Here is a 54,865-nt window from a genome sequence, read left to right on the forward strand (position 1 = left end):
CCGACCGGCCGGACGCCGACGCCCTTCTGGCCGCTCTGGCGCCAGCGCTCGGCGAGCACCTTGCCGAGGTCGACGACGACCGTGCCGGGCCCGCCCGCGAACGGCTTGCCGGGCTGGGTGAAGACCAGGTCCGTGGTCAGCCGGTCGGCGACCGGGTTGCCGAGGGTGAACGGGTGGGTGGTGCCCACGCCGGGCTTGAGCTTGATCGTGTCCACGTTGTGCCACGCGATGTTGTTGTTGTTCCGCGTGTTGGTGAGCGTGTTCGACCCGGGCAGCTCGGGGGAGTTCATCGGGTCGGTCGCGGAGATCCACCGCGCCAGCAGGCAGAAGTGGCCGGGACCGGGGACGCCGGCCCACACGACCGGGACCTGCACGGACCCCGGGGCCACGGTCACCGTCGCCGAGGAGCCGACCGGGACCCAGTCCGTCGGCCACAAGGCCGCGCCGCCCTGCGCGGTGTAGGAGACCTCCACGTGGCCGGTCGACGCGCCGGAGCCGTACGGGCCCGGGTTGTTGAGCGTCACCACCACGTAGTTCGTCGCGCCGACGACCGGGTTGATCGAGGCGCACGGCGGCAGCGACGCGCACACCTTGATGTCCGGGCTCGTCCAGATCGGGTTCAGCGCGTGCGGCGCGACCCCCGTGTCCGCGGCGGCGTCCTTGATGAACACGTCCGTCTTGCGGCAGTTCTTCAGCGCGTCGAGGATCGCGGTCCCCGCGCCCGCGCCGCTGGCGGGCGTCGCCGCGTAGGTGCCGCCGGTCGTGGTGGCGTAGTCCTGCATGATCGTCGGGATGACCGGGTAGGCCGTGCTCGTCTGCACGTAGACCGACGAGATCTTGATGCCCTTGGTCGCCGCCTGGACCGCCCGGAGGTGGGCGTTCGCCTGGTCGGCCGCCGCGAAGGCGTCGTCGAAGCCGCCGGGCCGGGCGTCGGTCACCAGGATGACCATCTTCGTCGCGTTGCTGCGCCAGACGCCGGCGAAGTTGCCGACCTGCGGCCGCCCGGTGGCGGGCAGGTTGTTGACGGCCGTGTTGACCGCCTCGTCGGAGGCCTCGGGTTCGTTGTTCCCGCCGGTCGCGGTCAGGGCGTTGATCTGCGGGGTGACCGTGGCCAGGTTGAGCGCGGCGAGGTCGCTGTGCACGGTGATGTTGTCCTTGAACGTCACCAGGCCCAGCTTGTAGTCGTTGCCGGAGTTGGCCTGCACCGCGGTGGCGATGTTGCCCAGCTCGTTCTTGATGTTGGTCAGGGCCGGGCCCATGCTGCCGGTGTCGTCGATGACGAAGGTGACGTCGAGCGGCCCGCAGGGCGAAGTGGGGGCGGGGGCCACGGCCGGGGTGGCGGCGGCGGTGAACACGGGCAGGAACGTGGCCGCGACGGCGACCGCGAGCGCGGCGGCGAACGGTCTGCGGCGCCGGTGGCGCAGAGTGGTACTCATCGGAGTTTCCTCACGGGAGTGGGGGCTGGACTGCCACCGAGCGTCGCCCCGCGTGGTTGTGAACGGGTTGTCGTGCGCACGCAGATCAGCTGGTTGGCTGTTTTCGCACCGCATCGGCGTGGTTACGCTCGCTGAGCCGTTTCGGCGCGGGAAGGAGCTGGGGGGTGTCCCAACCCGGGGAACTGCGCGTGCTGGGCCCGGTCGAAGCCGTGGGCCCGGCCGGGCTCGCGACGCTGCACGGAACGCGGCAGCGGGTCGTGCTCGGGGTGCTGGCGCTGCACGCGGGCACGGTGCTGCCGATCCCGCGGCTCGTCGACGTCCTGTGGGGCGAGGATCCGCCGCGCACGGCCGTCAAGACGCTGCACAGCCACGTCGCGCGCCTGCGCCAGGCCCTGGACGTCTGCGGCTTCCCGGCGGTCCTGGTCACCCGCGGGCCGGGCTACCTGCTCACCGTCCCGCCCGCGACGGTCGACGCGCACCGGTTCGAGCAGCAGGTGCGCGCGGCCGCGGCGGACCTCGCGTCGGGCGCCGTCGAGCGGGCGGCCACGACCCTGCGGGCCGCTGTGACGCTCTGGCGCGGAGACGCCTTCGCCGACGCGGCGCTGTCCGGCTGGGGCCTGCGCGAGGTGGACCGCCTGCACGAGCTGCGGCTCTCGGCGGTGGAGGACCTCTGGGACGCCGAGCTGCGGCTGGGCCACCACCAGGACGCGGTCCGCGAGCTGCCGCGCCTGCTCGCCGCGGCCCCGACGCGGGAACGGCTGACCGGGCTGCACATGCTCGCGCTGTACCGCTGCGGCCGGCACACGGACGCGCTCGACGCCTTCCAGCGGCTGCGGCGGCGGCTGGCCGACGAGTTCGGCGTCGACCCCGGTCCCGAGCTGCTCACCCTGCACACGGCGATCCTGCGCCGCGATCACGAGCTGGAGCCGCGGCCCGCCGCGGCCGGGCCCTCGCAGCTGCCCGCGGGCGTCGGCCACTTCACCGGCCGTGATGACGAACTCGCGTCGCTGGACGCGTCCCTCGACCAGAGCGAACGGCCGGTCGTGGTGATCTCGGGTGCCGCGGGCATGGGGAAGACCGCCCTGGCGCTGCACTGGGCGCACCGCGTCGCGGCCCGCTTCCCGGACGGGCAGCTGTTCCTCGACCTGCGCGGCCAGGACGCGGCCGAGGCGATGCCGGGGGCCCGGGCGCTCGCGCACCTGCTGCGCGGCCTGGACGTGCCGGAGGAGAACATCCCCGGCGACCCGGCCGAGCGCGCCGCGCTGTACCGCTCGCTGCTGCACGGGCGCCGGTGCCTGGTCGTGGTGGACAACGCCCGCGGCCTCGACGACGTCCTCCCGCTGATCCCCGGCACCGGCCCGGCCCTGCTGGTCGTCACCAGCCGGCAGACCCTCGCCGCGCTGAGCACCCGCCACGCGGTGCACCCGGTCGCCTTGGACGCCTTCGCGCACGCCGAATCCCTCGCGCTGCTGAACCGCGTCCTCGGTGCCGACCGGGTGCGGCGCGAGCCGGGACCGGCCGCCCGGGTCGCGCGGCTGTGCGGCGGGATGCCGCTGGCGCTGCGCATCGCGGCCGCCCGGCTGGTGGGCACGCCGAAGCGGCCGCTGGCCGAGCTCGCCGCCGAGCTGGCCGGAGCCGGCCGGCTCGACACCCTTGCGGTGGAAGGGGATTCGCGCACGGTCCGGGCCGTGCTCGCCACCGCGTACCTCCCGCTGGGCGACGCGCAGGCCCGGCTGTTCCGGCGGGTCGCGCTGAGCCCGGGGGCCACGTTCACCACCGCGCTCGGGGCGGCGTTGTGCGGGATGACGTCCGACGCCGGGGAGCGGGCGACCGCCGGGCTGGCGACCGCGCACCTCGTCACGGCCGCGGGGGAGGACCGGTTCCGCTTCCACGACCTGATCCGCGAGTTCGCCCGGCAGTGCGCGCGGGCCGACGAACCCGCGGCCGCCCGGGCGGAAACCGGCGACCGGCTCGTCGACTGGTACCTGCTGGCGGCGGCCGCGGCGAACCGGGCCGTCGACCCGAACCGCGACCTCGTGACGCCGGTGCCGCGGTTTGCCGCGCCCGCCGTCCCGTTCGAGGCCGGCCGGCACGCCGCGCTGGCCTTCCTCACCGCCGAGCGCGACAACCTGCTGCCCGTGGTGCGGTTCGCCCGCGAGCACGGCCGCCCGGAAGCCGCCTGGCAGCTCACCTACCTGCTGACCAGCTTCTACGACACCGCCGGGCACTGGCACACGCGCGTCGAGCTGTGCCGTCAGGGCGCGGCCGCCGCGACCGAGATCGGCGACCCGCTGGCCGAAGCCGAGATGCTGCGGGCGCTGGGCGTCGCGTACTTCATGACGCGGCGGCTGCAGGAGGCGCTCGACACCAACGCGGCCGCGCTGCGGACGGCCCGGGCCGCCGGCGACGTCCAGGGCGAGGGGCACATCCACAACAACACCGCCAACGCCTACGCCGAGCTGCGCCGCTTCGAGGAGGCCATCGCCTCGCACCGGCTCGCGGTGGCGCGCAACGCGGAGGCGGGCAACGACCTCGGCCACGCGCTGTCCCAGCGCAACCTCGGCCACACCTACGTCCGGATGGGCCGCGCGCGGGAGAGCCTCGACCCGCTGACGGAAGCGCTGGCCACGTTCCGCGACCTCGGCAACGCCCGCCTGGAGGCCGCCACGCTCGACACGCTGGGCGAGGCGCACCTGCAGCGCGGCGACCACGCGGCGGCGCTCGCCCACCTCGGCGAGGCCATCGCGGTGAGCCGGGCGATCGGCGACCGCTGGCTCGAATGGGAGTCGCTGCTCGACGCCGGCCGCGCCCACCTCGGCCAGGGCGACTTCGCCGTCGCGCTGGCGCACTTCGGGCAGGCGCTGGACCTCAGCCGCGACGTCGGCGACCGGCACGGCGAGGCTTCGGCGCTCGAACACCTGGCCCGCGCGCGGCTGGGCGCGGGCGACCTGGCCGCCGCGCGGGAGCACCTGGAACGCGGGCTGGCGCTGCGGGCCACGGTGCCCGACGGGTACGAACAGGCGCACCTGCACCGCGACCTCGGCGAACTGGAGGCCCGGCTCGGCCGCCCGGCCGACGCGGCCCGGCAGTGGGCCACGGCCGCCGCGTTGTACACCCAGGCCAACGCGACGGCCGAAGCCCGTGAGGTGGCTAACCGCCGGGCTTGATCGTCACCTCCGTCCGCGCGTTGCCGAGCGTGCCCGCCGAGGGGGAGAACAGCTCCAGCACGAACTTGGACTCGCTCTGGGTGTCGAGGAGCTTGACGACGGCGTCGGCACCGCTGGCGCCGACCGGGATGGTGAGGGTCGCGTCCTTCACCGGCACGTACGCCGGGACGCCGTCGCCGACCGGCAGGGTGCGGTAGTGCACGGTCACCGGAGCCCGAGCGGGGGTGCTCAGGTGCACGCCGATCGCGCAGACCTTCCAGCAGATCTTCCCGCCGTCGGTCGAGACGACCACGAGCGGCCCGCCGGCCCCGTCGTCGTCGAGCACCCCACCCGCGGCCAGGTCGTCGGCCAGGGTCACCCCCACGGGGTCGTAGAGGCGCAGCAGGAAGGGTTCGTTCGGCTCCGGGACGGCGTCCTTGACCACCTGGACGGAAATGGTCCGCGAGCTCGCGTCGCCGGTCCAGGTCAGCCGCCCGTTCGCCGGGACGTAGTCGGCGGGGCTGGTCGCGCCGGGGGAGCCGTCCTCGGTCTTGTAGGAGACCGCGCCGGTGGGCGCGCAGCCCGCGGCCGGGGAGATCGACACGGTGAAGCCGAAGGTGGTGTAGCCGGGATTCAGGTCGGGAGTGCCCTCGTAGAGCGTCCGGTCGGCCACCGACACCGCCGCGGGACCGCACCCTTGGGCGTTCGCGGCCGGCACGGACACCAGGCCGAGCAGGAGCACGACCGCCGCGAGCACCGCTGATCTCATCCGAGCCACCCCTTGGGTCCGGGCACGCGGGAGCAGCGCGCCGCCGGGGTATGGCGTACCGCACCCCGGTTGTGGCCGGGTTGTGACGCCCGCTCCGTTCGCCGGGCGGTGTATTTCCCCGGCCGCTCCGGCATCCGATCGGTACCACTGCCGATGGGGAAGGAACGATCATGCCGGAACACGGGATCTACCACGCCAGGGCCGACGCCGAGCGGGCGTTGCTGCTGACCGGGACCACGTCGCCGTTCACCGTCACCGTCCGGTTCGCCGGTGGGCTGACGCAGTCACAGATGGATGCCTTCGCCGCGGCCGCGGACCGGTGGGCCAAGGTGATCGTCGGCGACCTGCCGTCGGTCGTGGTCGACGGCGAGGCGATCGACGACGTGCTGATCGTCGCGAAGGGCGCCGACATCGACGGCGCGGGCCACATCCTCGGTCAGGCGCACATCACCCACGTGCGGCCGGCCGGTCCCGAGCCCTCGGCGTTGCTGCCGGCCCGCGGCGAGATGACCTTCGACAAGGTCGACCTGGCCAAGATGGAGGCCGAGGGCATCCTCGGCGACGTGATCACCCACGAGATGGGCCACGTCATCGGCGTCGGCTCGCTCTGGGCGGCCAAGGGCCTGCTGGTCGGCAAGGGCACCACCGACCCCACGTTCTCCGGGCCCGGCGCGATGGCCGAGTACCACAAGCTGCGCGGCGGCTCGGGCGACCCGGTGCGGGTGCCCGTGGAGAACACCGGCGGGCCCGGCACCGCGGACGTCCACTGGCGGGACGAGACCTTCGGCAACGAGCTGATGACCGGCTTCGTCAACCCGGCGCCGAACCCGCTGAGCCGGGTCACCGTCGCCGCGCTCGGCGACCTCGGCTACCAGGTCGACGTCGACGCGGCCGACGGCTACGAGCTGCCCGGGGCCGTCGAACCCGCGGCCCGCTTCGCGGTGCACGCGTTCGCGGTGACGCCGGTGCCCGCCGAGCTGCCGCGGACCGCGCTGCAGGCTTGAAAAGACCAGCCTGAAAAGACCAGCCTGAAAGACCACAGTGGCCGGTTCCCGAACCTGGGAACCGGCCACTGTTTCAACAGCTTGAATACATCTTCAGGTAGGCGATGTCTTTCCACAGCCCGGTTTCGAAGCTGGCCCAGGCGCGAAACCGGTAGCGTTCCGCGCTGCTCGGCATGTTCTGCACGAACTTGCGCCAGTCGCCCCCGACCGGGTGCTCGGTGGCCAGCGAGCCCAGGACGGCCCAGTTGGCGTCCAGCAGGTCGACGTGCCAGATCACCCACGCGTCGTCGTCGTCCCCGCTCGTGACGGTGCCGTCGAAGGTGGCGGTGCCGTTGGGGAACAGGGTCCACTTGGCTCCTTCGAACATCGTGCAGTCCCCCTTCTTGATCAACCCCCAGGTGAACTCCCACGGTGTCCAGCCGGTAAGACGCTCCGCGGCGGCGTTCGCCGCCTCCATGATGGCCGAGGGATCCATGACACTGCCTTCCGCTCGATTCACTGCTGCCGCTGGACAGAGGCGCGGGACGCGACCTTGATACGCGTCACCGGCCCCGCGTGGCGGGCACCGCCAAGGCCAGGGCCAGGTTCTCGTCGAGGAACATCAGCCCGCGCGCCGCGAACTCGCGGAACACGGCCTCGACCTCGGCGACCGGCGCGGTGAGGCCGAGCTCGCGGTGCACGGCCGCGGCGGTGCGCGGGCGGTCGACGCAGGCGAGGTAGATGCCGGCGAGGGCGTCGTGGAAGGTGTGGGTGCCGGCGCGGTCCGGCCGGCTGTCGTAGATCCGCAGGAAGCCGGGGGAGGTGCGGTAGACGAGGACCGGCCGCCGGTCCGCCTGCCACGCCGCCGTCCACGCCGACACCGCGTCCCCCAGCGGGGCGTAGACGTCCGGGTCGAGCGCGGCTTCCGTTTCGTAGTCGAAGAAGTAGGCGACCCGGTCGAGGTCCACTGTGGCCGGGTAGACGTGCCGGTAACTGGGCTCGGGCTCGCGCCGCCGCAGCGGGAACCGGGCCGGCTGGGTGAACAGCGGGCTGAAGCGCTCCAGCCAGACCCGGTCCGCGCCGGCCGGCGGCTGGAGGTGGACCAGGTCCGGGACGACCGCCGCCTGCGCCGCGTACGCCTCGGCCGTCTCGCCCGGGAACCCCCAGAGGATGTTCCAGCCGACGGCGATCCCGTAGTACCCGGCCCAGCGCAGCAGGTTGACGTTCTGCGCGGCCCGGACGCCCTTGTCCATCAGCCGCAGCACCTCCGAGCTCAGCGACTCCAGGCCCGGCTGCAGCCGGGTGACGCCCGCCGCGGCGAGGACCTTCAGCTGGGCCCGGGTCAGGTTCGCCTTGACCTCGTAGAAGATCTCGTAGTCCCGGGCCCCCTCGGTCATCGCGGGGAACAGCTCCTTGAGGTAGCCGGGCTCGAGGATGTTGTCGACCGCGTCGAACCGGAAGGTGCGGTAGCGCCGGGACTGCCGGTCGAGCTCGGCGAGCACCCGGGACGGTGACTTGGCGCGGAACCGCATGGTGGTCCCGTTGAGCCCGCAGAACGTGCAGTGGTGCTTGGCGCCCCACCAGCAGCCCCGGGCGGACTCGAACGGGATCGTGACGTGCTCGGTGGGCAGCCCGAGCCGCCCCGCCCGGGCGAAGTACTCGCCGTAGTCCGGCACCGGCAGGTCGTCGAGCCGGCTGTGCGGTGCCTCGGGCGGGGTCGCGACGACGTCGTTCCCGGCGCGCCGGGCGACGCCGGGAACCGCGCCGGGGTCGGTGCCGTTCGCGAGCGCGGCCAGCAGCCGCGGGAACGCGACGTCACCCTCGCCGAGGACGGCGAAGTCGACGCAGTCCACCGACCGCACCAGCTCCCGGCCCATGTCGCCCTCGAAGTTGGCGCCGCCGAACACGGTGACGATGCCGGGGTGCCGCTCCTTCAGCCGCCGCGCGAGCGCGAACGACGCCGTGTTCTGCTGGAACGTCGAGCTGAAGCAGACCACCCGGACCCCGGCGAACTCCCCGGTGACGGCGTCGAGGTACGCGGGCACGTCGTGCTCGCGCGTGCTCAGCAGCCGGGCCGCCGCGGACTCCGCCGGACTGTCCAAGTAGGACAGTTCGGTGCCGAGTTCCGCGAGCAGCTTCCCGTCCGGGTCCGGTGCGGCGTCGCCGAACGCCTCGACCGAGAACAGCCAGTCGCCGAGCTGCCGGCCGCGATGTTCGGCCAGGGATCGGTAGTAGTCCAGGCCGATGCGCACGGCGAAGTCGAGGTTCAGGTGCAGGGTCCGCACCGGCAACGCGTGCTGGTCCGCGATCGCCTTGAGCAGCCCGAGCTGGATGGACGGCCGCTCGACCTGCAGGAACGGCATCGACACGAGAACGGCCGGCACTGCGGTCATGGCCCGGATCCCCCTCTGTTCGTGGCCGCGGTCGACGGCTCAGGATCTGATGAAGCTCCTGATCATCTGGGGGAGCATGTCGGCGAGCCCGACGGTGCCGGACGCGTAGCCGATGACCACCGCGGCCTGGTGCGGGGTGAACGACCCCACGAATCCGGCGGCGAGCGGCCCCTCGTCGCTGGTCGCCTTCGAGGCGAGCCACACGATGCTGTCCAGCAGGTCCTTCTGCCACTGTTCCGCCAGCCCCTGCTTGAAGGTTTCGAGGTCGGCGAAAAAGCTCTGCAGCTGTTCGGCGGTGAGGTCGGACATGAGGTGCCTCCTGCTCGGTGGATCATCCACTGTTTACTTCGGACAGTCGTTTCAGCACTTCGTCCGCATCGGGGTGGGCCAGGTGCACGAGGATGTCGTGGGCCTGTTTCCAGCCGGTCCGGGCGGACTCGATGTCGCCGAGTTCGCGGTGGAGGTTCGCGATGTCGATGTGCAACCGCGCCTCCACCATGAGATTCCCGTTGCGGTGCGCCAGATCGACCGCCGTCTCGTAGCAGGTGAGCGCGCGGGCGTGGTCGCCGAGCTGCTTGTGGGCGTAGCCGAGGCTGTGCCAGCTCTGCGCCGCGCCCATGTGGTCGGCGAGCAGCGTCTGCAGGTCGACCGCTTGGCGGCAGTAGCCGATGGCCACTGCGTGCTCGCCGAGCAGGGTGTGGAACCAGCCGACCGCGTTGAGCGCCGTCGCCTGCCCGGCCCGGTGCTCGGCCGCGCGGAACAGGTCCAGCGCCTGCTCGGCGTGCGCGAGCGCGTCGGCGACGGCGCCCTGCCGGTCGAGCAGCCAGGCGAACTGGCGGTGCGCGTACGCCTGCCCGACGACGTCGCCGGCGGCGCGGGACAAGGTCAGCGCGGCTTCGAGATCGTCGTGGGCCTCGGTGTGCCGGCCGAACCGCACGTGCGTGCCCGCCAGGTGCAGGTGGCCGAACGCCTGCTTGCGCTCGTCGCCGAGCCGGTGCGCGGCGGCCGCCGCCACCGTGAGCACGTCGCGTTCGTCGTGCCAATGTCCTTGCATCGAAAGGAAACGCTGCAGCGACCGGGTGAGGTCCCAGACGCGGGTGTCGAACGCGGCGCCCGCGTGGACGGCCGGCAGCAGCACGCGGTGCTCGGCCTCGAACCACGCGAGGGCCTGCCGGTGGTCGGTGATCCGGTCGGACTCGGCCCCGGCCGGGAGCGGGGTCAGCGCCGGCGGCACCTCCAGCCGCGGGTCGAGGAAACCGTCGGCGTGGAAGGCCGTGTGGGCGTAGTGGCCCAGCACGCGGTGGACGGCCGCCTCGCGCTCGGCGGGGGACTCCACCTCGTGCACGAGCTCGGTGGCGTAGGCGCGCAGCAGGTCGTGCACGGTGTAGCGGCCGGGGGCGTGCTCGGTGATCAGGTGCGCGTGCGTGAGCTCGGACAGGATCGGGCGCGCCTTGCCGGCCGGGACCCCGGCCAGGCTCGCCGCCGCGCGGAGGCCGACGTCCGGCCCGGAGTGCAGCCCGAAGAGCCGGAACAGCCGGGCCGCGGCCGGATCGAGCCGCAGGTACGACCAGGAGAACACGGCGCGGGCATCGGTCGCCGGGTCGGTGCCGGAGAACTCGTCGAGGAACCCGCGCGCGTCCCGCAGCTGCCCGGCCAGCGCGGCCAGGCTGAAGCCGGGGTGCGTCGCGGCGCGGGCCGCGGCCACCGCCAAGGCGAGGGGGAGCCGCGCGCACAGGCCGATGATCTCCTCGACCGCCGCGGGTTCGGCGGCGATCCGGCCGGCGCCGAGCCGGCCGCTCAGCAGCGCCCGGGCCTCGGCGTCGTCGAGCAGGTCGACGGTGACGGGGTGCGCGCCCGCGACGACCAGGCCGGCGAGGCGGTCCCGGCTGGTCACGACGACCACGCAGCCCGGCGCGCCGGGTAGCAGCAGCCGGACCTGCTCGGCGTCGCGGGCGTTGTCCAGCACGACCAGGACGCGCCGGTTCGCCAGCAGGCTCCGGTACCGGCCGACCTGGGCCTCGACGGTCGTGGGGATCCGGCCGCCCGGCACGTCGAGCGCCTCGAGGAACCCGCGCAGGGCGCCGGCCGGGTCCACCGGTGTGCCGGTCGGGTCGAAGCCGCGCAGGTTCACGTACAGCTGGCCGTCGGGGAACCCGGGCGCGACCGTGTGGGCCCAGTGGACGGCCAGCACCGTCTTGCCCACCCCGGCGGTGCCCGACAGGACGACGATCCGGGTGGCCGGCACCTGCTCGTCGCGCACGTCGTCGAGCCGGCGAAGGGCGCTCTCGCGGCCCGCGAAACCGGGGGTGTCCGGGGGCAGCTGGGCCGGGGTGGTCGTCGGCGCGGTCCTGGGCGCGGCCGGCAGCTCGTCCCGCAGGATCGCGCGGTGCAGCGCGCGCAGTTCGGGGCCGGGATCGGCGCCGAGCGCGTCGGCGAGCCGCTGCCGGACCGCGGCGTACCGGTCGAGGGCCTCGGCCTGGCGCCCCGCGTTGTGCAGGGCGCGCATGAGCAGCGCTTCCAGCGGTTCCGCGAGGGGATAGTCCCCGGCCAGGTCGGACAGCGCGCCGAACACGGCGTCCGGGTGGCCGAGGCGCAGCTCCAGCTCGCCCCAGCGCACGGCGGCGTCGAACCGGTGCCGGTGCCAGGCCGCGCGCACTCCGTCGGCCCAGCCGCCCGGGATGCCGGCCAGCGGGGTACCCCGCGGCCCGAGCACGGCTTCGGCGAGCGCCGCGGCCCGGTCGGCGTCGGTGCGGCTCCCGTCGTTTCCGCGCTTGACCAGGCGGTCGAAGCGGAGCAGATCGACGTCGTCCGGGTCGATTTCCAGCACGTACCCGGCCGTGCCGCGCGTGACGCTCGCGGTCTCCCCGGTGGAATCGCCGATCTCTTTGAAGAGTCGACGTATTCGACTCAGGTGGGAATACAACGAATTGCGCGCTTCGGCCGGTGGATCGTCACCCCAGACCCGGTCGATGATCGTTTCGAGCGAAACGGGGCGCCCGGCGTCGGCCGCCAGCGCCGCGAGCACCGCCTGCTGCCGGGGCGTTCCGATGTCCAGGGACCGCCCCGCCACCCGGAGCTGCACCTCCCCGAACAGCACGAACTCCATGCGGCGGCCTTCCCGTTTCCGACGCGTCGCGAATAGCCGAACCGATACTGCTCCGTCCGCAAGATTCCCGCAAGGTCGCCGACCAGGTCGTGGCGGAATCGTGAACCCGGGAACGGAAGAGTTCGAGGAGGGGTCATGTACCACGATTCGCCGGCACCATTGCTGGAAAACGCCGCCCGGGGTGCGGAATGGGCTTGGCGGGATATCGTCGAGCGTTATTCCACGCTGGTTTCCGCCGTGTGCCGCCACTACCGGATCAGCGGCGCGGACGCCGAGGACGTCCGTGGCGCGGTGTGGCTGAACCTGGTGACGCACCGGGCGCAGATCCGCGACGCCGAGGCGCTGCCGGGCTGGCTGCGCACCACGACCCGGCACGAATGCCTGCGGGTGCTGCGCCACCGCACCCGGCAGATCCCGACCGACGCCGTGCTGATCGACAACCCGGCCGAGCCGGACTTCGACGCCGCGCTGATCGGCGAGGAACGCCGGGCCGCGGCCCGCCACGCACTGGCCGCGCTGCCCTCGCGGGACCGGCGGCTGCTCTCGATGCTGATGTGCGATCCGCCGCGGTCCTACCGGGAGATCAGCGCGACGCTGGGCATCCCGGTCGGCTCGATCGGCCCGTCGCGGGCGCGCTGCCTCGCCAGGGCCCGGCGCGCGCCGGCGGTGGCGGCGCTGCTCGGCGGCGATCCGCTCGACGTCCCTGGACACACCTCTCAGAGCGCGCGGGTGACGGCGTGATGCACCGAACCCGTCGTATCACCGGCCGCGCTCACGGCTCCGCAAGCGGAGGAGGAACCACGATGAACCTGTTCCGTACCACCCTGGCCGCGGCGGCCGCGGTGCTCGTCTTGACGGCGGCCGGCTGCGCCGACTCCGCTGATTCCGGGTCCGGCTCCGGCTCCGGTGCGCAGGACTCCACCACGGAGGCACCCCTGTCCACCGGCGCCCCGAGCGCCGAGCCGTCGGGCCCGGAGAGCCCGAGGTCCACCGACGACACCGGGGGCGCGATCACGATCCCGCAGCTGCCGATCGGCGGGGTCCCCGACAACCCCGGTGCCGAGGAGCAGTGCGTGACCGCCAGCTGGCTGCAGCCGGATCTGTTGCCGGACAACGGTGTCGAGGTCACCGGGCTGCAACTGGAGCCGCCGGGTGCCTTCGGCTTGGGCGGCCGGTGCGGAGAATCGCCCGCGTGCGCCTCGTTCACGTTCAGTGCGGGGGCCGGCACCTGTTCGGTCGCGGTGACCGCGCGCGGGACCGGCGACGACGCGACGCTGACGATCAAGGGCCAGGTGGTGTGCGCCGCCGGGAAGGACGCCTCATGCCGGGATCTCCCGACCCGGGTGAGCCCCGGGCAGATCGGGCTGACCCAGCCGGAGTCGCCGTCGACCGAGACCACGTCGAGCCCGACCGGGTAAGCCCGGCGGCCGCCGGGACGCTCGAGCGCTTCCTCGACGCGGGCAAGACCGCGATCCCGCCGCTGACGCTGCTGACCGCGGTGCTGTTCTACTTCGGGTACGTCTCCGCGCGGGCGCGGTACGAGTACTTCGGCGTCGACGTCGACACGATCGGGCTGGGCACGCAGGAGTACATCATGCGCAGCCCGCAGCCCTTGTTGACGCCGCTGCTCGTGTTCGCCGCGGCCGGGCTCGGCTCGGTCGCGGTGCGCGCCGCCGTCCGGAAGCGGATCCGGACGGCGACGGCGGTGCGCCGGCTGGGCCGGGTCGCGCAGGGGATCGGGCTCGTCACGCTGATCGCCGGTCTCGCGCTGGTGTCCGGCTACACCTTCCTGCGGGACTGGTGGTTGTTCGGTCTGGTGACCCCGCTGCTGATCGCCGTCGGTGCCACGCTCGTGCGGTACGGCGCGACCGTCCGGCGGCCACCGGACGGCGCGCCGCTGTTCCGGCGGAGCTCGGTCGTCCTCGGGTACCTGGTGCTCGCCGTCAGCGTGTTCTGGATGACGGCCACGATCGCGCAGTGGTCCGGCCGCGGGCTCGCGATGGCCGAGGCGAACCGCCTCGACAAGCTGCCCAGCGTCATCCTCGACACCGAGGAGAGCCTGTACCTGCGCAGTCCCGGCGTCGAGGAGACCAAGCTGCCGCCGTCCGAGGGCCAAACGTTCCACTACCGGTACCGGCACCTCCGCCTGCTGATCCACGGCAAGGACCGGATGTTCCTGGTGCCGGACCGGTGGTCGGCGAGCGACTCGACGATCATCGTCCCGCTGGACGGCTCGGTGCGGGTCCAGTTCCAGTTCCAGAACCAGCGGCCTTGAGCCCGGTCAGGCCGGGCGGTAGGTGGTGATGGTGCCGCCGTGGCTGAACGTCCGGGTCTCCACCGGCGTGAACGGCCGCGGCCGGAACGGGCCGGTGAACGCCGGGAGGCCGTGGCCCGCGACGACCGGGTAGCGCTTGAACACCAGCTCGTCGATCTCCGGCAGCAGCTCGCCCGCGAGCCGCGCGCCGCCGCAGAGCCAGATGTCCGCGCCGGGCTCGCCCTTGAGCCGGCGGACGGTGACCACCGGGTCGCCGGTCAGCTCGACGGCGGGGTCGGCGATCGCGCCGAGCGTCGTCGACGCCACGTACTGCCGGAGGTGGGCGTACGGGCTGGTGACGCCGGCGTCGAGCCCCGGCTGGTAGGCGCCGCGGCCCATGACCACGGTGTCGAACCGCTTGTTCGGCACGCCGTCGAGCCCGATGTGCGGCCGGACGTGGCTCGGCATCGTCTCCGGGAACTCCGCCCGGAGGTACTCGACCATGTCCGGCGCCTCCGGGTAGAAGTCGAACTCGCCGCCCGGCCCGGCGATGAACCCGTCGATCGAGACGGCGACGTAGTAGACGAGCTTGCGCACGCGACCCCCGGAACAACTCGGTGTGTAGTACTTTGCTTGTAGTGGTCTGACGGTAGCACTACAAGCGGAGTGGTTACAAGCGATGGCGCGACGCAATCCGGAACGACGGGCGGCCCTGCTCGACGCGGCGATCGAGGTCCTGGCGGCGGACGGCGCGCGCGGGCTGACGTTCCGCGCGGTGGACCAGCGGGCCGCGGTGCCCACCGGCACCGCCTCCAACTACTTCGCCGGCCGCGAAGAGATCCTCACCGGCGCGGGCGAGCGCGTCTACGAACGGCTGGTCCCGGACGAGGCGACCCTGGCCGCCCCGTTCGACGGCCCGCGTGACCGCGCCCGTCTCGCCGAGCTGATGCACGACCTGGTCGAGCGGGTGGCGGCCTTCCCGGCGGGGTTCCTGGCCCTGCTGGAGCTGCGCCTGGAAGCGGCCCGCCGGCCGGAGCTGCGGGAGGTGCTGACGCAGCGGATCCGCGCGGACCTCGACTTCAACGTGGCGAACCACCTGAAGACGGGCCTGCCGGGCGACGCGACGACGGTCAAGCTGCTGTGGCTGGCCTTGAACTGGCTGATCATCGAGCGTCTGACCCTGCCGGACCTGCTGGCCCCGCAGGAACGCGCCGGCCTCGTCGACGCCCTGGTCGAGCGCCTCACCCCCTGACCTCGGACGTGTCCGGCATCCCGTGTTGGCCACTCCGGTCACCGTGTTGGCCACTCCGGTCGACGAGTTGGCCACTCCGGGCACTGTATTGGCCACTTCGGTCGACGGGTTGGCCGTTCGCGAACGACCGACCCCGCCCGCAACGGCCAACACGGTGACCGGAAGGGCCAACACGGTGACCGGAGTGGCCAACACGGGCGGCGGGGACACAACCCTGAGCGGCCGGACCTCGGTAAGGCGAGCGCCTCACCCCCTGAGCCGAATGACCTCCGCGCGGGCGTGGGCGACCCGGTCCGTTTCCCGGCCGCCGGCGCGGGCGATCTCCCGGGCCAGGTCGCTCGCCGCCGCCATCCGGTGCCTCGCCGTGCGGCGGCTGTGGACGTGCTTGCGGTACGCCTTGCGCTGCTTCCGGAGGCCGCTGACCGCGTCGAGCAGGGGCGGGTCGAGCACGCCCGCGTCGGCTTCCGGGCCGAGCAGGTCCCGGGTCCAGGCCCGCTCGCGGCGGGCGGCGTGGCGCAGGACGGAGAACAGGAACGTCAGCTCGATGGCCGCGATCACGAAGGGCAGCACGGTGACCAGGGGACCGCGGCCGCCGAGGCCGGTCATGTCGTCCCACGCGAAGTGGAACACCATCGCCACCAGCATGGTCAGCACGCCGCGCACGACGTTGCGCTCACCCGGCACCCGGCCCAGCACCCACATCAGGCCGGCGCAGAAGATGGCGCTGAACAGCGCGTGCGACACGATGCCGGACGCGCCCCGGGCCAGGAACACCTGCAGTGACGCGCCGATCTGGTTGCTGCCGAAGCTCTGCGCTGCGCCGTTGTAGACGTACAGGACGTCCTCGAAGACCTGGAAGCCCAGGCCGATGAAGGCGCCGATGATGAACCCGTCGTAGACGCTGCGGACGAGCCGGGGCGCGAGCCCGATCAGCAGGACGAGCCCGAGGGCCTTGCCGAACTCCTCGTTGATCGGGGCGGTGAGCCCGGCGGCCCAGTCGGCGGCGAAGGCCGTGCCACCGAGCTTCGTCCACAGCTCCAGCAGGGCGGTGTTGGCCGGGAGCGCGATCCAGAACGTCGCGGCGATCCCGCCCCAGGCGAACGCCGTCGTCAGCAGCCGGCCCGGCTGCGCGGTGTAGCGGTTCTGGTGGCGCAGCAGCACCAGCCAGGGCACGAGGTAGAGCCCGAACAGCAGGATCCCGCCGGTCAGGGCCGGGGTGTAGAAGCCGCCGTCGCCGCCGAAGTAGCGCAGCATCCCGAGCGCGCCACCGCCGACGCCGACGAGGTACACCCAGAACGCCAGGTTGTGCGGCTGGAAGAAGCGGAACGGCAGGCCCCAGCCCGACTGCTCGATGGCGGCGAGCTGGGCCGTCTTGGTCTCGGACGTCGTGGTCACCGGCTCGCTCCCGGGGTGATGCTGCGCAGGACGCCGGCGATCTCGTCGCGGAACCGCTCGAACTGGCCCGGCGCGGTGCGCACCCGGAACAGCAGCGCGGGCGCGGCGTCGGCCGGCTGGCCGCGGCCGGCCACCTTGAAGGCGACGTCGAGCCCGTCACCGCTCGGCGACGTCGTGCTTTGCGCGACGCCGGTGAGGCCGGCGGTGGTCGTCACCGTGCCCCGCGTGCCGTCGATCGCGGGAGCGTCGTTGCCCTCCGAACGCCGCACCTGGTCGAGGAAGGCTTCCGCGGTGCCGCGGTAGGGCGCGCCGCGCAGGTCGATCGTCGCGCCGCCGGTGGTCAGGACGACCTGCAGGGTTGTCGGGTTCGCGACGGCGGTGCCGGTCAGCGTGCCGCTCTGCAGCTGCCAGCCCACCGGCGGAACGGCCGTCGCGCCGTCACCGAGGTCGAGCAGCTCACCGGCGCGGATCTCGTTGTGCCAGGGGATCGCGGCGTTGAGCGCCGGCAGCCCGTACGCGAGCACCAGGGTGATGGCGAGCGCGATCAGGGCCGGGGTGAACGTCCGGCGGTCGAGCCCGAAGAGCCGGTGCTCCACCGGCACCCAGCCCGATGGTGGTTCCGGCGCGGTCGCGGTCAACGAACACTCCTTGCGGGGTCGGGTAACGGTCATCAGAACACGAACCGGCCCACCGCGGCGATCACCGCGGTGGGCCGGGTGCGTGGTGCACCCGTGCGGGTGAATCCGGGTCAGAGCCGCCCGGCGCGCTCGTACAGCTCCCGCACGGGACCGGTGAACGCGGCGCTCGTGAGGTCCTGGGTGACGCCGTCCTCGCTCATCGTGCCCCGGCTGGTGACGCCGAAGATCGTGCCCGTGCCGGTGGCGGGGTCGAAGTCCCGCAGCCACGGGCCGCCGCTGGAGCCGCCGGACAGGTCGCAGTCGGTCTTCCAGTCCGACAGGACCGAGTTGATCTCGAGGGTGGCCGGCCGCGCGCAGGACAGCAGCGCTTCGCCGGCGGCCAGCTGCGACACCGGGTAGCCGAGGATCGTGGTGTCCACCGGGGACGGCGGCCGGTCGAAGGAGACGTCCTGGGTGCCCGCGACGTCGGCGGCGTGCCGGCCGCCGACCGGGTCCAGCGCGAGCACCGCGTCGTCGTCCGTGCCGCTCGTCGGACCCGAGTAGGTGGCCGACCAGGCGAAGGCCCGGACCGGGAACACGCCGTACGGCGCCTTCCCGCGGTCGTAGCCGGGGACGAACACGACGTTAACGATCTTGATCGGGTTGTCGAAGCGGTCCAGGCCGCCGTTGACGCAGTGCCCGGCGGTGAGGGCGACGTCCTTGCTCGCGCTGGGAACCACGGTCGCGGTGCAGGACTCGTCGACCCCGGGCTCGGCGGTGAAGAACAGCCGCCCGACGCCCGCCGGGACGGGGCCGTCCCAGACCCGGCCGATCTTCTCGGCCGGCGGCAGCCAGTCTTCGCCGACCCACTGCCGCATCCGCTCCGGCGTCCAGTGGGCCAGCGCCGCGGCCCGGTCGGCCGCGCTCACCTGCGTCACCACCTGGTCGCCGTCGGCCGCGGTGGCCGGGGCGGCCAGGACCGCCGCCGCGGTGCCGGCCACCGCCAGCAGGGTGACGACCCGGGAAAAGGCGTGCGAGTTCGTGGTCATGTCCGGTGGACGCCCGCCCGCCGGGGAGGGTTGTTCGCCGAGCGGGTGATCTTGAAACGTCTCACGGTGCGACGGAAGCGTCCCGGTACCTCAGGATTCCTTCGACGCCGAGCAGGAACGTCTCGCAGATCGGCGCCGGGTCGGTGAGGCAGCCCGCGGCCATCGCGCCGTCGCGGAGCATGACGAAGTGCCGGGCCGCGGGCTCCGGCGCGGTCTCGCCGGTCCGCGCCAGCAGTTCGGTGACGGTGTCCAGGAACCACTGCCGGTGGGCGAGGACGGCCTGGTGCACCGGGTGCGCGGGGTCGGGGTACTCCGCCGCGGCGTTGAGGAACGCGCAGCCGCGGAACCCGGGGGAGCGGATGCCCTCGGCGATCGAGCGGGCGACCGCCCGGACGACGTCGGCCGGGGCGCCGCCACCGGCCCGGGCGGCCTCGGCCTGGGCGCGGATCGCCTGGTCGGCGGCGGTCAGGTAGGCGACGAGCAGGTCGTCCTTGCTCGCGAAGTGCCGGTAGAGCGTGGCGCGGGTGACGGACGCTTCGGCGATGATCCGGTCGACGCCGACGGCGTGGAGCCCCTCTGTGTAGAACAGCCGGGTCGCGGTACTGAGCAGCCGCGCGCGTGCTTCGGACACCTGAACTTCACCTCCCGGTTCGTCGGCCTCCACGGTAGCAGATAGAACGGTCGGTCTTGACGCCTCGGCGATCCGCTGCCATAGTCGTCGTCAGCAAGACCGATCGTTCTATCTACCTCGCTGTATCCGAAGGGGAAAACATGACCACCACCGTTCCCGCCGCCGACGTCGCCTCGTCGCTGCGGCGGCTGTACTTCGTCCGGTTCGCCTTCGCGATCGTCTGGGCCGCGCTGGTGTTCGCGACCGGTTCGAGCCTCGGACTCGCCGGCGTCGCGCTGCTGGTGCTGTACCCGGTGTTCGACGTGGTCGCCGCGGTCGTCGACGTCCGTTCGTCGAAGGCGGCCCAGCCGGTTTCGGTGCTGTACGTGAACATCGCGATCAGCCTGCTCGCCGCCGTCGGCTTGGCCGTGGCCGGCTCGAGCGGGATCGCCGGCGTCCTGCAGGTGTGGGGGAGCTGGGCCGTCGTGGCCGGCGTCGTCCAGCTCGTCGTCGGACTCCGCCGCCGCGGCCTGGGCGGGCAGTGGCCGATGATCCTCAGCGGCGGCATCTCCGTGCTGGCCGGGGGTTCGTTCATCCTGCAGGCCACAAAGGACGGTGCCTCGCTGACGAACCTGGCCGGCTACGCGACGCTCGGCGGAATCTTCTTCCTCGTCTCCGCTCTGCGTCTGGGCCGCGCTCGGCGACGTACTGCACTTGCGTGACTAAATTTAGTCAGTTAATGTAGTGTCATGCGCCACGACACCTTTCCCGCCCCGTCCACCGTCAGCGAGCAGGCCCAGGAGTGGCTCGCCTTCGACAAGGGCGAGCTGACCTACCCGGCCCTGGACGACGCCGGTGGCTGGCTCGCGCTGGCCGAGGAAGCGAACCGGTCCACGGCCCGGCGGTTCCCGGTCGCCGACCTGCCGGTCACCGTCGAGGACCTGGACGTCGACGGCGTCACCGTGTACGCCGCGCGACCCGAAGGCGTCGAAGAGGCCGCGGACGAGCCGGTCTACCTCTGGATGCACCCCGGCGGTCTGGTGGTCGGCGGCGGGGACGCGTGCCGCATGACGACGGCGCGGACCGCGTCGAACGCGGGGCTGCTCGTGTGGGGCGTGGACTACCGGCTGCCGCCGCTGCACCCGTACCCGGCCGGGCTCGACGACGCGCTCGCCGTGTACCGGCGTGTGCTGCGGGACCGTGATCCGGCACGGGTGTTCGTCGGCGGCGACTCCGCCGGCGGGAACATAGCCGCCGCCCTTCTGTTGCGCGCCAAGGATGCCGGGCTGCCGATGCCCGCCGCCCTGGTGCTCAACACCCCGCAGGTCGACCTGACCGAGTCGGGCGACACCTTCCGGACCCTGGCCGGCGTGGACAACGTCCTGCGCAGCCTGCGCACGCCGAACGCGCTCTACGCGGCCGGGGCCGACCTGCGGCAGCCGTACCTCTCGCCGGTCCTGGGCGACCTGACCGGCTTCCCGCCCACGTTCCTCCGCAGCGGCACCCGCGACCTGTTCCTCTCCAACACCGTCCGGATGCACCGCAGGCTGCGCGACGCCGGTGTCGCGGCCGACCTGCACGTGTTCGAGGCCATGCCGCACGCCGGGTTCGGCGGCGGCAGCCCGGAAGACCGGGAAGCCGTCGCCGAGCAGCGCCGCTTCCTCGCCGGGCACGGCGTGCCCCTTCGCGAGAAGGAGGACGCGTGAAAGCCGCGCGGTTCAGCCGGTTCGGGGCCCCGGAGGTACTCGAAATCGTCGACCTGCCCGACCCGCGGCCGGCGGCCGGGCAGGTCCGGATCGCCGTGCGCGCGGCCGGCGTCAACGCGAGCGACTGGAAGAAACGCCAGGGCCTGATGGACCCGGACCTGCCGCAGACCCTGGGCTACGAAGCGGCGGGGATCGTCGACGAGCTCGGCGAGGGCGTCACCGACGTGGCCGTCGGGGACCGGGTGTTCGGGTTGTCCGAGGGCGGTGCGGCGCAGGCCGAACGGGCCGTGCTGTCCTGGTACGCGCCGATCCCGGCGTCGCTGGACTTCGCGTCGGCGGCCGCGTTGCCGGTCGCCGGGGAGACGTCGGCGCGGGCCCTCGACCAGCTCGGCGTCGAAGCCGGCGACACGCTGCTGGTCAACGGCGCCTCGGGCAGCGTCGGCACCGCCGCCGTCCAGCTCGCCGTGGCCCGCGGTGTCCGCGTGATCGGCACCGGAAGTGTGGCCACGCACGACTTCCTGCGCTCGCTCGGGGCGGAACCCGTCGTATACGGCGGAGGCATGCCGGAGCGGGTGCGCGCGCTGGCCGCCGACGGCGTGGACCTCGCGCTCGACGTCGCTGGAAACGGCGTCCTGCCCGAGCTGGCCGGACTCGCGGGCGGCCCGGAGCACGTCGTCACGGTCGCGGACCACGCCGGCGCGCGGCGGCACGGGGTGCGGTTCAGCCGGGGTGACGCCGGCCGCGCGTACTACGTGCTGGCGGAGATCGGCCGGCTGGCCGACGCCGGGCGGTTCGTCGTCCGGGTCGGTGGCACCTTCCCGCTGGCGGACATCGCCGAGGCGCACCGGGCCGGGGAAGCCGGTCGCGTCCGGGGAAAGCTCGTACTGCTGATGGGTTAGCGCGCCGGACAGAAGCGGACAGGATCTTCGCCGGTCCGCTCCGCGGCCGGGATTCCGTGGTGCAATGGCCTTTCGGTCCGGCAGGCCCGGTGCCGGGGAAGGTGCACGGCATGAGCCACGGACGCAGGACCGCACTCACGCTCCTCGCGCTGGTCACCGCGTGCGGCGTCGTCTCCGGCGTGGCGCCGGCGACCGCGGATCCGGTCGCCGCGCCGGCGCTCGAGTTCGCGAACCCGGACAGCCAGGCCCTGTTCGGCACCGCTTACACGGCCGCGCTGGACAACCTGCTGCGCACCAACACGATCGGCTACGACACCAAGTACGACAAGAGCGGCCTGCTGGACCCGGCCGTCGGCCTCGTCCGCGCCGGTGGCGGGTACGACCAGCCGTGGACCCGGGACGCGTCGGTCAACAGCTGGAACGCCACGAGCCTGCTGGCCCCGGCGCTGGCGGAGAACACGCTCTGGGCGGTCGTCGACAAGGACGCGAGCGGCGCGTTGCGGGTGCAGCAGGACGACCAGCAGTGGGACCAGGTCGTCTGGGTGACCGCCGCGTGGCACCACTACCTGGTCACGGGGGACCGGCAGTTCCTCGGCGACGCCTACCGCACCGCCGGCGACACGCTGACCATCCGGGAACACGCCGGCACGGCCGGGTTCAACGCCACGTACGGGCTGTTCACCGGCCCGTCGTTCTTCAACGACGGCATCGCCGGCTACCCCGCGCCGCCCGCCGACGCGACCGAGTCGGTCAGCACGGGCAGCTCGCCGTGGCCGGGCGTCGCGAGCGGGATGTACCTCAGCACCAACGAGGTCTACTACGCCGCCTACGTCAACGCCGCGAACATGGCCGACCAGTTCGGCGATCCCGCGGCCGCCGGCTACCGGACCAAGGCCGCCGCACTGAAGGCCGCGATCAACAACCACTTCTGGAACGCCGCGACCGGCCTGTACGACTACCAGCTGCTCGCCGACGGCACGAGAGGCGCTTACCAGGAGGGCACCGGGCTGGCGTTCGCGATCCTCTTCGGCGTCGCGGACCCGGCCCAGGCCCGGTCGATCGTCACCCACGCCCGCGAGATGACCTGGGGGATGCCCGACACGTTCCCGCACTGGGACCGCTACTCCGCCGCCCAGCCCGGCAGGCACAACGCGATCGTCTGGCCGCTCGTCCAGGGCCTGTGGGCGAAAGCGCTGGCGGCGCAAGGGAACCAGAGCGGGTTCGCCGCGGAAACGGCGAAACTGGCGAAGCTGGCCGGCGGCAACAGCGGGTTCTGGGAGATCTACAACGGTGACACCGGGGTCGTCGACGGCGGCTGGCAGCGGCTCGGCGACACGGTGAAGTTCCACTGGGGGTCCCAGCCCGACCAGACCTGGTCGGCCACGGCGTTCCTCGACATGGTCCACACGGGACTGTTCGGCCTGACGTTCACCGACCGCGGCCTGGCGTTCACGCCGGACCTGCCCGCGGGCTGGGGCGACGTCACCCTGCGGAACCTGCGTTACCGCAACGCGGACCTGACGATCGCCTTGCACGGGGCGGGCACCCGGATCAGCGCGTTCACCCTCGACGGCCGGCCCGCACCCGGCAACGCCGTCCCGGCGACCCTGAGTGGCGCGCACCGCGTCGAGATCACCCTCACCGGCGCGACCGCCGGCGACCGGGACGGCGACCACGTGGCGGACGCCGCCGACCGCTGCGCCGACACGGCCGGCACCGTCGCCGGCTGTCCCGCCCCCGGGCACCTCGAAGCCGAAGACGCGCACAACACCGGCGGGGTCAAGACGAACGTCAACCACACCGGCTACTCCGGCCGCGCGTTCCTCGACGGGCTGTGGGCCCAGGGCGCCGCGTCGTCGTTCACGCTGCACCGCACGTCGGCCGATGCCACGACGGGCGTGATCACCGTGCGGTACGCGAACGCCAACGGCGACGCGCGCACGATGACGCTGTCGGTGGCCGGGAAAGCCGTGCGGCAGGTGAGCTTCCCGGTGGTCTCCGGCAGCTGGGACGACTGGGGCACGGTGACCTTCACCGGCGTGCCGCTGAGCGGCCGGGACCCGGTGGTGACGCTGTCCTACGCACCCGGCGACACCGGCTCGATCAACCTGGACTGGCTGGAGTACCGCGGCTGACTACCCGTGGTAGCCCAGGTTCAGCACGAGGTCGGCCACCGCGAGGGCCAGAAACACGACTCCGCCGACAAGCTGACGGGAACCGACGCGCAGGTGGGCGCCGAGCGCGCCGACGAAGTACAGCACCAGCCCGGCGGCGGCGAGCACGCCCAGGAGCGGCACGGCGAGCCCGGCCAGCAGCCTGGCCGCTCCCGCCGCCAGGGCCGAGCCCAGCCACGGCAGCCACGACCGCGGGACGCCCTTCATGTCCGCCTGGGCTTTCGGGTAGTCATGCCCGATCAGGTAGAAAACGGCGGCGCTACCGGTGAAAACCGCGGCGACGAGGGTAACGCTGAGATAAGCGGCGAACATGGCCTCCCTTTCTGCTGAGCTGTCCGCCGACGGACGAGCCGGGTCCACGAGATGTGACACGCGGCTGGTCCCCGGCCGGGCCGCGATGGTTCCGGGAGCGTCCCGTTCCCCAAACGCCCCAATGTGGCGTTGGGTGCGTCCAACGCACCCAATGTGGCGTTCGGTGCGTCCAACGCACCCAACGCCACATTGGGGCGCATTACCCGGCCCCGTCGACGAATCTCAGACGGCCGCCCGGGCGGTCAGCCCGAGACGAGCGGCCAGAAGACGTCGTCGACGATCGAGCGGATCCGCTCGGGGGAGACCTGCTTGAGCGTCATCAGGATGTCGTGGCGCATGAGCTGGAACGGCAGGTCGAGGACGTCCTGCGGGATGCGCGCGAGGTCGATCTCGCCGCGGTCGTGGGCGCGGCGGTACACCGGGTCGGAGCGCTTCGGGCCGTCGCCGAGCACGGTGAGCCGGACCTCCTCCGGGGTGAGGCCGGCGCTGTCGTGCAGACCCGCGAACGTCGCGCCGACGAGCGTCGCCAGCTCGGTGCGGCCGGCGTTGATGTTCCGGAGCAGTGCGAGCAGGTCGTCGCGCAGGCTGCCGGTGTCCGGGATCTCGACGGGGTGGGTGTCGCCGTAGTGCCGGATGGCGGCGAGCACGAGGGCGTTCTTGTCCGGCCAGCGGCGGTAGAGCACCGCGATCCCGGTCTTCGCGCGGTCCGCGACGGACTCCATCGTCAGCTTCGCGAACCCGGCGCCGGCCAGCTCCTCCCAGGTCGCGTCGAGGAGCGCGTGCTCCAGCTCGGTTCCCCGGCGGCGGCGTTTGACCTCGGTCGGCATGCGTCCAGGATAAGAGAGACTTGCATTCCTTCGCCAGTCCTCCTACCCTCGCCAATAAGAAAATAATCCCTCTCTTATTGGGGTACTGATGACTGCGGACACACCGGCGCGCGACGGCGTCGACCCGAAGGTGCTGAAGACGGCGTTGATCCTGGTCGTGGGGGCGCTGGCGGTCGTGTTCGACACGACGATCGTCAGCGTCGCCCTGCACCAGCTGGCGACCAGCCTCGACGTGCCGGTCTCGACGATCCAGTGGGTGACGACCGGCTACATGCTCGCGCTCGGCGCGGCGGTCCCGCTCAGCACCTGGGCGCTCACCCGCTTCGGCGGCAAGCGGGTCTGGATGGTCGCCCTCACCGTCTTCCTCGCCGGCTCGATCGGGTCGAGCCTCGCGTGGGACGCGGGATCGCTCATCGGCTGGCGCGTCCTGCAGGGCCTCGGCGGCGGGCTGATGCTGCCGGTGATGACGACGCTGATCATGCAGGCCGCCGGGGGACACGCGCTCGGCAAGACGATGACCTGGGTCGCGCTGCCCGGGCTGCTCGGGCCGATCCTCGGCCCGCTCGTCGGCGGCGCGATCATCACGGACTACAGCTGGCGCTTCATGTTCTGGGTCAACGTGCCGTTCTGCGTCGCCGGCCTGATCCTCGCCGGCCGCTACCTCCCCAAGGACCCGCCGGCCGTCGCCCGGCCCCGGCTCGACGTGTGGGGGCTCGTGCTGCTCGTCCCCGGCATCGTGGCCGTGCTCCTCGGCCTCTCGAACGCCGGCGCGGCCGGCTTCGGCCGGTTCGACGTCCTCGCGCCGCTCGCCGTCGGCGTGTTCTTCCTCGTCGCCTTCACCCTCTACGCGCTGCGTCACCGCGACCCGCTCGTGGACATCCGGCTGCTCGCCGCGCGCTCGGTCGGGTCGTCGACGGCCGTGCTGTTCCTGTCGGGCTTCTCGCTGTTCGGCGCGATGCTCCTGCTTCCCCTGTACTACCAGGAGGTTCGCGGCGTGAGCGCGCTGACCGCCGGGCTCATGCTGGTCCCGCAGGGGATCGGGGCGCTGCTCAGCCGCCAGATCGCCGGCCCGCTCACCGACCGGATCGGGGCGCAGACCATCGCCGTCGCCGGGTTCGTCGTCGTCGCGGCCGCGACCGTGCCGTTCGCGTTCGTCGACGCCACGAGCGACGGTCGGCTGCTCGCCCTGTGGCTGCTGATCCGCGGCATCGGGCTCGGCGCCGTCACCATGCCGGTCATGACGGCCTCCTACGTCGGGCTCGCCCGCGCCGAGATCGGGCACGCGAGCGTCCTGACGCGGATCGCCCAGCAGGTCGGCGGGTCGTTCGGCACGGCGGTGCTCGCCGTCGTCCTGGAGCAGGCCATCGCCGGCGCCGGGCCGGGCGCGGCCGTCTCCGGCTTCCACGTCGCGTTCTGGTGGGCGACGGGCTTCTCTCTCCTCGCGACCGTCCTGTGCGTGTGGCTGCCGGGGCGCAAGCAGGTCCAAGCCGCCGCGGCCGCGGCGTCGTTGGCGGCGGCTCAGCCCGTCAAGTCCGGGAAGTCCTCCGTGTAGCCTAGAAGCAGGTACGGCCGTTCCGGGAGCAGAGTGGCGAGCTGTGCCCAGGCGCCGGGCGCGCCGTAGAGGTGCTTCAGATCGGCGACGACCGCGCGGGCCTCGTCTTCGGACGGCGTGGCCGCGCGGTCGAACCCGAGCAGAGACGCGCCGATCCCCACGTGCCGGTAGCCGTGCGCGGCCAGCCGCCGCACGATCGCGTGGTTCTGGAAGACGGTCCAGTCGGCGGTGAAGTAGCCGTTCGGGATCCCGGCGATCGCGAGGTCGTCGCGGGGCACGGGCACGCGCTGGACGAGCACGACGTCGTCGAGGAAGCCGTCCGGGTTCCGGTTCACCTCGACGAGGGCCGCGACGTCGGCTTCCCCGCCGAGGCGGTCGCCGGGCAGGTCCTCCCACGCGACCCGCGACCCGGGATCGTCCAGGGCGGCGGCGATGTGGGCGGCGCGGGCGTCGGCGTCGTCGCTGTCCGACCAGAGCCGGTCGTCTTCGCTCGCGTGCCCGCTCGTGTACGCGCACTGGTCGACGTCGTCGAGCGTGCAGAGGATCCGGGCCGGGTCGTGTTCGGCCCGCAGTGCGCCGAGGACGCCGAGCAGGTCGGTGAAGGTACCGACGTCGTCGAGCCGCGCGACGGTGTTCGTGTCCAGCCGGGCGCGTCCGGCCTCTTCGGACGGTCCGTAGCGCGTCACTCGCATGCGCGGCATCCTGCCACCTCGCGGCTGACACCCTTTCAGCCCGTGAGCACATCTGCTCCGGTTGGCGCGAACACCGGCCCCGGCCACGGCGGCCGACGTCAGGCCGGCGTGGCCGCCGGCCGCCGGCGGGTGAACAGCGGCGGCAGGGCGAGCAGCAGCAGGACGTAGTACCCGAAACCCGGCCGGATGCAGGCGACGCCCACCGCGAGGGCGAAGATGCCCGTGCTCACGACGAAGCTGCGGGCCCAGGCGTCCGACACGGGTTCGGCGTCGCCGTGGACCGCGGGGTCGCGGCGGACGATGAACAGCAGCGCGGTGTGGCACACGCTGCCGGCGAGCAGGGTGCCGAGGTAGAACAGCACCGTGAAGCGCTGCGTCTGGTAGGCGCCGATGAGCTGGGTCGGGAACGGCAGCACCGCGATGGTGAGCAGCCAGCAGAAGTTGACGAGCACGAGCGGGCTGTTGAACGCGCGCACGTGCTCGAAGATGCGGTGGTGGGTGAGCCAGAACCGGCCGATCACGGCGAAGCTGAGCAGGAAGCTGAAGATCTTCGGCCAGTTCCCGGTGACGGCCTCCGACGCGGGCGCGCCGGCCGCGATCAGTTCCGGCACGAGCTCGGTGAGCGGCAGCACCAGCAGCGTCAAGGCGATGGCGACGACGGCGTCGCTGAAGAAGACCAGCCTCTCGGGCGACCTCTGCCGTTCCATGGGGAGCTCCTGTCGGTGATCGGCCACAGCCGGCCCAGGCTACTGGCGCGGCGTGCCGGGGTCGGCGGCGACAGGACGAGCGCGCTGGTGCCGTCGTCCTAGCGGGTCTCGCGGTCCAGGGAAGCCGGGGTGCCGCACTGTTCGTGGCCGCCGGTGAGATCGTCGCGGACCAGGATCAGCAGCCGGGTCAGCTGGGTGCGTTGAGCCGGGGTGAGGGCCTGGAACACGTCGTCCTCGACCGCCTGCTGGGCGGCGGCGGCCTTCTCCAGGCGTTCACGGCCGAGGGCGGTGAGCAGCACGACGTGCCGGCGGCGGTCGTGGGGGTCGCGGTCGCGGGAGACGAGGCCGGCCGCCTCCAGGGGGTTGAGCTGGGTGACCAGGATGCTGGCGGCGGTGTCGACGGCGGTCGCCAGGTCGGTCTGGCCGAGCGGGCCGCGGTCGTGGAGCAGGCCGAGGATCTGGAACTGGCGCGGGGTCAGGTCGTTCGCGGTGTGCGCGTCCCGCAGCCGGCGCATGGTCTCGTTGCCGAGCAGGGCGAACATCAGGCCGGGGCTGTCACGGTGGCCGGCGGCCGGGACGGTGGTCACCGGCTCACTGTAGCGGACTACATCGTGTAGCGTGGTAAACGATATAGTTCACTCAAGTACTTTCGGAGGACCGCCATGCTCGAAAGCCGCGATGACCTGGGTCTTGCGGGTGCGCGTGCCGTCGTCACGGGTGGCACGCGAGGGATCGGTGCCGCCACCGTGGCCCGCCTCGTCGCGGCCGGCGCGCGCGTGGTCGCCATCGCCCGCACCCCGGCCGGCGTGCCGGACGGCGTGCACCTGGTGACCGCCGACCTGACCGTGCCGGCCGAGATCGAGGCCGCCGCCGAAGCGGCGCTCGGCCACCTCGGCGGCCTCGACGTCCTGGTGGCCAACGCCGGCCGCAACCGCCACGTACCCGGCGGCGTGCTCGCGGCGACCGACGACGACTGGCAGGCGAACCTGGACGCGAACCTGCTGTCGGTCGTGCGCCTGGACCGGATCCTGGTGCCGCACCTGACCGCGCAGGGCAGCGGCGCCGTCGTGCACGTCTCGTCCGGCGCCGCCCGCTACCCGCAGCCGTCGGGTATTCCTTACGCGGCCGCGAAAGCCGCGCTCAACGCCTACAGCAAGGGCCTCGCCACCGCCTGCGGCCCGCACGGCGTCCGCGTCACCACGGTCCTGCCCGGCGTCGTCGAGACCAGCGCGCTCGACGCCACTTTGGCACAGCTGGCGGAAAACTCGGGCCGGACGGTGGACGAGGTCCGCGCGCGGTTCCACTCGTCGCTGACCGCGCCGCTGGGCCGGCCGGGCCGAGCGGACGAGGCCGCGGAGCTGATCGCGTTCCTGGCCTCGCCGCGCGCGTCCTACCTGACGGGCACGGCCATCACCGTGGACGGCGGCCTGCTCCCGACGCTGTGACCGCGGCGATCCCTTGGCCGGCATACAGTTCGTCGTAGTAGCTGATCACCAGCGGCCGGGTGAGCATCGCTTCGAAGGTGCCGGTGAAGCCGCGTGCGGTCCGCCAGCCGAGATAGCCGGTGTAGTCCTGCCGCTCCGTCCACTGGGTCAGTCCGGCGACGTGGTCGGGATCGTCCTGGTCCCGGATGATCCGGATCGTCTCGCAGCCCTGGTGTGCCAGGCGGGTTCTCAGTAGGGCGCCGGGGTGTTGTGCACCACGATCAGCGTGGCGATGACGCCGGGAAGTGCGGTGCTGTCCATGACTGTGTCCTTCCGTCGGGAGCCGGCCGCGGTGGCCGGTACCGGTGATGCTGGGCCCGGCGGCCGGGGGAGAGACAAGGGGCGACCGGCGGGTGGACCTTCCGGCGAGGGGAAGGTTCAGAATGAGGGCCATGCGAGCAGGTCTGACGGTCGGCGAGTTCTCCCGGGTGACGCACCTCAGCGCGAAGACCCTGCGCCACTACCACGACGTCGGGCTGCTCGAACCGGCCGACGTCGACCCGGCGACCGGGTACCGCCCCGGCAACACCAGTCGACGTCGCCGAGACGCACCCCGTTCGAGCCGGTCTAATTAGCCAGCCGCTTCAGTCGACGGTGAGGACGATCTTGCCCCGGAGGTGCCCGCGCGCGGCCCGCTCGTGCGCCGCGGCCGCCTTCTCCAGCGGGAACGTGCTGTCGATCGCGACGCGGATCGTGCCGGCGTCGAGCAGGCGCGCGAGTTCGGCGAGCTGCGCACCGTTCGAGCGGACCTGGGTGGCCGTGACCGTGACACCCAGCTTCTCGTTCTCCTCGTCGTCGAACTCGCCGAAGTACACCGGGTACAGCGCGCCGCCGCGCTTGAGCGTGCGCAGGAAACGCCGGCTGTCCGGGCCGCCGACGGTGTCCAGCACCAGGTCGAGGTCTCGGGCGACCTCTTCGGGCCGGACCTTCTGGTAGTCGAGGAACTCGTCCGCGCCGAGCTCGCGCAGGAACGCCTCGTGCGTGCCCGAGGCGACGGCGATGACGTGGGCGCCCCGCCACTTCGCCAGCTGCAGGGCGAGGTGCCCGACGCCGCCCGCGGCGCCGTTGACGAGCACCGCGGTGTCCGCGCCGAGGGGCATCGGCTGGTGCCGGGCCGCCTGGAACGGCGACGGGTGGTCGTGGCCGAGGTCGATCAGGAACTGCCACGCGGTCAGTCCCGCCATGGCCAGGCCGGCGGCGGCCACGTGGTCGACGCCGGCCGGCTTGCGGGCGAGGTCGGTGGCCGGTGCGGTCACGTACTCCGCGTACGCGGCGCCCTGCAGGCTGGCCGGGAAGCGGAGGAGGCCGAGGACTTCGTCGCCGGCGGCGAACGCCTCGACGTCGTCGGCGACGGCTTCGACGACACCCGACACGTCCGTCCCCGGGATCAGCGGCAGCGAGAACGGCGGTTTCAGCTCGGGCGGCACATCGGGCATCCCCTCGCGGGCGTACCAGTCGGGGGGATTGACGCCGACCGCGTGGACGCGCACGAGCACCTCACCCGGCCCCGGCTCGGGCACCGGCACGTCGTCGTACCGCAGGACCTCGGGCCCGCCGAACTCGTGCAGCCGGATCGCCTTCATCGTCCGTGGTGACACGGCGTTCTCCTGTCTGCGCACCGGGTACGCTGAACGGATCAACGATCCACTTATGTGGACCACTGATCCGATTATGCGGATCAGTGGTCCGGATGTCAAAGGAGGCGGAGATGCGGGCGGACGCCAAGGCGAACCACGACCACCTGCTCGTCGTCGCGGGCACCGTCATCACCGAGCACGGCGTCGACGCCTCGATGCGCGACATCGCCCGCCGGGCCGGGGTCGGGCTCGCGACCCTGCTGCGGCACTTCCCGACGCGCGAGTCGTTGCTGGAAGCCCTGCTGCGCACCAGTTTCGACGAGCTGACGGCGAAAGCGGCCGAGGTCGAGGCCACGAGCTCGCCCGAGGACGCGCTGCTGGCGTGGCTGCGCGAGTTCGTCGCGTGCACGACGAACTACCGCGGCGTGGTGACGTCGATGGTGAACGCCATCGAGGACCCGGAGTCCGCGCTGCACGACTCCTGCGTCACGATGCGCGCGGCCGGCACCCGGCTGCTCACCCGCGCTCAGGCCGAGGGCGTCGCGCGGACCGACATCGACGGCGCGGACCTGTTCGCACTGGCCGCGTCGCTGGCCTGGCTCGGCGACCAGCCCGCGCTCGAACCGCGCGTCGAACGCCTCTTCGGCGTCGTCATGGGCGCCGTCCTGGTGAAGGGCTAGCTCGTCACGAGTACGTCCAGTGACCGAGCCAGGATTCGCGCCACGCCACCGTCAGCTCGCTCACTCCGTCCACACCGGACTGGTCCACGTGGGCCTTCCACGCCTCCTCCAGCGACGCGCACAGCTTGGACGCGGGCAGCTCGGCGCCACCCGAGGCGAACCGGCGCAGGGCCGACTTGGGCACGGCCAGCTTCGCCTTGCCCCGGATCACCGACTGCTCGGTGGCGCGGCAGATGAGGTACTCGACGGTGGTCAGCTCGGCCGCCGACGGCAGGGCGTCCACCTGCGGCGCGATCTGGGCCAGCGCACGGTACAGGCAGTCCAGCGGGGCGGCCAGCCCCTGGTGCTGGCGGGCGATCTCCCACGACACCCACACGGCCATGCAGTCGGGCATCTGGAACGGGCGGTAGGCGAACGCGGGGCCGGCGAAGGTCTGGTAGTCGCCCGTCGGGTCCGGCGCCGCCGAGCCCGGACCGTCGGGGTCCGGCGGCAGGCCGAGCCGCTTGAACAGCTCCCGCAACAGCTTGTACGGCCGGGCCGGGGTCGCGGACTCGCCCAGCAGCTTGCCCAGGATGCGATTCAGCCGGTCGGCGGCCACGCCGTGGATCGACAGCTGCAGGTGGACGAACGCGACGTCCGACAACGTCGTCCCGGCGCAGCCGACCACCCCCACCTGCGGGTAGCGCTGCAGGAACGCCGTGATCGCGTGCGTGGAGCCGATCCGCGCCGGCCCGACGAACGTCACCGGCAGGCACGTGCCGACCCGCTGGCGGGACCGGAGATCCCCCTTGTACAGCGGGGAGAACTCGCCGTCGGCGTGGTAGACCTCGAACCAGTTGCCCTGCCGGTGCCCCGGGCGCGTGTCGGCGAGCCAGAAGCTGTAGCCGTTCTTCTCGCACAGCTCCCGGAACCGGTCGGCCAGCTCGAACCGCGCGGCCGCGGAGGCGTCCCGCAGCGCGATCGAGAACCGGACCGCCAGCGACGCGCACGGCGGCGCGACCTCCTTGCGGGTGCGCAGGTCGTGGTTGCGGGTCTTGACGATCGTCGGCAGCTGCGCCGGGCACTGCAGTGACAACAGCGGCGCGTCGATGAGCCCGGCCGCGGCGTCGGAGATCTCGCTCGCCAGGTCGCGGATGGCCAGGCCGTGCCACTCGCACACCTCGCGCGCGCCCGGGTCGATCCCGATCAGGCCCTCGAAGGTCTGCGCGGACTCGTAGATGAACGTCGGGTTGGGCGAGGTCGTCTGGTGGAACACCCAGGCGCCCGCGCGCTGCTGCGGGCGTTCGGCCGGCTGCTGGCCGTCGACGCGTTCGACGACTTCGGTGCCGTCCAACGGCTTGCGGGTGCGGGTGCCGATCACGACGCCGGCGCCGTTCGTGGCCGAGCACAGCGTCTCGAGGAAGATCGTGGTGTCGGAGCCGTCGGAGACGAGCTCGCGCAGGTAGCCGTGGCGGGCCGTCGCGTGGTGCACCTCGAAGTCCACTTTGGTCACCGGCTGGCGGGCGATCTCGAAGCCGGCCCGGGCCAGGTCGGCGACGTTCCGCACGGAGATCCGCTGGCTGCGCACCCTCACCACCCCCCGGACGAGTCGAACCGGACGTCGGCGTCCAGCGGCTCGCGGCGGTCCCAGGCCCCGGCGCCCGCCCAGCGCGGCGCCCCGATGCGGGACAGCGGGATCGCCGAGACCCGCCACGACACCTGGCTGAACAGCACGAGCGCGGCCAGCACCGGCAGCCCGACGGCGATCGTGAGCGTGACCTGCACGACCTCGCCCCGGCTCTGCGTCGCGACGGCCGCGGCGAACCCGGCGACGGCCGCGATGCTCAGCTGCACGAGCGCCTGCGGCAGCGTGCCGAGGTAGCCGAGCACGGTGCGGCGCGGCGGCAGCGACAGCCGGCTGTAGAGGAAACCCGGCAGCAGCAACAGCATCGTGATCACGGACTGGCCGTCGCCGATGTGGCCGAGCGCCTCGGTGGCGGCCCGCCCGTAGAACCACGGGCTGCCCACCAGCATCCAGCCGAGCACGAACGAGACCGTCGCGACGGCCAGCGCGTAGAACGTCACGTTGAGCGGCCCGGACTTCGTGGAGTCCTTGAGCACCAGCGTCGCGCGCACCCGGACGTGGTCGCCGCGCGCGTCGCGGCCGCCGGACCGGCGCCAGTACGCCCGCGCCTCGTTGTCGGCGATCCCGTTGACCAGCACCAGGTCCTGCCCGAACTCCCGGTCGGTCAGCTCCTGCGCGGCCTCACGGAGGTTCGCGGCGGTGAACTCCGGGTGCCGCCGCAGCGAGTTGTCGAGCTCGCCCGAGTCCGTCCGCACGGCCTCGCCCGTGGTGGCCGCGGCGGCGAGCCGGTGGCAGGCCGGCAGGCTGCGCGGCGACAGCTCGACGCCGGACTGGCCGGCCTCCCACTTGCGGCGGCGCACCAGGTCCGCCAGCCGGCGCAGCACGGTCTGGGCCTGCAGCTCCAGGATCTTGTGCCGGGCGCCGTCGGCTTCCTGCAGCGGGGCGGCGTCCTGCCGTTCGGCCAGCGAGGCCAGGTCTTCGACCAGGCCGTCCACCTGGTGCTGGTCGGCGTCGGTGGACAGGTACATCCGGGAGATCTCGGCCTCCGGCGCGGTGCCGGCCACCAGGTGGTACGACTTCAGCGTGGCCGGGATCATCGTCTCGTAGGTCACGACGTAGCCGCGGCGGCTCGACGCCAGCCGCCGCCACTGCTCCCTCGCGACGGGCCGGCGCGCGTCGACGTGCAGCGGGGTCTCGTAGCTGAGCCGGTGCTCCTCGACCGAGTCGTCCAGCGCCACCACCAGCATGTAGTCGCGGACCGCGACGTTCAGCAGGTAGGCGTATTCGACGAGCAGGTCGGCGCAGCCGGCGAGGATGTCCAGCGCCAGCTCCCGGCACTGCCGGCCGTACCCGGGCACCGTGCCGCCGGCCGGGGCCAGCGCGAACTCCTCCTCCGGGTGGTTCCGCTCGGTGAGCAGCGTCAGCAGCGCCTGCTGGATGAGCCAGCGCGGTTCGTGCACCTGGAACAGGAAGGTGTTCAGCTCGTGCTTGGCGGTCTGCGCGTTCTCGTCGCCGGCGAGGATCCCGCGCAGCAGCCGGTAAAGCCCGGCGGCGACCAGCCGCGACGCCTCGTGCTGGGTGAGCCGCGGCAGTTTCTGGCCCGAGCTGTCGAAGACGTCGACGGGGGAGACGTCGCGGCGCGGCAGCCGGGCCAGCGGCACCCACAGGGAACGTTGCCGGGCCGGTCGTGAGGTGGCCCGTTCGCCGTGTTCCCGCCCGATCAGGTCCTGCAGCTGCGCGGTGGCCTGGCGCTGGCCCTCGTCGAGGAGCTTGAGGCTGACGTCGACCTCGGTGCTGCGCCGCGCCGTCCCGTGCTCGACGACGGTCAGCCGTTCGGTCAGCCGGCGCACGTGGTTGAGCCGCAGCGAGGTGTCCAGGAGCGCCAGCCCGACCGCGGCGCCCTGGCGGGACAGCCGCGGCGGGGCGCCGGGAATGGGAATGGTTTCGATCGCGTGCCGGAGACTGTCGATGCCGTCCACTCCACTGAGAGTAGGAGGTGGGGCGCGTTGATACGGGAAAACGCCGGTACCCGGCGGAACTCAGTCCGCGGCCAGGTGCGCGAGTGAGGTGACGACGCGGTCGGCGATGTCCGGCGGCCACACGAACGCGGGGGACACACCACGCTGGTGGGCCAGTCCGTGCACGCCGACCCACAACGCGACGGTGTCGGCCGCGAGGTCGGTGCTGGTGGCGACGCCGGCGCTCACGCAGTCCGCGAGGGCGTCGTGGAGCAGCTCCATGCTGGCCCGGCCCAGGGTGGCCAGGTCGGTCTCGGTCAGGGAGCTGTCGGTCAGGTCGGGCATCCAGAGCCCGCCGAACATCGTGCGGTAGCGCCCGGGGTGGGCCTGCGCGTAGCCGAGGTAGCTCTCGCAGATCGCGACCAGCCGCTGCCGGGGGCCGGTCGCGGCGTCCCGGGCCGTGCGGAGTTCGGCGTCCAGCTCGGCGAAGGCGTTGCGGACGACGGCCAGCATGATCGCGGGCTGGTCGGGGAAGTGGCGGTAGATCGACGGCGCGGCGATCCCGACGTGCCGCGCGACCGAGCGCAGGGTGATGGCGCTTTCGTCGCCCGTCTCGTCGAGCAGCTCGACCGCCGCCGCCACGATCTCGTCGCGCAGCCGGGCGCCCTCGCCGCGGCGGTTGCGGGTGCGGGTCGCGGTGCCTTCGGTGTCCATGCCGTCAGTTTACGCCATGAAACTTACAAGCGTTAGCTCTTGCGCTCAGTACGCTAACGCTCGTAGGGTTACGGCTGTAAGCACAACCGATCGGACGGAGCAGCCGCCATGAGAACCACCACTGTCACCACCGCCACCGAGGTCGTCCTGCCGGGCAAGGTCGAGGTCGCCGGCCTCCAGCTCCGCACCCGTGACCTCCCGGCGCCCGCCGCGGGCCAGGTCGTGCTGAGCATGGACGCGACCGGCGTGTCCTTCGCCGAGCAGCAGATGCGGCTCGGGAAGTACTTCAGCCAGCCACCGTTCCCGTTCGTCCCCGGCTACGACGTCGTCGGCACGGTCACCGCGACCGGCCCGGACGTCGACCCGGCCCTGACCGGCCGCCGGTTCGCCGCGGTCACCAAGGTCGGCAGCTGGGCCAGCGCCCAGGTGCTGGCCGCCGCCGACCTGGTGGCGGTGCCGGACGGCGTCTCCGCGGCCGCCGCCGAGACCGTCGCGGTCAACGGCGTCACGGCCTGGCAGATGCTGCACCGCACCACCACCGTGCGCGCCGGCGGGACGATCGTGGTCCTGGGCGCCAACGGCGGCGTCGGCTCCACGCTCGCGCAGCTGGCCCGCCACGCCGGGATCACCGTGCTCGGCACGGCGTCGCCGCGCCACCACGCGGCGCTGCGCGAGCTGGGCGTGACCCCGGTCGACTACCACGACCCGCAGATGTACCGGAAGCTCCGCGAGCTCGCGCCGGACGGCGTGGACGCGGTGTTCGACCACGTCGGCGGGGCCGGCGTGGCGGACTCGTGGCGGCTGCTGCGCCGCGGCGGCACCCTGGTGTCGTACGGCACCGCGGCGTCCAAGGACACCGAGGGCAACTCGCAGCTGCCGGTGCTGAGGCTGTTCGCCCGGCTGGCGCTGTGGAACCTGCTGCCGAACGGCAAGCGCGCGCGGTTCTACAACTTCTGGGCGGGCAAGCGCCGCTTGAACACCTTCCGGGCCCGGCTGCGCGAGGACCTCACGCAGGTGCTGCGGCTGGTGGAGAGCGGCGTCCTGCGCCCGCAGATCGCCGCGGAGTTCCCGCTGTCGGACGCCGGTGCGGCGCTGGCGCTCGCCGAGTCGCGGACCGTCGCGGGCAAGGTCGTGATCGTGGCGGACCCGGGCCGGCCGTGACCCCGGGCGCCGGTCCGCCCCGCTCGCGGAACCGGCGTGGGGAAGGCGGCCGGCTCCGCGCCGAGATCCTGGCCGCCGCGACCGCCCTGCTCGACGCCGGCGGTGACCCGCGGGCCGTGACCCTGCGCGCCGTCGCCCGCCACGCCGGGATCACCGCACCCTCGATCTACCGCCACTTCCACGACCGGCCCGCGATCCTGCTGGACGTCGTCCGCCAGGCGTTCGCCGACCTGTCCGGCCGGGCCCGGACCGCCCTCGCCGAAGCGGGCCCCGATCCCCGGCACCGGCTGCACGCCGTCTGCCACGCCTACCTCGGCTTCGCCCAGGAGCATCCCGAGCGGTACGGCGCCATGTTCGGCGGCACCTGGACCCCGGAGGCCGCGCTCGGCGAAGAAGCACTGCGGGTCCTGACCGGCTGCCTCGCCGACTGCGTCGCCGCCGGGCACTGCGCCAGCACCGATCCCGCGGCCGACGCGGTCGCACTGTGGCTGGGCCTGCACGGGCTCGCCCACCAGCGCGCCGTCACCGACGTCTTCCCGTGGCCCGCCGACATCGTCGAGCGGATCGCGTTTCCCCTGTCCCGCCTCACTTCCGGAGGACTCCCGTCATGACCACCGCCATCGCCGCCGCCCCGGTCGCCCGCGCCGGGGACACCGACAACCGCGCCACCTACCTCAGCTTCGGCCTCGCGTACGTCTTCGGCCACGGCGCCGCCGCCGTGTCCGTGGGCGACGACCCGCTGGTCCGGCTGCCCGGGTGGCTGCCGATGACGCTGCTCGGCCTCGGCCTCGCCGCCGGCACCGTGTTCGCCACCCTCGCCGCGGCCCGGGCCCAGCGCGGCGGCGCCGACGTCCTCAGCGGCCGGCTCCTCGGCCTGTCCTGGGTCGGCGGCTTCACGGCGCTCTTCCTCGCCATCACCGGCCTGACGTCCACAATGGACTCACCGGACCTGGCCACCGTGCTCTGGCCGGCCGGCTCCGGCCTCGTCGTCGGCCTGCTCTACCTGGGCGAAGGCGCCGTGCGCCGCAACGTCCTGCACTACGGCCTCGGCAGCTGGCTCGCCCTGGTCTCCACCGCCTCGCTCGCCTTCGGCACGCCCGGCCTGTTCTGGGTCCTCGCGGTAGCCGGAGGTGGTGGTTACGCGGTCGCGACCGTCCTCGAACACCGCCGGCTCGCCGAAGGTGCGAACCGCTGAACGACGTTCCCGCTGCTCGAATTGTTGTTCGACAGTTTCGACGTTTCCGGCAACCGTCGGGTCGCCACCACTTTCCTGACGATCGAAAAGGACTGATCATGACCAACACCATTCTTCGCGGTATCGGCGTCGTGACCCTCGGCGCGGCGATGACGCTGTCCGCGCAGTCGGTCGCTTCGGCGAGCTCCGCGACCTTCCAGGACTGTCGCGGCGTCACCGTCGACAAGACCGCGCCCGTGGTCAGCCGGGCCAGTGCGCTCATCAAGGCGCCGCTGGCGGAGATCTGGCGCCTGCACACGGACATCGACCACTGGCGGAGCTGGATCCCGGAGATCGCCCCCGCGCACAAGGAAACGCCGGGGCCGCTGCGGCCGGGCTCGGTGTTTTCCTGGTCGCCGCAGAACATGCACGCCGTGTCGACGATCAAGACCGTGAAGCCGTTGGGGTGCACCGCATGGGGCGCGCCCGTCAACGGCATCACCGGCGTGCACTTGTGGACGTTCAAGCCGACCAGGGACGGCGTACTCGCGACCACCGAGGAATCCTGGGCGGGCCCGCCGGTCGAGGCCGACGTCCCGGGCAATCAAAGCAGCCTCGACCAAGGCCTCGCCGACTGGGTGCACCGGTTGCGGGACACGGCCGAGGCGCGGTCCGGCTGTCACTGATCTCCGGGGAATACCGGCGGCCTTCCGAAAAGGGAGGCTGCCGGTATTTTTACCGTCATCGCCCGGCCGGCGAATTCGCGTCCGAACCCGCCGCGCCCTGACAAACTCCGGTTTTGCGGCGCCTGTTCCGGAAGAAACCGGGACCTGGCGCCGAAACCTTGCGCCCGCTCCCTCGTTGGGTGAGTATCTCGGATCAATCTGCACGTGCAAGAGCGTGAGCAGCGGCACGGGCAAGGGCATGAGCAAGAGCATGGGCGAGGGGGAGCGGTGATCGACGTGGTATCGGCGGAGGCCGGGGCGAGGGATGTCCCGGACGACGCGGTCCTGATCGAAGCGGTGCGCGGCGGGGACGTCGCGGCGTACGGCCGGCTGTACGACCGGCACTACGTCGCCGCCCGCCGGGTGGCGGCCGCGATCGCGGCCGACGCGGCGGAGCGGGACGACCTGATCGCCGAAGGATTCACCCGCGTACTACGGATTCTGCGCTCGGGAGAGGGGCCGGACGAGGATTTCCGGCCCTATCTCCTCACCACGATCCGGAACACGATGATCACCTGGCGCCGGCACGACGCGTCCGTCTCGGTGGTCGCCGAGGTGCCGGACGTGCTGCCGAGCGCGGGCAGCGACGAGCAGGTGGGCAGCCGGCTGCACGCCACCGTCGCCGCGGCCGCCTTCGCCGGCCTGCCCGAGCGGTGGCGGATCGTGTTGTGGCGGACGGAGATCGAGGGCGAGTCGCCGGCGCGGATCGCGCGGGACCTGGGGATGTCGCCGAACAGCGTCGCGGCGCTGGCCTACCGCGCCCGGGAGGGGCTGCGTCAGGCCTATCTGGACCAGCACGTCCCGGCGTCGCAGCGGCGGAACTGCCGCGACGTCGGCGGCCAGCTGGGCCGGTGGGTGCGCGACGGGATCGGGCACCACAAGGCGAGCCGGATCCGGACGCACCTCGACGGCTGCGCGGACTGTCAGGAGCTGGTCGCCAGTCTCCGGCGGCTCAACGAGGAGCTGCCCGCCGCGGTCGCGCACGTCGCGGCCTGATCAGGGCGGTGGACAGGAACCCGCCGACGTGCTGGGCTTGGGGTCCAAGCCGGACTGGGGCGGTCGGTGAATTTCCGCCCCTCGACGCCCGAGGAGCGCGGCCCTGAGCCTTTCCGAGTACCTCCGCGAGAACTGGATCGACGTCGTGAACGACGCGATCCTCCACGTGGACCTCACCCTGGCGGCGATGGCGCTGGCCGTGCTGATCGGGATGACGCTCGGGCTGCTCACCTACCGGCGGCGGTGGCTCGGCTCGATCGCGACCACGACGACCGCGGCGTTCCTGACCATCCCGTCGATCGCGTTGCTGGGCATCCTGATCGGCCCGTTCGGGCTCGGGCTGACGAACGTCCTGTGCGCGCTGGTGCTCTACGCGCTCCTGCCGATCACGCGCAACACGATCGTCGGGCTGCGCGGGGTCGACCCGGCCGTGGTGGACGCCGCCCGCGGGATGGGGCTCGGCCGGGCGCGGCTGCTGTGGCGCGTGCGGCTGCCGCTGGCCTGGCCGGTGATCCTCTCCGGCATCCGCGTCTCGACGCAGATCACCATCGGGATCGCCGCCATCGGCGCGTACGTCAAGGGCCCCGGGCTCGGCAACGAGATCTTCGACGGCCTCGGCCGGTTCGGCTCGGTGAACTCGCTGAACCAGGTGCTGACCGGGACGCTCGGGATCGTGGTGCTGGCGCTGCTGTTCGACCTGGCGTTCGTGCTGGTCGGCAAGCTGACGACGTGGCGGCGTCCGCTCGCCCGGGAGGCCGCGGCGTCGGCCGACGCCGCGGGCACCGCCGGCGAGACGATCGAGCTGCGGGACCTGAGCAAGCGGTACCCCGGCCAGGCGGCGCCCGCGGTCGACCGCCTCACGATGCGGATCCCCGCGGGCGAGATCGTCGTGCTGACCGGGCCGTCCGGCTGCGGCAAGACGACGACCATGCGGATGATCAACCGGCTCGTCGAACCCACCTCGGGTGTCGTCACGGTCGGTGGCACCGACGTCTCGGCCCTCGACCTCGACGAGCACCGGCGCCACACCGGGTACGTCATCCAGCAGGTCGGGCTCTTCCCGCACCTGCGGGTGGACGCCAACATCGGCGTGGTGCCGCGGGTGCTCGGCTGGACCCGGCGCCGCGTCGCCGCCCGCGTGGGCGAGCTGCTCGACGTCGTCGGCCTGACCCGCGAGCACGGAACCCGGTACCCGCGTGAGCTTTCCGGCGGCCAGCAGCAGCGCGTCGGTGTCGCGCGGGCGATGGCCGCGGACCCGCCGGTGCTGCTGATGGACGAGCCGTTCGGCTCCACTGACCCGATCACCCGCGCCCGGCTGCAGGACGAGTTCCTGCGCCTGCAACGGGACGTGCGCAAGACGATCGTGTTCGTCACGCACGACTTCGACGAGGCGCTCAAGCTCGGCGACCGGATCGCCGTGCTGCGGCCGCGGTCGGTGCTCGCGCAGTACGGCACGCCCCAGGCGATCCTCGCCGCGCCGGCCGACGACTACGTCGCGGCCTTCGCCGGCTCGAAGCGGAACCTGAAGCGGCTCGCGCTGATCCCGGTGGCGGACCTCGAACTCGGCGCGCCGGCGGACGGCCTGCCCGCGGTCTCGCACCGGTCCACCCTGCGGGACGTGCTGGACACCATGGTGCGCACCGGAAGCACCGCGGTCGTCGTCACCGAAGGCGAACGCGCCCTGGGCGTGTGCGACGTGCCGCGCCTGATCGCGGCGCTCCAGCCTGCGGAAGGGACGCCCACGCCCGCGGTCCCGGACGCCGGGGGAGCGCCCGATCCGCGTCCGGACACCGAGGCGCCCGAACGGTCCCGAAGCCGGCTCGGGCTGCTGGTGCGCCCGGTCCTGCTCGCCCTCGGGCTGCTGGCGCTCTTCCTGATCGTGCGCGCGCAGCCGCTCGACTCGATCGAACAGCGCTACCTCAACGCCGGCGAGATCTTCACCGAACTGGGCGCGCACCTGCGGCTCACGCTGATCTCGACGGTCTGCACCATCGTCATCGCCCTCCCGCTCGGCATCCTGCTCACCCGCGCGGGCGCCCGCTGGGCCCGGCCGGTCGGGCTGGGGCTGGGCAACCTCGGCCAGGCGATCCCGTCGATCGGGCTCGTCGTGCTGCTCGCGCTCTGGACCGGCACCGGAACCGCCACGGCGGTGACAGCGCTGGTCGTCTACGCGACGTTGCCGGTGCTGCGCAACACGATCGTCGGGCTCGACGGCGTCGACCCGACGCTCGTCGACGCCGCGCGGGGCATGGGCATGACGAAGACGGCGATCCTGTGGCGGATCGAGCTGCCGCTGGCCGTCCCGGTGATCCTCGCCGGGATCCGGACGGCGCTGGTGCTCACCGTCGCGAGCGCGACGCTGGCCACCTTCATCGACGGCGGCGGTCTCGGCGGCGGGCTCGTCGCCGGGATCGGGCTGTACCGCCCGATCCTGAGCCTGACCTTCGGCATCGTCGTCGCCGCGCTGGCGCTCTTCGCCGACTGGCTGGGCCTGGTCGCCGAGGAGGCCCTGCACCCGCGCGGCATGTAGCTCCACCACTTCAAGGAGGCCCCACCCATGCTCCAGCGCACGACAGCCGCCGTCCTCGCGTTCGTCGCGGCGGCGGCGCTCACGGCCGGGTGCACGATCGGCAAGGACGAGACCGGCGCCCAGGTGGGCGCGGGATCCATCAAGAAGATCGACGCGCTGAGCGGCGCGCAGATCCGCGTCGGCTCCAAGGAGTTCGACGAGCAGCTGCTGCTCGGCCAGATCGCGATCGTCGCGCTGCAGGCGGCCGGGGCGAGCCCGCAGGACAAGACCAACATCACCGGCTCGAGCAACGTCCGCCAGGCGCTCACCAGCGGCGCGATCGACCTGTACTGGGAGTACACCGGCACCGCCTGGATCAGCTACCTCAAGCAGACCAAGCCGATCGCCGACCCGCAGGCGCAGTACGACGCGGTGAAGCAGGCCGACGCGGCGAACAAGGTCACCTGGTGGGCGCGCTCGCCGGCCAACGACACCTACGCCCTCGCCGGCAACCCGGCGGCCCTCGCCAAGACCGGCGTCAAGACGATCTCGGACTACGCGGCGCTCGCGCAGAAGGACCCGGCCGCGGCCTCGACCTGCATCGGGCCGGAGTTCAAGAGCCGGGACGACGGCTTCCCGGGTGTGGAGAAGACCTACGGGTTCACCTTGCCCGAAGCCCAGGTGCACGTGCTGAACGACGCCGTCGTCTACACCAGCATCGGCAAGGGCGACCCCTGCGGCTTCGGCTCGGTGGCCTCCACCGACGGGCGCGTGGCCGGGCAGAAGCTGACCGTGCTCGACGACGACAAGCACTTCTTCCCGACCTACAACCCCGCCATCTCGATCACCTCGGCGATCGCCCAGAAGTACCCGCAGCTGGAGCAGGTCTTCACGCCGATCGCCGCGAAGCTCGACACCGCGACGCTCACCGACCTGAACAAGCAGGTCAGCGTGGACGGCCGGAAGCCCGCCACGGTGGCCCACGACTGGCTGAAGGCGGTGGGCTTCATCAGCTGAACCGCCCCGCCGGCGGGGCGGTCGGTATACTTCGACCGGCGGGTGACGCGCACCGTGGTGGGCGTCACGTGTCGACGAGGCTTGAGAAGACAGGCACACCGTTGACGAGCGGGCCGGACCGCTCAGCGCCTGACCGGACTTCAGGTACCAACGGAAGCGAGAGCAGGCCGATGTCTTCAGCGAGCGCCGAGCGGATGGCCGGTGACCCGGCCCCGGCGGATGCCGACCTGCGGGACCTGTTCGGTCAGTCCACCGCGTTGTTCGCCTCGCTGAGCGGGCCCGCCCACGTGCTGGAGGCCGCGAACCCGGCGTTCGGCAAGGCCGTCGGCAGTGTCGGCCGGCTGGCGGCCGGCCGCCCGCTCGGGGAGCTCGTGCCGGAGCTGACCGGGCAGGGCCTGCTCGACCAGCTCGACCGCGTCTACCGCACCGGGCAGCCGTTCACCGGCCGCGACGCCCGGGTGCTGCTGGGGACCGGGACCGAGGTCCGGGAAGCGTTCTTCGACTTCACCTACGAACCCCGCCGGGACGCCGCCGGCGCGGTGAACGGCGTCCGCGTCATCGGCGTCGAAACCACCCAGATCAAGCACGCGCAGCGGCTCACCGCCGAGCACCGCGCCCTCCTCGAGCAGATTGCCCGGCAGGCCCCGCTGGCCGACGTGCTCGAGGGCATGGCCGCCACCATCGAGCACCTCACGCCGGACGTGCTCGTCTCGGTGCTGCTCGCCGACCCGGACGGCCGCCACCTGCGTCACGGCGCGGCGCCCAGCCTGCCGGGCTTCTACAACGACGCCATCGACGGGATCGCCACCGGCGAAGGCGTCGGCTCCTGCGGCACCGCCGCCCACCGCCGGCAGACGGTGATCGTCACCGACATCGGCGAAGACCCGTTCTGGGCCGACTTCCGGGACCTGGCCGGCCGCGCCGGGCTGGCGGCCTGCTGGTCGACGCCCATCCTCGGCCGCGACGGCCGGCTGCTCGGCACGTTCGCCATGTACCACCGCGCGCCCCGCGCCCCGCAGGCCAACGACCTGGCCCTCGCGCGCCTGTTCGCCGAGACGGCCGCACTGGCCATCGAACGGCACGAGGCCGAGCGGGCCCGGCTGGTCGCCGAGGAGAAGGAACGGGCGATCCGCGACGACCTCGCCTTCCTGCTCCACGCCAGCACCGCCCTCGCCGCGGAGCTGGACCACGTCCAGAACCTGCAGCAGCTCGCGGACCTCTACGTCCCCAAGCTCGCCCCGCTGGCGGTCGTCGACATCGTCGAAGACGGCCACCTGCGCCGTGTCGCCCGGGCCGCCGCCGACCCGTCGCCCGCCGAGCGGGACCCGGAGATCGGCGGCACCGTCGCGGGCGTGCTGTCCTCGGGGCGGACCGTGCGCGGGGCGGGGCCGGGTTTCACCGAGTCCCTGTGCGTCCCCCTCACCGAACGCGGGCACACCTTCGGCGCGGTGACCCTGTTCACCACCGGTGACCACCCGTTCGACGAGCACGCCGTCACGCTGGTCGAAGAGCTCGCCCGGCGCGCGGCGTCGGCCGCCCGCAGCGCCCGCCAGTACCACCAGCGGGTCCGGCTCGCCCGTGACCTGCAGGCCGGCCTGCTCATGCCCGACCTGCCCGAGGTGCCCGGCACCGAGCTCGCCACCTTCTACCACCCGGCCGGCGAAGGCCTGGAGATCGGCGGCGACTTCTACGACGTGTTCGAGCTGGACGACCGCACGTGGGCGTTCATGCTCGGCGACGTCTGCGGGCGGGGCGCCAACGCGGCGACCACGACCGCGCTGATCCGGCACACGGCCCGCGCCGTCGCGCCGCTGCTGCGGGACCCGACCGCCGTGGTCACCGCCATCGACACCGCGCTCAGCAACCGGCCGCACGCGCACGGCACCGATTTCGCGACGCTCGTCTACGGCCACCTCGGCCGCGACGGCGACGGGCTCGTGCTCGACCTCATCCGGGCCGGCCACAACCTGCCCCTGCTGCTCGACGCCGACCACCGCATCCACGAGCTGGACATCCCCGGCCGCCTGCTGGGCATCCACACCACACCGCGGCTCACCGAGCGGCGGATCCGGCTGCGGCCGCACGAAAGCCTCATCCTGCTCACCGACGGTTTCCTCGAAGCCCGTGACCCACGCCGGGAAGAGTTCGGCGACCAGCGGCTCGTCGACGCGGTGGCCGCCGCGCCCCGCCACGCGACCGCCCAGCAGCTCCTGCACGCGATCACGTCCGCGGTCCGGGCGTTCACCGGCGAAGCCGAGGCGGCCGACGACCAGGCCGCCCTGATCATCACCGCCCGTGACTGACCGGCATCCGGTACGACGGTTGGTCATCCACTCACCGGAACGGTGCTGCGTCGGACGTGGCGCGGCGGTACCGTCGTAAGGCAGCGGTTCCGCCCGGGAGCCGTCGCACCCCGAACCCGCGGTCCCCGCCTGGGGCCGGCGTGCGACCGGACTGGTGCCCCGGTGGTTTGGCCTCACGGTCCACCCGAGGAGGCCGCCCGTCGTGTCCGAAACCCGGTCGCCCGACCCGTCCGGATCGACCGCGTGCTTCCGCATCACGACCAGCGCCGGCGCGACCGTCCTGGCGGCGGCCGGTGAACTCGACCTCAGCGTCACCGGCCGGCTCGCCGCACTGCTGGACCGCGAGTTCGGCCTGGGCCCGGCGGCGATGGTGTTCGACGCGACGGCGGTGACGTTCTGCTCGGCGCGCACTGTGACCATCCTGGTGACGACCGCCGCCGACGCGAAGGCCGCTGGGATCCCGTTCGCGATCGTGACCCGCAGCAGCGCCGTCCTGCGCCCGCTGACAGCGCTGGGGCTGGAGCGGGAGCTGCCGGTGCACGGCGACCTCACCCAGGCGCTCGCGTGGCTCGAGCTGCTGCCCCAGCTGGCCGAGCCGGTGACCGAAAGCTAGGCCGCGGCGCTTCCGCCGTCAGCCGCAGGCCCGTTTCGAGTTCGGACCAGGCCCTCGGCCAGCAAGAAGTGCGTCACGGTTCGTTCCCCTCAGCCGGACTTTCCGGGTCCTCCGGTCGCGCCTGCCGCGGGAACGTCGACCAGTGCGTGATCACGTTGTCGTCGCCCGGGCGCGCGTCCCGGCGGTAACGGTCGATCACCGCTTCGACCTCGGCACTCATCGCCGCGGTCTCCTCGTTGTGCCACCGGTCCATCCACCGCGGGAGCTTGCTGAGGAACTGCGTCTCGGCCTGGTAGCGCTGCTCGAGCGAGGACCGCAGGAACGTGTTGAGCGGACCGGCCAGGTCGGGATCGTCGATGAAGTCGACGGCCCGCATCCGGGTGGACTCCTGCGCCGAGCGCCACCAGCGTTCGCGCTTGTTCCCGCGTCCGGTGTCCTCCTCGACCAGGCGGGCTTCGGCCAGCAGCCGCAGGTGCCAGCTGGTGGTCCCCGAGCTTTCGCCGACCCGCTTGCCCAGCCCGGTCGCCGGGCCGTCCGCCTGCAGCAGTTCGAGCATCCGCAAGGGGTGGCCCAGCGCGCGCAGCATCCGCGCGATCTATGGAAGCTTCGGCTCGCGATCCGCCGTCAGTGGAGCCGGACGTCGTGGCGGTGCCGGACTGAGCCCGGATCAGCGCCCGCCCGAGGTCGCGCGGAGGTGGACCTCGATGAACACCCGCAGGTAGCGATCGGCCGGTGCCGGCGGTGAAGACGCGGCCGTCGGGGCCTCGAACCAGTCGGCGCCGGGGAAGAACGCGCGCTGGTGCTCACCGGCAGGTCGACCGATGTGGTGCCCCGCGCGGCCCACGCCTCCTCGAAATCGGCTTCGCGGGGTGCGCCACTCATGATCAAGGTCGAGGAGCTTCGAGGGCTGGTTCCGCCGACGATCGGCTGGGGCGCGACTCGCCCTCGCAGCGGCCGGTCCGAGTCTTCCCGAACGTCACGAACCTGCCGTCGCGGCCGGCCGCCGACAGCGGTCCACAGTGGACCGAAAGTGTGTGCCCGCACGGGTTCGTGGTCGGCCGCGAGACCGATCAGGTCCTGGGCGCCGCGCTGCCGAGCGTCGGCGCCCAGGACCTGATCGACCTCGTCACGCGCCACGGCGTGAGCCCGGTCAGGCGGCGCGCTTCACCTCGTCGCCCGGGTAGGGGCCCGGCTTCGGGCGGGGCTTGCCGCCCGGGAAGGCGAGCCGCAGGATCGTGCGGTGCACCGTGCCGAGCTGGCGGGAGAACGGCCCGGTGTTGTACGGCAGGCCGTAGCGCCGGCAGATCTCGCGGACCTGCGGGGCGATCTCGGCGTAGCGGCTGCTGGGCATGTCCGGGAACAGGTGGTGCTCGACCTGGTACCCGAGGTTCCCGCTCATCAGGTGGAACAGCGGGGAGCCGGTGATGTTCGCCGCGCCGACGAGCTGCCGGACGTACCAGCCGCCGCGGGTCTCGTCGCGCACTTCGTCCTGGCCGAACGTGTAGGTCTGGTCCGGGAAGTGGCCGCAGAAGATGATCGAGTGCGCCCACAGGTTGCGGATGATGTTGGCCGTGAAGTTCGCCCAGAACGTCGCGGCGAACGTGCCGCCGCCTTCCGCGCGGATCGCCTCGAGCTGGGCGCGCACCGCGCCCTTCCGGCGCCGGCCACCGGCCCGGTCCGCCAGGACCCGCAGCCGGGAGCGGGGTTCGGGCCGCGCGAGCCGCCCCACGGCCGTCGCGGCGAGGGCGCTCACGAGCGGCCAGCCGACGTAGTCCTTCAGGATCTGGTCGCGGGCCTTGCCCGAGATGCCCTTGATGTCGTGCCACACGTCCTTCATCGGCTTCTCGCCGGAGCGGATGGCTTCGACGTCGAGGTCGTGGACCGCGACACCCCACTCGAAGAAAGCCATCAGCAGCAGGTTGTACAGCGGCTGCGCCAGGTACGCCGGGTGCCACTTCTGGTGCGGGTCGATGCGCATGATCTCGTAGCCGAGATCTTTGTCCTTGCCGCGGATGTTGGTGTAGGTGTGGTGGATGAAGTTGTGGGAGTGCTTCCACGCCGCCGCCGTCGAGGCGGTGTCCCAGTCCCAAGTGGACGAATGGATGTAGGGATCGTTCATCCAGTCCCACTGGCCGTGCAGGACGTTGTGCCCGATCTCCATGTTCTCCAGGATCTTCGCGACGGCCAGGCAGCCGGTGCCCGCCAGCCACGCCGGCTTGGACCGGGAGCCGAGCAGCAGGGCCCGGCCGGCCACCGCGATCTGGCGGTGCAGCTTGATGACGCCCTTGATGTAAGTGCGGTCGCGCTCGCCAAGATCGCCGCGGACCTGGTCGTGGATGGCGTCGAACTCGCGGGCGAGTTCGTCGAGCTGGTCCGCGCTCAGGTGCGCGAACGGGTGGGCGACTTCCAGGGACTGAGCCGTCTGCGTCGACATGGGTTCCTTTCTCCGCTCAGGGTTCGACCGTTCAGAGTTCGACCGTGACCGGGCCTTCGGCGCCGTTCACGCAGGTGCGCACGATCTCGTTGGTCAGCTGGCTGACGACGTTGGTGCGCAGGTCGCGGATCCGGCCGTCCCGGATCGGCAGCACGCAGGTGTGGCAGACCCCGACCCGGCACCCGAAGGGCATGTCGACGCCCGCGTTCTCGCCCGCGACGAGGATCGGCGTGCCGGGCGGGCAGTCCGCGTCGACGTTGCGGTGCGCGAACCGCACGGTGCCGCCCGCGCCGTCGGCGGCGTCGCCCCCGACGATCGGTTGGAACCGTTCGTGGTGCAGCCGTTCGACGTCGCCGTGGCTTTTCCAGTGCGCCTGCAGCGCGTCGAGCAGCTCACCGGGACCGCAGGCGTAGGTGTCCCGGTCGCGCCAGTCCGGGCACAGGGCGTCCAGATCGGCGGGGGAGAACCGGCCGTCGCGGCTGGTGATGCGCAGCTCCAGGCGAAGGCCTTCGTGCTGCTTTTCCAGCGCGGCCAGCTCGTCGCCGAAGGTGACGCCGTCGGTTTCCCGCGCCGAGTGCACGTGGACGACGTCGCGCAGGCCGGGACCGTGGCCCAGGTGGCGCAGCATGCTCATCACCGGCGTGATGCCGCTGCCCGCCGTGACGAACAGCAGGCCGCGGTCGAGCCGGTCCGGCAGGGTGAACGCCCCTTCGACCTCGCCGAGCCGCACGACCTCGCCGGGCCGGGCCCGCTCGACCAGGTACGGCGAGACGACCCCGCCGTCGACCTTCTTGGGGGTGACCGAGATGAGCCCGTCCGCGCGGTCCGGGCTCGACGTCAGCGAGTACGCCCGCCAGTGGTGGACGCCGTCGATGACCACGCCCAGCCGCACGTACTGCCCGGGCCGGTGCCCGACCCAGTCGAAGCCGGGCCGGATCAGCACGGTGGCGGCGTCACCCCGTTCGGGTACGACGCGCTCTACGCGGCCGCGCAGCTCCCGGGTCGACCACAGGGGGTTGATCAGCTCGAGGTAGTCGTCCGCCCGCAACGGGGTGAACAGCCAGCGCACGGCACGCAAGGCCCGGCGCCGCAGCGGCGACGCCGGGGGCCGCATCCCCACTTCGGCCATCAGGCACCGCCCCGCTCGCGGCCGGCGGTCACGACCTCGTGGGACCAGGTGGTGGCGATCATGCTGATTGAGTGTACAGGCGTGCACTCAACTCGCAGCCTGAGCGGCGATCAGTACGTGTAGCGGCGCACGGACTCCGGGTGGATCACCAGGCGAAGCTGATCGACGGCCAGGATTCCGGCGAGGTCGGCGGCCCGGGCCGGGTCTTCGAGGTCCCAGTAGCGGGCGGCCAGGCGGCGGGCCAGGTCGTGGGCTCCGCCGGGCTCCAGCGTGGTGCGGCCGGCGACCGAAACCCACCGCTCGCGTTCACCCACCGGCGCGGCGACGACGATCGAGGCGCGCGGGTCGCGGCCCAGGCGTCGCACCTTGAGCGCGTCCGGTTCGGTGAACAGCTGGAGCGTGCCGTCGGGAGCGGCCTCGAACCACACCGGCCGGGGCTGCGGCGGAACCGGGCCCGCGGCCACGGTCAGGAAGCCGTGCAGGGGGCGGCGGAGGAACTCGAGGTCTTCGGCGGTCAGGGCGTCGGTGCTCATGACGCCGATTGAACCCGGACGGCTCGGACGATCCCATAGGTGAAAGCCCGGATCGCCTGTCCATTCGTCTAATCTCGGCCGGGTGGACGTGTTCGACGACCTGATCCGCGGGGTGCGGGCCCACGGCTCACTGTTCGGCAGTTCGACGCTGTCCCCGCCCTGGGCCCTGGAGTTCGTGGACGGCGCGCCGCTGACCCTGTGCACCGTCCTCGGCGGGGCGGGCTGGATCGTGCCGGAGCACGGCCCGCCCGAGCCGCTGCGCGCCCGCGAGACGGTCGTCGTGCGCGGGCCCGCGACGTTCACCTTCGTCGACGAGGTCGGTACCCGGGCCGCGCCGGTGGCGTGCGGCGAGTTCTGCGCGACGCCCGAGCAGGGCGGCACCCGCCACCGGCTCGGCTGGGCCGACGACGACGGCGGCGAGACGACGCTGATCGTCGGCGCGTACCCGGTGCGCGGCGAGCTCAGCCGCCGGCTGCTGGACGCGCTGCCCGTCGTGCTGCGCGCGGCCGGCGGCGGCACCGGTGACGCCGTGCTGGACCACCTCGCGGCCGAGGTCGCCGTCGACGCGCCGGGCCAACAGGTGGTCCTCGACCGGCTGCTGGACTGGATGCTGGTCTGCACGCTGCGCGACTGGTTCGACCGGCCCGGGAGCGGGGCACCGGCCTGGTGGGCCGCCCAGCGCGACCCGGTGGTCGGCGACGCGCTGCGCCTGCTGCACGCCGAACCGGCGGCGCCCTGGACGGTCGCGGCACTGGCGGCCCGCACCGGTGTCTCGCGGTCGACGCTGGCGAAGCGGTTCGCGGACCTCGTCGGCGAGCCACCGCTGACGTACCTGACCCACTGGCGGATGACCCTCGCGGCGGATCTGCTGACCGAGCGGGAAACCGCCACCATCGCGGACGTCGCCCGCGCGGTGGGGTACGCCGATCCGTTCGGGTTCAGCGCGGCGTTCAAGCGGGTCCGCGGCGCCAACCCGAGCGAGTACCGGCGCGCGGCTTCCAACGCTTGAAGCGCACGGTCGTCAGCCGTCCACCAGCAGTCCCCGCAGCGGGCCCTGGAGCCGGCCGGCCCGGCGGGAGACGCCGGGGAGCAGCACCAGCCGGTGGGTGCGGGGCTCGCCCCGGCGTTCCCGCTCCGCCTGTTCTTCGGCGAGGGGCCGCCAGAGGTCGTCGACGACGTCCGCCGGGTCCTTGTCCAGTTCTTCCACCGGGCGGCCCAGGTGCTCGGCCCACAGCCGCAGCCGCGTCGCGCGGATCAGTTCCCGGTCGTCGGTCGCGATGTTGACCTCGGTGTCGTTGAACAGCGAGTGCTCGTTGAGGTTCGCGGACCCGACGGTCAGCCACTCGTCGTCCACGATGCCGAGCTTCGCGTGCACGTACACCGGCGCGGCGGTGTCGCCATCGTGCGCGCTGATCGTCGTGGCCAGCAGCCGGTTGTTGCCGTCGTCGGCGTCGACCAGGCGGCCGAGCTGGCCGCGGGTGGTGTCGGCGCCGTTGCTGGGCTTGCGCGGCAGCAGCAGGACGACGCGGAAGCGGTCCTCGGGCGGGTGGCGCAGCTTGTCGAGCAGCACCTCGGCGATCTCGGGGGACCACAGGAACTGGTTCTCCAGGTAGATCAGCCGCCGCGCCGACCGCAGGGCCCGCAGGTAGCTGTCGAGGATGGTGAACTCGCCCTTCGGTGCGAAGTCGTAGGTGTTGTTCGGCACCGTCCGCAGCAGCTGCACCCGGGTCTCGCCGGCCGGTTCGGGCACCTTCGGCGCCGGCAGCTCTTCGCCCGCCACCTCGGTCCACCGGTGCCGGAGGTGCTCGGCGACGTCGGCGACGATCGGTCCTTCGAGCCGGGACACCAGGTCGTGCCAGCCGATCTGCCGCGGCGGGTGGTCGGGGCTGTCGTGCCGGTCGCCTTCGAGCGCGGTGAAGTCGACACCGCCGACGAACGCGACGACGTCGTCGACCACCACCAGCTTTTCGTGGTGGCAGTGCAGGGTCCGCTCCCGCGAGTCCAGCACGCAGCGCACGCCGGTGCCCTCGGTGAGCTTCCGCTGCTCGTCCTTCGCGAGGCCCCGCGTCGGCTTGAAGGCCGGGACGGGCGGCCCGCCCCACAGCAGGACCCGCACGTCGACCCCGCGGCCGGCGGTCTCGGCGAGCAGCTCACGCAGGGTGGGCGCGCCCGGCTCGCGGGTCAGCCGGAAGTCCGCGCTCGCGTGCCAGTTGGCGATGTGGACGTGGGACTTCGCGTGCCGGATGGCGTCCTGGATAGCCGGCAGCGCCTCTTCGCCGTCGATCAGGATCTCGACGCGGTTGCCGTCGCGGACCGCGGCCCGGCCGCCGAACCGGCCGTCCGCGCCGCCGGGCTCGAGGACGTCACCCCAGCCGAGCCCGCGCAGCCGCCGCCGGTGGTGGGCGCACAGGACGTGCTCGAGCCGGTCGCCCAGCCGCTCGTCCGCCTTGTCCAGGAAGGAGTGGAATGTCGTCACCCCTCCATGGCACTACAGATCGGCCCGGCCCGCCGCGCAGTGACGCTCCGCTACCCGGTCGGCGCGTCGCGGGCCGGGCGCCGGGGGAGCGGCCCGGGTGTCGGTAGGGTCCGGCACGGTGCACCGGGCGACGAGGGTCCTGGCTGCCTGCTCGGAGAGGAACGTCATGGCTGATCAGAACCCGGCCGCCGATCCGGTGGCCCCGGGACACGCGCCGAGCGGGCGCGAGGCCGTGCGGCTCGCCGTGGTCATCGGGGCCCTGGGCGTGGTGTTCGGCGACATCGGGACCAGCCCGATCTACACCCTGCAGACGGTGTTCAGCCCAAGCGACCCGCACCCCGTCCCGGTGAGCACGGACAACGTCTACGGCGTGGTGTCGCTGATCTTCTGGTCGGTGATGATCATCGTCACGGTCACCTACGTGCTGCTGGCCATGCGCGCCGACAACGACGGCGAGGGCGGCATCATGGCCCTCATCACGCAGCTGCGGCGCTGGAGCGGGCAGCGCGGCGCCCGGACCGCGCTGGTGCTGTCCGGCGTCGGCATCTTCGGCGCGTCGCTGTTCTTCGGCGACAGCATGATCACCCCGGCGATCTCGGTGCTGTCCGCGGTCGAGGGGCTGAAGATCGTCCAGCCCTCGTTCGACGAGCTGGTCGTGCCGATCACCGCCGTCATCATCGTGGTGCTGTTCCTGTTCCAGCGCAAGGGAACCGCGACCGTCGGGCGGCTGTTCGGGCCGGTGATGATCCTCTGGTTCGTCACGATCGGGGCGTTCGGCATCGGCGGGATCGCGAACCAGCCGGAGATCCTCAAGGCCCTGCTGCCGACGTACGCCCTGGGGTTCCTGGCCGGGCACTTCGGCATCGCGTTCTTCGCGCTGGCCGCGATCGTGCTGGCCGTCACCGGCGCCGAAGCGCTTTACGCCGACATGGGCCACTTCGGCCGGCGGGCGATCACCCGGGGCTGGCTGTTCCTGGTGCTGCCCGCGTGCGTGCTCAGCTACCTCGGGCAGGGCGCGCTGATCCTGAAGGACCAGGCCAACGTCAGCAGCCCGTTCTTCCTGCTCGTGCCCAGCTGGGCCCGGCTCCCGCTGGTCCTGCTGGCCACCGCGGCGACCGTGATCGCGTCCCAGGCCGTCATCACCGGCGCGTACTCGGTCACGGCGCAGGCCGCCCGGCTCGGCTACCTGCCCCGGCTGCGGATCCGGCACACCTCGGAGTCGAACATCGGGCAGATCTACGTCCCGTGGATCAACTGGCTGCTGCTGGTCTCGGTGCTGACGCTGGTCTTCGCGTTCCGCAGCTCGGCGGCGCTGGCCTACGCGTTCGGCATGGCCGTGACCGGCACGATCACCATCATGACCCTGCTGTTCTTCTACGTCGCGCGCGTGAAGTGGGGCACGCCGAAGTGGCTGATCGGGCTCGGCGCGACCGTACTGCTGTCGGTGGACCTGCTGTTCGTCGCGGCCAACCTGACCAAGCTGATCCACGGCGCGTGGCTGCCGCTGCTGATCGCCCTCACCGTGTTCACCGTGATGACCACGTGGCAGCGGGGCCGGCAGATCGTCACGGCGGAGCGCGAAGGGCACGAGGGCTCGCTGCGCGAGTTCATCGATGACCTGGAGAACGACAAGCCCGTCACCCAGCGCGTCCCGGGCACGGCCGTCTTCCTCAACCGCGGCAAGGTGACCGCGCCGCTGGCGATGCGGGCCAACGCGGAGCACAACCACGTCCGGCACGAGCACGTCGTGATCGTCTCGATCGAGACGGAGCCGGTGCCCCGGGTGCCGGAGGACGAGCGCACGGTCGTCGACGACCTCGGCCACGCCCACGACGGCATCACCCACGTCAGCGCCCGGTTCGGCTACATGGAGCGCCCCGACGTCCCCGCAGCGCTGAGGTCCCTCGAGCCGGCGGAGACGGAGGGCGGCTGCAGGTGG

51 protein-coding genes and 1 pseudogene (2 of these 52 running past the window's edge) are annotated in these 54,865 nt (G+C 72.7%); 26 read left to right on the top strand and 26 right to left on the bottom strand.

Annotation, left to right across the window (positions count from 1 at the left end; all coding sequences use genetic code 11):
* Positions 1 to 1,436 carry the 5' portion of a vWA domain-containing protein gene (locus ACLJQZ_RS31360; RefSeq protein ID WP_410623448.1) on the bottom strand. Its footprint begins 202 nt before the window's first position, so only the first 1,436 of its 1,638 coding nucleotides appear in the window; the start codon lies at positions 1,434 to 1,436; its stop codon lies beyond the left edge, outside the window.
* 188 nt (positions 1,437 to 1,624) lie between these two features.
* Here ACLJQZ_RS31360 and ACLJQZ_RS31365 point away from each other — a divergent pair, with 188 nt between their 5' ends.
* The gene (locus ACLJQZ_RS31365; protein ID WP_410623539.1) at positions 1,625 to 4,603 is read left to right on the top strand and encodes a BTAD domain-containing putative transcriptional regulator; all 2,979 of its coding nucleotides are present in this window, start codon (positions 1,625 to 1,627) and stop codon (positions 4,601 to 4,603) included.
* On the opposite strand, the gene ACLJQZ_RS31370 is transcribed toward ACLJQZ_RS31365, so the two are convergent.
* The gene (locus ACLJQZ_RS31370; RefSeq protein ID WP_410623449.1) at positions 4,587 to 5,351 is read right to left on the bottom strand and encodes a Calx-beta domain-containing protein; all 765 of its coding nucleotides are present in this window, start codon (positions 5,349 to 5,351) and stop codon (positions 4,587 to 4,589) included. The genes ACLJQZ_RS31365 and ACLJQZ_RS31370 overlap by 17 nt on opposite strands.
* 170 nt (positions 5,352 to 5,521) lie before the next feature.
* Between ACLJQZ_RS31370 and ACLJQZ_RS31375 the strand changes: the two genes are divergently transcribed.
* Positions 5,522 to 6,355: a leishmanolysin-related zinc metalloendopeptidase gene (locus tag ACLJQZ_RS31375; protein WP_410623450.1), complete on the top strand. Its 834-nt coding sequence runs from the start codon at positions 5,522 to 5,524 to the stop codon at positions 6,353 to 6,355.
* A 73-nt stretch (positions 6,356 to 6,428) separates the two neighbouring features.
* On the opposite strand, the gene ACLJQZ_RS31380 is transcribed toward ACLJQZ_RS31375, so the two are convergent.
* The 4 genes from ACLJQZ_RS31380 to ACLJQZ_RS31395 all read right to left on the bottom strand — a co-directional run bounded on the left by ACLJQZ_RS31380 (position 6,429) and on the right by ACLJQZ_RS31395 (position 11,833).
* Positions 6,429 to 6,830 (bottom strand): DUF6294 family protein, encoded by a 402-nt coding sequence (locus ACLJQZ_RS31380; protein WP_410623451.1) that lies wholly within the window; start codon positions 6,828 to 6,830, stop codon positions 6,429 to 6,431.
* Positions 6,831 to 6,897: 67 nt separating this feature from the next.
* On the bottom strand, positions 6,898 to 8,727 hold the full coding sequence (locus tag ACLJQZ_RS31385; protein ID WP_410623452.1) for a RiPP maturation radical SAM C-methyltransferase: 1,830 nt from the start codon (positions 8,725 to 8,727) through the stop codon (positions 6,898 to 6,900).
* A gap of 39 nt (positions 8,728 to 8,766) precedes the next feature.
* Positions 8,767 to 9,036 (bottom strand): hypothetical protein, encoded by a 270-nt coding sequence (locus ACLJQZ_RS31390; protein ID WP_410623453.1) that lies wholly within the window; start codon positions 9,034 to 9,036, stop codon positions 8,767 to 8,769.
* Between the two features lie 22 nt (positions 9,037 to 9,058).
* Entirely contained in the window at positions 9,059 to 11,833 is a 2,775-nt protein-coding gene (locus tag ACLJQZ_RS31395; protein WP_410623454.1) for a BTAD domain-containing putative transcriptional regulator, read from the bottom strand.
* 135 nt (positions 11,834 to 11,968) lie between these two features.
* On the opposite strand from ACLJQZ_RS31395, the gene ACLJQZ_RS31400 reads away from it, so the two are divergent.
* The 3 genes from ACLJQZ_RS31400 (at position 11,969) to ACLJQZ_RS31410 (ending at position 14,108) form a co-directional block, all read left to right on the top strand.
* The gene (locus ACLJQZ_RS31400) at positions 11,969 to 12,574 is read left to right on the top strand and encodes an RNA polymerase sigma factor (protein ID WP_410623455.1); all 606 of its coding nucleotides are present in this window, start codon (positions 11,969 to 11,971) and stop codon (positions 12,572 to 12,574) included.
* Positions 12,575 to 12,636: 62 nt separating this feature from the next.
* Positions 12,637 to 13,251, top strand: coding sequence for a hypothetical protein (locus ACLJQZ_RS31405; protein WP_410623456.1), 615 nt, complete (start codon positions 12,637 to 12,639; stop codon positions 13,249 to 13,251).
* Positions 13,155 to 14,108, top strand: coding sequence for a hypothetical protein (locus ACLJQZ_RS31410; RefSeq protein WP_410623457.1), 954 nt, complete (start codon positions 13,155 to 13,157; stop codon positions 14,106 to 14,108). Before ACLJQZ_RS31405 ends, ACLJQZ_RS31410 begins: the two co-directional genes overlap by 97 nt.
* Before the next feature lie 6 nt (positions 14,109 to 14,114).
* On the opposite strand, the gene ACLJQZ_RS31415 is transcribed toward ACLJQZ_RS31410, so the two are convergent.
* Entirely contained in the window at positions 14,115 to 14,684 is a 570-nt protein-coding gene (locus ACLJQZ_RS31415) for a dihydrofolate reductase family protein (RefSeq protein WP_410623458.1), read from the bottom strand.
* Positions 14,685 to 14,766: 82 nt separating this feature from the next.
* On the opposite strand from ACLJQZ_RS31415, the gene ACLJQZ_RS31420 reads away from it, so the two are divergent.
* The gene (locus tag ACLJQZ_RS31420; RefSeq protein WP_410623459.1) at positions 14,767 to 15,339 is read left to right on the top strand and encodes a TetR/AcrR family transcriptional regulator; all 573 of its coding nucleotides are present in this window, start codon (positions 14,767 to 14,769) and stop codon (positions 15,337 to 15,339) included.
* A 246-nt stretch (positions 15,340 to 15,585) separates the two neighbouring features.
* On the opposite strand, the gene ACLJQZ_RS31425 is transcribed toward ACLJQZ_RS31420, so the two are convergent.
* The 4 genes from ACLJQZ_RS31425 to ACLJQZ_RS31440 form a co-directional block, all read right to left on the bottom strand.
* Complete coding sequence (locus tag ACLJQZ_RS31425; protein ID WP_410623460.1) at positions 15,586 to 16,734, bottom strand: PrsW family intramembrane metalloprotease; 1,149 nt, start codon at positions 16,732 to 16,734, stop codon at positions 15,586 to 15,588.
* Entirely contained in the window at positions 16,731 to 17,372 is a 642-nt protein-coding gene (locus ACLJQZ_RS31430) for a hypothetical protein (RefSeq protein WP_410623461.1), read from the bottom strand. Before ACLJQZ_RS31430 ends, ACLJQZ_RS31425 begins: the two co-directional genes overlap by 4 nt.
* Positions 17,373 to 17,482: 110 nt before the next feature.
* The gene (locus ACLJQZ_RS31435; protein WP_410623462.1) at positions 17,483 to 18,400 is read right to left on the bottom strand and encodes a trypsin-like serine peptidase; all 918 of its coding nucleotides are present in this window, start codon (positions 18,398 to 18,400) and stop codon (positions 17,483 to 17,485) included.
* Positions 18,401 to 18,461: 61 nt separating this feature from the next.
* The gene (locus tag ACLJQZ_RS31440; RefSeq protein WP_410623463.1) at positions 18,462 to 19,031 is read right to left on the bottom strand and encodes a TetR/AcrR family transcriptional regulator; all 570 of its coding nucleotides are present in this window, start codon (positions 19,029 to 19,031) and stop codon (positions 18,462 to 18,464) included.
* Positions 19,032 to 19,171: 140 nt separating this feature from the next.
* Here ACLJQZ_RS31440 and ACLJQZ_RS31445 point away from each other — a divergent pair, with 140 nt between their 5' ends.
* The 4 genes from ACLJQZ_RS31445 to ACLJQZ_RS31460 all read left to right on the top strand — a co-directional run bounded on the left by ACLJQZ_RS31445 (position 19,172) and on the right by ACLJQZ_RS31460 (position 23,750).
* Entirely contained in the window at positions 19,172 to 19,732 is a 561-nt protein-coding gene (locus tag ACLJQZ_RS31445) for a hypothetical protein (RefSeq protein ID WP_410623464.1), read from the top strand.
* 27 nt (positions 19,733 to 19,759) lie between these two features.
* The gene (locus ACLJQZ_RS31450; protein WP_410623465.1) at positions 19,760 to 20,716 is read left to right on the top strand and encodes an alpha/beta hydrolase; all 957 of its coding nucleotides are present in this window, start codon (positions 19,760 to 19,762) and stop codon (positions 20,714 to 20,716) included.
* Positions 20,713 to 21,615 (top strand): NADP-dependent oxidoreductase, encoded by a 903-nt coding sequence (locus tag ACLJQZ_RS31455; RefSeq protein ID WP_410623466.1) that lies wholly within the window; start codon positions 20,713 to 20,715, stop codon positions 21,613 to 21,615. The genes ACLJQZ_RS31450 and ACLJQZ_RS31455 overlap by 4 nt, the downstream gene beginning before the upstream one ends.
* Positions 21,616 to 21,725: 110 nt before the next feature.
* Positions 21,726 to 23,750, top strand: a complete 2,025-nt coding sequence (locus ACLJQZ_RS31460) for a glycogen debranching protein (protein ID WP_410623467.1) — start codon at positions 21,726 to 21,728, stop codon at positions 23,748 to 23,750.
* On the opposite strand, the gene ACLJQZ_RS31465 is transcribed toward ACLJQZ_RS31460, so the two are convergent.
* Together ACLJQZ_RS31465 and ACLJQZ_RS31470 are read right to left on the bottom strand one after the other, a co-directional pair.
* Positions 23,751 to 24,101: a DoxX family protein gene (locus ACLJQZ_RS31465; RefSeq protein WP_410623468.1), complete on the bottom strand. Its 351-nt coding sequence runs from the start codon at positions 24,099 to 24,101 to the stop codon at positions 23,751 to 23,753.
* A 242-nt stretch (positions 24,102 to 24,343) separates the two neighbouring features.
* Complete coding sequence (locus ACLJQZ_RS31470; RefSeq protein WP_410623469.1) at positions 24,344 to 24,928, bottom strand: TetR/AcrR family transcriptional regulator; 585 nt, start codon at positions 24,926 to 24,928, stop codon at positions 24,344 to 24,346.
* A gap of 88 nt (positions 24,929 to 25,016) precedes the next feature.
* Between ACLJQZ_RS31470 and ACLJQZ_RS31475 the strand changes: the two genes are divergently transcribed.
* Positions 25,017 to 26,480, top strand: a complete 1,464-nt coding sequence (locus ACLJQZ_RS31475) for an MDR family MFS transporter (protein ID WP_410623470.1) — start codon at positions 25,017 to 25,019, stop codon at positions 26,478 to 26,480.
* Here ACLJQZ_RS31475 and ACLJQZ_RS31480 read toward each other — a convergent pair.
* The 3 genes from ACLJQZ_RS31480 to ACLJQZ_RS31490 form a co-directional block, all read right to left on the bottom strand.
* Positions 26,447 to 27,181 (bottom strand): hypothetical protein, encoded by a 735-nt coding sequence (locus ACLJQZ_RS31480; protein ID WP_410623471.1) that lies wholly within the window; start codon positions 27,179 to 27,181, stop codon positions 26,447 to 26,449. The genes ACLJQZ_RS31475 and ACLJQZ_RS31480 overlap by 34 nt on opposite strands.
* Before the next feature lie 89 nt (positions 27,182 to 27,270).
* Positions 27,271 to 27,879, bottom strand: coding sequence for a TMEM175 family protein (locus ACLJQZ_RS31485; RefSeq protein WP_410623472.1), 609 nt, complete (start codon positions 27,877 to 27,879; stop codon positions 27,271 to 27,273).
* 98 nt (positions 27,880 to 27,977) lie between these two features.
* Positions 27,978 to 28,466, bottom strand: coding sequence for a MarR family winged helix-turn-helix transcriptional regulator (locus tag ACLJQZ_RS31490; protein WP_410623473.1), 489 nt, complete (start codon positions 28,464 to 28,466; stop codon positions 27,978 to 27,980).
* Positions 28,467 to 28,541: 75 nt separating this feature from the next.
* Here ACLJQZ_RS31490 and ACLJQZ_RS31495 point away from each other — a divergent pair, with 75 nt between their 5' ends.
* Positions 28,542 to 29,324, top strand: coding sequence for an oxidoreductase (locus ACLJQZ_RS31495; protein WP_410623474.1), 783 nt, complete (start codon positions 28,542 to 28,544; stop codon positions 29,322 to 29,324).
* 431 nt (positions 29,325 to 29,755) lie between these two features.
* Positions 29,756 to 29,938 (top strand): MerR family DNA-binding transcriptional regulator, encoded by a 183-nt coding sequence (locus ACLJQZ_RS31500; protein ID WP_410623475.1) that lies wholly within the window; start codon positions 29,756 to 29,758, stop codon positions 29,936 to 29,938.
* 9 nt (positions 29,939 to 29,947) lie between these two features.
* Here ACLJQZ_RS31500 and ACLJQZ_RS31505 read toward each other — a convergent pair whose 3' ends face one another.
* A complete protein-coding gene (locus ACLJQZ_RS31505; protein ID WP_410623476.1) occupies positions 29,948 to 30,961 on the bottom strand; it encodes an NADP-dependent oxidoreductase in 1,014 nt (337 codons plus the stop codon).
* Positions 30,962 to 31,071: 110 nt separating this feature from the next.
* On the opposite strand from ACLJQZ_RS31505, the gene ACLJQZ_RS31510 reads away from it, so the two are divergent.
* Positions 31,072 to 31,620 (top strand): TetR/AcrR family transcriptional regulator, encoded by a 549-nt coding sequence (locus ACLJQZ_RS31510; RefSeq protein WP_410623477.1) that lies wholly within the window; start codon positions 31,072 to 31,074, stop codon positions 31,618 to 31,620.
* Between the two features lie 4 nt (positions 31,621 to 31,624).
* Here ACLJQZ_RS31510 and ACLJQZ_RS31515 read toward each other — a convergent pair whose 3' ends face one another.
* Genes ACLJQZ_RS31515 through ACLJQZ_RS31525 form a run of 3 tightly spaced genes read right to left on the bottom strand, consistent with a single transcriptional unit; the run spans position 31,625 to position 35,856 of the window.
* Positions 31,625 to 33,187, bottom strand: a complete 1,563-nt coding sequence (locus ACLJQZ_RS31515; RefSeq protein ID WP_410623478.1) for a hypothetical protein — start codon at positions 33,185 to 33,187, stop codon at positions 31,625 to 31,627.
* A gap of 2 nt (positions 33,188 to 33,189) precedes the next feature.
* Positions 33,190 to 35,163, bottom strand: a complete 1,974-nt coding sequence (locus tag ACLJQZ_RS31520; protein WP_410623479.1) for a hypothetical protein — start codon at positions 35,161 to 35,163, stop codon at positions 33,190 to 33,192.
* A 60-nt stretch (positions 35,164 to 35,223) separates the two neighbouring features.
* Entirely contained in the window at positions 35,224 to 35,856 is a 633-nt protein-coding gene (locus tag ACLJQZ_RS31525; RefSeq protein ID WP_410623480.1) for a TetR/AcrR family transcriptional regulator, read from the bottom strand.
* Positions 35,857 to 35,964: 108 nt separating this feature from the next.
* Between ACLJQZ_RS31525 and ACLJQZ_RS31530 the strand changes: the two genes are divergently transcribed.
* The 9 genes from ACLJQZ_RS31530 to ACLJQZ_RS31570 all read left to right on the top strand — a co-directional run bounded on the left by ACLJQZ_RS31530 (position 35,965) and on the right by ACLJQZ_RS31570 (position 46,354).
* Positions 35,965 to 37,017, top strand: a complete 1,053-nt coding sequence (locus tag ACLJQZ_RS31530; protein ID WP_410623481.1) for a medium chain dehydrogenase/reductase family protein — start codon at positions 35,965 to 35,967, stop codon at positions 37,015 to 37,017.
* Positions 37,014 to 37,628 carry a TetR/AcrR family transcriptional regulator gene (locus ACLJQZ_RS31535; RefSeq protein WP_410623482.1) on the top strand — a complete coding sequence of 205 codons (615 nt, stop codon included), beginning with the start codon at positions 37,014 to 37,016 and terminating at the stop codon, positions 37,626 to 37,628. Before ACLJQZ_RS31530 ends, ACLJQZ_RS31535 begins: the two co-directional genes overlap by 4 nt.
* Positions 37,625 to 38,212: an ABC transporter permease gene (locus ACLJQZ_RS31540; RefSeq protein WP_410623483.1), complete on the top strand. Its 588-nt coding sequence runs from the start codon at positions 37,625 to 37,627 to the stop codon at positions 38,210 to 38,212. The genes ACLJQZ_RS31535 and ACLJQZ_RS31540 overlap by 4 nt, the downstream gene beginning before the upstream one ends.
* Before the next feature lie 98 nt (positions 38,213 to 38,310).
* On the top strand, positions 38,311 to 38,877 hold the full coding sequence (locus tag ACLJQZ_RS31545; RefSeq protein ID WP_410623484.1) for an SRPBCC family protein: 567 nt from the start codon (positions 38,311 to 38,313) through the stop codon (positions 38,875 to 38,877).
* A 267-nt stretch (positions 38,878 to 39,144) separates the two neighbouring features.
* Positions 39,145 to 39,912 (top strand): sigma-70 family RNA polymerase sigma factor, encoded by a 768-nt coding sequence (locus ACLJQZ_RS31550; protein ID WP_410623485.1) that lies wholly within the window; start codon positions 39,145 to 39,147, stop codon positions 39,910 to 39,912.
* A gap of 145 nt (positions 39,913 to 40,057) precedes the next feature.
* Positions 40,058 to 42,442 carry an ABC transporter permease subunit gene (locus ACLJQZ_RS31555; RefSeq protein WP_410623486.1) on the top strand — a complete coding sequence of 795 codons (2,385 nt, stop codon included), beginning with the start codon at positions 40,058 to 40,060 and terminating at the stop codon, positions 42,440 to 42,442.
* 27 nt (positions 42,443 to 42,469) lie between these two features.
* A complete protein-coding gene (locus ACLJQZ_RS31560) occupies positions 42,470 to 43,438 on the top strand; it encodes a glycine betaine ABC transporter substrate-binding protein (RefSeq protein ID WP_410623487.1) in 969 nt (322 codons plus the stop codon).
* Positions 43,439 to 43,608: 170 nt separating this feature from the next.
* Positions 43,609 to 45,741 (top strand): SpoIIE family protein phosphatase, encoded by a 2,133-nt coding sequence (locus tag ACLJQZ_RS31565; protein ID WP_410623488.1) that lies wholly within the window; start codon positions 43,609 to 43,611, stop codon positions 45,739 to 45,741.
* 202 nt (positions 45,742 to 45,943) lie between these two features.
* Entirely contained in the window at positions 45,944 to 46,354 is a 411-nt protein-coding gene (locus ACLJQZ_RS31570; protein ID WP_410623489.1) for an STAS domain-containing protein, read from the top strand.
* Between the two features lie 73 nt (positions 46,355 to 46,427).
* Here the strand turns inward: ACLJQZ_RS31570 and ACLJQZ_RS31575 are convergent, their stop codons facing one another.
* From ACLJQZ_RS31575 to ACLJQZ_RS31595, 5 genes are all read right to left on the bottom strand, one after another.
* Positions 46,428 to 46,940 carry an ArsR/SmtB family transcription factor gene (locus tag ACLJQZ_RS31575; protein WP_410623490.1) on the bottom strand — a complete coding sequence of 171 codons (513 nt, stop codon included), beginning with the start codon at positions 46,938 to 46,940 and terminating at the stop codon, positions 46,428 to 46,430.
* Positions 46,941 to 47,021: 81 nt separating this feature from the next.
* A complete protein-coding gene (locus ACLJQZ_RS31580) occupies positions 47,022 to 47,198 on the bottom strand; it encodes a hypothetical protein (RefSeq protein ID WP_410623491.1) in 177 nt (58 codons plus the stop codon).
* Positions 47,199 to 47,504: 306 nt separating this feature from the next.
* Positions 47,505 to 48,788 (bottom strand): fatty acid desaturase family protein, encoded by a 1,284-nt coding sequence (locus ACLJQZ_RS31585; protein WP_410623492.1) that lies wholly within the window; start codon positions 48,786 to 48,788, stop codon positions 47,505 to 47,507.
* Between the two features lie 31 nt (positions 48,789 to 48,819).
* A complete protein-coding gene (locus ACLJQZ_RS31590; protein ID WP_410623493.1) occupies positions 48,820 to 49,917 on the bottom strand; it encodes a ferredoxin reductase in 1,098 nt (365 codons plus the stop codon).
* A 110-nt stretch (positions 49,918 to 50,027) separates the two neighbouring features.
* The gene (locus tag ACLJQZ_RS31595; protein WP_410623494.1) at positions 50,028 to 50,450 is read right to left on the bottom strand and encodes a pyridoxamine 5'-phosphate oxidase family protein; all 423 of its coding nucleotides are present in this window, start codon (positions 50,448 to 50,450) and stop codon (positions 50,028 to 50,030) included.
* Positions 50,451 to 50,532: 82 nt separating this feature from the next.
* Between ACLJQZ_RS31595 and ACLJQZ_RS31600 the strand changes: the two genes are divergently transcribed.
* On the top strand, positions 50,533 to 51,459 hold the full coding sequence (locus ACLJQZ_RS31600; protein ID WP_410623495.1) for an AraC family transcriptional regulator: 927 nt from the start codon (positions 50,533 to 50,535) through the stop codon (positions 51,457 to 51,459).
* A gap of 12 nt (positions 51,460 to 51,471) precedes the next feature.
* On the opposite strand, the gene ACLJQZ_RS31605 is transcribed toward ACLJQZ_RS31600, so the two are convergent.
* Positions 51,472 to 52,926: a phospholipase D-like domain-containing protein gene (locus ACLJQZ_RS31605; protein WP_410623496.1), complete on the bottom strand. Its 1,455-nt coding sequence runs from the start codon at positions 52,924 to 52,926 to the stop codon at positions 51,472 to 51,474.
* Positions 52,927 to 53,092: 166 nt separating this feature from the next.
* Between ACLJQZ_RS31605 and ACLJQZ_RS31610 the strand changes: the two are divergent.
* Positions 53,093 to 54,769, top strand: a pseudogene (locus tag ACLJQZ_RS31610) (potassium transporter Kup); the annotation flags it as partial.
* Positions 54,770 to 54,861: 92 nt separating this feature from the next.
* Positions 54,862 to 54,865: the 5' portion of a KUP/HAK/KT family potassium transporter gene (locus tag ACLJQZ_RS31615; RefSeq protein WP_410623497.1), read on the top strand. The gene runs 176 nt beyond the window's last position; the window shows 4 of its 180 coding nt (coding positions 1–4); its start codon is at positions 54,862 to 54,864; the stop codon falls past the right edge of the window.

This window comes from Amycolatopsis sp. cmx-8-4, from assembly GCF_046548675.1.
Lineage (GTDB): Bacteria > Actinomycetota > Actinomycetes > Mycobacteriales > Pseudonocardiaceae > Amycolatopsis.

Excerpts from the sequence above, each read along its gene's own strand:
- ACLJQZ_RS31465 (WP_410623468.1), bottom strand. The coding sequence starts at position 24,101 with ATGTTCGCCGCTTATCTCAGCGTTACCCTCGTCGCCGCGGTTTTCACC.
- ACLJQZ_RS31460 (WP_410623467.1), top strand. The coding sequence starts at position 21,726 with ATGAGCCACGGACGCAGGACCGCACTCACGCTCCTCGCGCTGGTCACC.
- ACLJQZ_RS31410 (WP_410623457.1), top strand. The coding sequence starts at position 13,155 with ATGCCGGGATCTCCCGACCCGGGTGAGCCCCGGGCAGATCGGGCTGAC.
- ACLJQZ_RS31565 (WP_410623488.1), top strand. The coding sequence starts at position 43,609 with ATGTCTTCAGCGAGCGCCGAGCGGATGGCCGGTGACCCGGCCCCGGCG.
- ACLJQZ_RS31400 (WP_410623455.1), top strand. The coding sequence starts at position 11,969 with ATGTACCACGATTCGCCGGCACCATTGCTGGAAAACGCCGCCCGGGGT.
- ACLJQZ_RS31445 (WP_410623464.1), top strand. The coding sequence starts at position 19,172 with ATGACCACCACCGTTCCCGCCGCCGACGTCGCCTCGTCGCTGCGGCGG.
- ACLJQZ_RS31375 (WP_410623450.1), top strand. The coding sequence starts at position 5,522 with ATGCCGGAACACGGGATCTACCACGCCAGGGCCGACGCCGAGCGGGCG.
- ACLJQZ_RS31530 (WP_410623481.1), top strand. The coding sequence starts at position 35,965 with ATGAGAACCACCACTGTCACCACCGCCACCGAGGTCGTCCTGCCGGGC.
- ACLJQZ_RS31510 (WP_410623477.1), top strand. The coding sequence starts at position 31,072 with ATGCGGGCGGACGCCAAGGCGAACCACGACCACCTGCTCGTCGTCGCG.
- ACLJQZ_RS31585 (WP_410623492.1), bottom strand. The coding sequence starts at position 48,788 with ATGTCGACGCAGACGGCTCAGTCCCTGGAAGTCGCCCACCCGTTCGCG.
- ACLJQZ_RS31480 (WP_410623471.1), bottom strand. The coding sequence starts at position 27,181 with ATGCCGCGCATGCGAGTGACGCGCTACGGACCGTCCGAAGAGGCCGGA.
- ACLJQZ_RS31475 (WP_410623470.1), top strand. The coding sequence starts at position 25,017 with ATGACTGCGGACACACCGGCGCGCGACGGCGTCGACCCGAAGGTGCTG.
- ACLJQZ_RS31380 (WP_410623451.1), bottom strand. The coding sequence starts at position 6,830 with ATGGATCCCTCGGCCATCATGGAGGCGGCGAACGCCGCCGCGGAGCGT.
- ACLJQZ_RS31470 (WP_410623469.1), bottom strand. The coding sequence starts at position 24,928 with ATGCCGACCGAGGTCAAACGCCGCCGCCGGGGAACCGAGCTGGAGCAC.
- ACLJQZ_RS31450 (WP_410623465.1), top strand. The coding sequence starts at position 19,760 with ATGCGCCACGACACCTTTCCCGCCCCGTCCACCGTCAGCGAGCAGGCC.
- ACLJQZ_RS31485 (WP_410623472.1), bottom strand. The coding sequence starts at position 27,879 with ATGGAACGGCAGAGGTCGCCCGAGAGGCTGGTCTTCTTCAGCGACGCC.
- ACLJQZ_RS31495 (WP_410623474.1), top strand. The coding sequence starts at position 28,542 with ATGCTCGAAAGCCGCGATGACCTGGGTCTTGCGGGTGCGCGTGCCGTC.
- ACLJQZ_RS31435 (WP_410623462.1), bottom strand. The coding sequence starts at position 18,400 with ATGACCACGAACTCGCACGCCTTTTCCCGGGTCGTCACCCTGCTGGCG.
- ACLJQZ_RS31525 (WP_410623480.1), bottom strand. The coding sequence starts at position 35,856 with ATGGACACCGAAGGCACCGCGACCCGCACCCGCAACCGCCGCGGCGAG.
- ACLJQZ_RS31405 (WP_410623456.1), top strand. The coding sequence starts at position 12,637 with ATGAACCTGTTCCGTACCACCCTGGCCGCGGCGGCCGCGGTGCTCGTC.
- ACLJQZ_RS31385 (WP_410623452.1), bottom strand. The coding sequence starts at position 8,727 with ATGACCGCAGTGCCGGCCGTTCTCGTGTCGATGCCGTTCCTGCAGGTC.
- ACLJQZ_RS31390 (WP_410623453.1), bottom strand. The coding sequence starts at position 9,036 with ATGTCCGACCTCACCGCCGAACAGCTGCAGAGCTTTTTCGCCGACCTC.
- ACLJQZ_RS31395 (WP_410623454.1), bottom strand. The coding sequence starts at position 11,833 with ATGGAGTTCGTGCTGTTCGGGGAGGTGCAGCTCCGGGTGGCGGGGCGG.
- ACLJQZ_RS31545 (WP_410623484.1), top strand. The coding sequence starts at position 38,311 with ATGACCAACACCATTCTTCGCGGTATCGGCGTCGTGACCCTCGGCGCG.
- ACLJQZ_RS31370 (WP_410623449.1), bottom strand. The coding sequence starts at position 5,351 with ATGAGATCAGCGGTGCTCGCGGCGGTCGTGCTCCTGCTCGGCCTGGTG.
- ACLJQZ_RS31590 (WP_410623493.1), bottom strand. The coding sequence starts at position 49,917 with ATGGCCGAAGTGGGGATGCGGCCCCCGGCGTCGCCGCTGCGGCGCCGG.
- ACLJQZ_RS31575 (WP_410623490.1), bottom strand. The coding sequence starts at position 46,940 with ATGCTGCGCGCGCTGGGCCACCCCTTGCGGATGCTCGAACTGCTGCAG.
- ACLJQZ_RS31595 (WP_410623494.1), bottom strand. The coding sequence starts at position 50,450 with ATGAGCACCGACGCCCTGACCGCCGAAGACCTCGAGTTCCTCCGCCGC.
- ACLJQZ_RS31500 (WP_410623475.1), top strand. The coding sequence starts at position 29,756 with ATGCGAGCAGGTCTGACGGTCGGCGAGTTCTCCCGGGTGACGCACCTC.
- ACLJQZ_RS31540 (WP_410623483.1), top strand. The coding sequence starts at position 37,625 with ATGACCACCGCCATCGCCGCCGCCCCGGTCGCCCGCGCCGGGGACACC.
- ACLJQZ_RS31420 (WP_410623459.1), top strand. The coding sequence starts at position 14,767 with ATGGCGCGACGCAATCCGGAACGACGGGCGGCCCTGCTCGACGCGGCG.
- ACLJQZ_RS31560 (WP_410623487.1), top strand. The coding sequence starts at position 42,470 with ATGCTCCAGCGCACGACAGCCGCCGTCCTCGCGTTCGTCGCGGCGGCG.